General features: G+C 71.7%; 49 protein-coding genes (2 of these 49 cut by a window edge). 30 read left to right on the top strand and 19 right to left on the bottom strand.

The genetic code is table 11. The annotated features are described in order from the left end of the window. Window positions 1–618: the 3' portion of a L,D-transpeptidase gene (locus tag AB0E78_RS31785; RefSeq protein ID WP_361839777.1), read on the top strand. It extends 132 nt beyond the left edge of the window; 618 of the gene's 750 nt are visible here — the last part of the coding sequence; the start codon falls outside the window, past its left edge; the stop codon is at window positions 616–618. Window positions 619–657: 39 nt separating this feature from the next. Here AB0E78_RS31785 and AB0E78_RS31780 read toward each other — a convergent pair whose 3' ends face one another. Then, window positions 658–2,478: a choice-of-anchor A family protein gene (locus AB0E78_RS31780; RefSeq protein WP_361839774.1), complete on the bottom strand. Its 1,821-nt coding sequence runs from the start codon at window positions 2,476–2,478 to the stop codon at window positions 658–660. Between the two features lie 294 nt (window positions 2,479–2,772). On the opposite strand from AB0E78_RS31780, the gene AB0E78_RS31775 reads away from it, so the two are divergent. Together AB0E78_RS31775 and AB0E78_RS31770 are read left to right on the top strand one after the other, a co-directional pair. Continuing rightward, window positions 2,773–3,468: a TNT domain-containing protein gene (locus AB0E78_RS31775; RefSeq protein ID WP_361839869.1), complete on the top strand. Its 696-nt coding sequence runs from the start codon at window positions 2,773–2,775 to the stop codon at window positions 3,466–3,468. A gap of 7 nt (window positions 3,469–3,475) precedes the next feature. After that, window positions 3,476–3,712, top strand: coding sequence for a hypothetical protein (locus AB0E78_RS31770; RefSeq protein ID WP_361839773.1), 237 nt, complete (start codon window positions 3,476–3,478; stop codon window positions 3,710–3,712). Between the two features lie 28 nt (window positions 3,713–3,740). Here the strand turns inward: AB0E78_RS31770 and rpmF are convergent, their stop codons facing one another. Continuing rightward, window positions 3,741–3,911: a 50S ribosomal protein L32 gene (gene rpmF / locus AB0E78_RS31765; protein WP_361839771.1), complete on the bottom strand. Its 171-nt coding sequence runs from the start codon at window positions 3,909–3,911 to the stop codon at window positions 3,741–3,743. Between the two features lie 152 nt (window positions 3,912–4,063). On the opposite strand from rpmF, the gene AB0E78_RS31760 reads away from it, so the two are divergent. The 10 genes from AB0E78_RS31760 to AB0E78_RS31715 all read left to right on the top strand — a co-directional run bounded on the left by AB0E78_RS31760 (window position 4,064) and on the right by AB0E78_RS31715 (window position 15,645). Next, window positions 4,064–5,563, top strand: coding sequence for a membrane-associated oxidoreductase (locus AB0E78_RS31760; protein ID WP_361839769.1), 1,500 nt, complete (start codon window positions 4,064–4,066; stop codon window positions 5,561–5,563). Window positions 5,564–5,664: 101 nt separating this feature from the next. Further along, window positions 5,665–6,759 carry a substrate-binding domain-containing protein gene (locus AB0E78_RS31755; RefSeq protein WP_361839766.1) on the top strand — a complete coding sequence of 365 codons (1,095 nt, stop codon included), beginning with the start codon at window positions 5,665–5,667 and terminating at the stop codon, window positions 6,757–6,759. Window positions 6,760–6,850: 91 nt separating this feature from the next. Further along, window positions 6,851–8,182 (top strand): extracellular solute-binding protein, encoded by a 1,332-nt coding sequence (locus AB0E78_RS31750; RefSeq protein WP_361839764.1) that lies wholly within the window; start codon window positions 6,851–6,853, stop codon window positions 8,180–8,182. 64 nt (window positions 8,183–8,246) lie between these two features. Next, window positions 8,247–9,218, top strand: a complete 972-nt coding sequence (locus AB0E78_RS31745; protein WP_361839761.1) for a sugar ABC transporter permease — start codon at window positions 8,247–8,249, stop codon at window positions 9,216–9,218. Then, entirely contained in the window at window positions 9,215–10,078 is an 864-nt protein-coding gene (locus AB0E78_RS31740; protein ID WP_361839759.1) for a carbohydrate ABC transporter permease, read from the top strand. The genes AB0E78_RS31745 and AB0E78_RS31740 overlap by 4 nt, the downstream gene beginning before the upstream one ends. Window positions 10,079–10,119: 41 nt before the next feature. Then, window positions 10,120–11,136 (top strand): hydroxyacid dehydrogenase, encoded by a 1,017-nt coding sequence (locus tag AB0E78_RS31735; RefSeq protein WP_361839757.1) that lies wholly within the window; start codon window positions 10,120–10,122, stop codon window positions 11,134–11,136. Continuing rightward, a complete protein-coding gene (locus tag AB0E78_RS31730; RefSeq protein WP_361839755.1) occupies window positions 11,133–13,034 on the top strand; it encodes a DUF2264 domain-containing protein in 1,902 nt (633 codons plus the stop codon). Before AB0E78_RS31735 ends, AB0E78_RS31730 begins: the two co-directional genes overlap by 4 nt. A 124-nt stretch (window positions 13,035–13,158) precedes the next feature. Continuing rightward, window positions 13,159–13,947, top strand: a complete 789-nt coding sequence (locus AB0E78_RS31725; RefSeq protein WP_361839752.1) for a MerR family transcriptional regulator — start codon at window positions 13,159–13,161, stop codon at window positions 13,945–13,947. Beyond that, entirely contained in the window at window positions 13,944–15,149 is a 1,206-nt protein-coding gene (locus tag AB0E78_RS31720) for a glycosyltransferase (RefSeq protein WP_361839750.1), read from the top strand. The genes AB0E78_RS31725 and AB0E78_RS31720 overlap by 4 nt, the downstream gene beginning before the upstream one ends. A gap of 184 nt (window positions 15,150–15,333) precedes the next feature. Further along, window positions 15,334–15,645, top strand: a complete 312-nt coding sequence (locus tag AB0E78_RS31715; RefSeq protein WP_361839747.1) for a hypothetical protein — start codon at window positions 15,334–15,336, stop codon at window positions 15,643–15,645. A 12-nt stretch (window positions 15,646–15,657) separates the two neighbouring features. Here the strand turns inward: AB0E78_RS31715 and AB0E78_RS31710 are convergent, their stop codons facing one another. Together AB0E78_RS31710 and AB0E78_RS31705 are read right to left on the bottom strand one after the other, a co-directional pair. Next, window positions 15,658–15,927, bottom strand: coding sequence for a hypothetical protein (locus tag AB0E78_RS31710; protein ID WP_361839745.1), 270 nt, complete (start codon window positions 15,925–15,927; stop codon window positions 15,658–15,660). 88 nt (window positions 15,928–16,015) lie between these two features. Then, window positions 16,016–17,497: a cytochrome P450 gene (locus tag AB0E78_RS31705; protein WP_361839742.1), complete on the bottom strand. Its 1,482-nt coding sequence runs from the start codon at window positions 17,495–17,497 to the stop codon at window positions 16,016–16,018. Between the two features lie 109 nt (window positions 17,498–17,606). Here AB0E78_RS31705 and AB0E78_RS31700 point away from each other — a divergent pair, with 109 nt between their 5' ends. Genes AB0E78_RS31700 through AB0E78_RS31690 form a run of 3 tightly spaced genes read left to right on the top strand, consistent with a single transcriptional unit; the run spans window position 17,607 to window position 19,532 of the window. After that, window positions 17,607–18,218 carry a TetR/AcrR family transcriptional regulator gene (locus AB0E78_RS31700; RefSeq protein ID WP_361839740.1) on the top strand — a complete coding sequence of 204 codons (612 nt, stop codon included), beginning with the start codon at window positions 17,607–17,609 and terminating at the stop codon, window positions 18,216–18,218. Between the two features lie 47 nt (window positions 18,219–18,265). Further along, window positions 18,266–18,910, top strand: a complete 645-nt coding sequence (locus AB0E78_RS31695) for a TetR/AcrR family transcriptional regulator (RefSeq protein WP_361839738.1) — start codon at window positions 18,266–18,268, stop codon at window positions 18,908–18,910. A 16-nt stretch (window positions 18,911–18,926) separates the two neighbouring features. Then, on the top strand, window positions 18,927–19,532 hold the full coding sequence (locus AB0E78_RS31690) for a DUF2867 domain-containing protein (protein ID WP_361839736.1): 606 nt from the start codon (window positions 18,927–18,929) through the stop codon (window positions 19,530–19,532). Window positions 19,533–19,556: 24 nt separating this feature from the next. Here the strand turns inward: AB0E78_RS31690 and AB0E78_RS31685 are convergent, their stop codons facing one another. The 3 genes from AB0E78_RS31685 to AB0E78_RS31675 all read right to left on the bottom strand — a co-directional run bounded on the left by AB0E78_RS31685 (window position 19,557) and on the right by AB0E78_RS31675 (window position 22,643). Beyond that, window positions 19,557–19,748: a DUF5999 family protein gene (locus AB0E78_RS31685; RefSeq protein ID WP_361839733.1), complete on the bottom strand. Its 192-nt coding sequence runs from the start codon at window positions 19,746–19,748 to the stop codon at window positions 19,557–19,559. Window positions 19,749–19,931: 183 nt separating this feature from the next. Next, a complete protein-coding gene (locus tag AB0E78_RS31680) occupies window positions 19,932–21,191 on the bottom strand; it encodes a helix-turn-helix domain-containing protein (protein WP_361839730.1) in 1,260 nt (419 codons plus the stop codon). A gap of 138 nt (window positions 21,192–21,329) precedes the next feature. After that, window positions 21,330–22,643, bottom strand: coding sequence for a lipase family protein (locus AB0E78_RS31675; protein ID WP_361839728.1), 1,314 nt, complete (start codon window positions 22,641–22,643; stop codon window positions 21,330–21,332). Window positions 22,644–22,833: 190 nt separating this feature from the next. Here AB0E78_RS31675 and AB0E78_RS31670 point away from each other — a divergent pair, with 190 nt between their 5' ends. Beyond that, window positions 22,834–24,132, top strand: coding sequence for an AMP-binding protein (locus tag AB0E78_RS31670; RefSeq protein ID WP_361839725.1), 1,299 nt, complete (start codon window positions 22,834–22,836; stop codon window positions 24,130–24,132). A 74-nt stretch (window positions 24,133–24,206) separates the two neighbouring features. On the opposite strand, the gene AB0E78_RS31665 is transcribed toward AB0E78_RS31670, so the two are convergent. Further along, window positions 24,207–25,655, bottom strand: a complete 1,449-nt coding sequence (locus AB0E78_RS31665; RefSeq protein WP_361839723.1) for an MFS transporter — start codon at window positions 25,653–25,655, stop codon at window positions 24,207–24,209. Window positions 25,656–25,900: 245 nt separating this feature from the next. Between AB0E78_RS31665 and AB0E78_RS31660 the strand changes: the two genes are divergently transcribed. From AB0E78_RS31660 to AB0E78_RS31650, 3 genes are read left to right on the top strand one after another with little or no spacing between them, the layout of a single operon-like run. Next, window positions 25,901–27,700, top strand: coding sequence for a fatty acyl-AMP ligase (locus tag AB0E78_RS31660; protein ID WP_361839720.1), 1,800 nt, complete (start codon window positions 25,901–25,903; stop codon window positions 27,698–27,700). Further along, window positions 27,697–31,776 carry a type I polyketide synthase gene (locus AB0E78_RS31655; protein WP_361839717.1) on the top strand — a complete coding sequence of 1,360 codons (4,080 nt, stop codon included), beginning with the start codon at window positions 27,697–27,699 and terminating at the stop codon, window positions 31,774–31,776. Before AB0E78_RS31660 ends, AB0E78_RS31655 begins: the two co-directional genes overlap by 4 nt. A 56-nt stretch (window positions 31,777–31,832) precedes the next feature. After that, window positions 31,833–32,855: an alpha/beta hydrolase family protein gene (locus tag AB0E78_RS31650; protein WP_361839714.1), complete on the top strand. Its 1,023-nt coding sequence runs from the start codon at window positions 31,833–31,835 to the stop codon at window positions 32,853–32,855. Here AB0E78_RS31650 and AB0E78_RS31645 read toward each other — a convergent pair. Further along, window positions 32,797–33,780, bottom strand: coding sequence for an acyl-CoA desaturase (locus AB0E78_RS31645; RefSeq protein WP_361839712.1), 984 nt, complete (start codon window positions 33,778–33,780; stop codon window positions 32,797–32,799). The genes AB0E78_RS31650 and AB0E78_RS31645 overlap by 59 nt on opposite strands. Window positions 33,781–33,968: 188 nt before the next feature. Between AB0E78_RS31645 and ccrA the strand changes: the two genes are divergently transcribed. Then, window positions 33,969–35,249, top strand: a complete 1,281-nt coding sequence (ccrA, locus tag AB0E78_RS31640) for a crotonyl-CoA carboxylase/reductase (protein ID WP_361839709.1) — start codon at window positions 33,969–33,971, stop codon at window positions 35,247–35,249. A 58-nt stretch (window positions 35,250–35,307) separates the two neighbouring features. Here the strand turns inward: ccrA and AB0E78_RS31635 are convergent, their stop codons facing one another. From AB0E78_RS31635 to AB0E78_RS31625, 3 genes are all read right to left on the bottom strand, one after another. Beyond that, window positions 35,308–35,742, bottom strand: a complete 435-nt coding sequence (locus AB0E78_RS31635) for a hypothetical protein (RefSeq protein ID WP_361839706.1) — start codon at window positions 35,740–35,742, stop codon at window positions 35,308–35,310. Beyond that, the gene (locus AB0E78_RS31630) at window positions 35,739–37,058 is read right to left on the bottom strand and encodes a hypothetical protein (protein ID WP_361839703.1); all 1,320 of its coding nucleotides are present in this window, start codon (window positions 37,056–37,058) and stop codon (window positions 35,739–35,741) included. Before AB0E78_RS31630 ends, AB0E78_RS31635 begins: the two co-directional genes overlap by 4 nt. Window positions 37,059–37,160: 102 nt before the next feature. Next, window positions 37,161–39,380 carry an AAA family ATPase gene (locus AB0E78_RS31625; RefSeq protein WP_361839701.1) on the bottom strand — a complete coding sequence of 740 codons (2,220 nt, stop codon included), beginning with the start codon at window positions 39,378–39,380 and terminating at the stop codon, window positions 37,161–37,163. Window positions 39,381–39,670: 290 nt separating this feature from the next. Between AB0E78_RS31625 and AB0E78_RS31620 the strand changes: the two genes are divergently transcribed. Together AB0E78_RS31620 and AB0E78_RS31615 are read left to right on the top strand one after the other, a co-directional pair. Further along, window positions 39,671–41,377, top strand: coding sequence for an ABC transporter ATP-binding protein (locus AB0E78_RS31620; protein ID WP_361839867.1), 1,707 nt, complete (start codon window positions 39,671–39,673; stop codon window positions 41,375–41,377). Between the two features lie 60 nt (window positions 41,378–41,437). After that, entirely contained in the window at window positions 41,438–41,989 is a 552-nt protein-coding gene (locus AB0E78_RS31615) for a DinB family protein (protein ID WP_361839698.1), read from the top strand. An 11-nt stretch (window positions 41,990–42,000) separates the two neighbouring features. Here AB0E78_RS31615 and AB0E78_RS31610 read toward each other — a convergent pair whose 3' ends face one another. Continuing rightward, complete coding sequence (locus AB0E78_RS31610) at window positions 42,001–42,666, bottom strand: TetR/AcrR family transcriptional regulator (protein ID WP_361839695.1); 666 nt, start codon at window positions 42,664–42,666, stop codon at window positions 42,001–42,003. Between the two features lie 132 nt (window positions 42,667–42,798). Here AB0E78_RS31610 and AB0E78_RS31605 point away from each other — a divergent pair, with 132 nt between their 5' ends. Further along, complete coding sequence (locus AB0E78_RS31605; RefSeq protein ID WP_361839693.1) at window positions 42,799–43,359, top strand: NAD(P)H-dependent oxidoreductase; 561 nt, start codon at window positions 42,799–42,801, stop codon at window positions 43,357–43,359. Between the two features lie 167 nt (window positions 43,360–43,526). Then, window positions 43,527–43,988: an SRPBCC domain-containing protein gene (locus tag AB0E78_RS31600; protein ID WP_361839690.1), complete on the top strand. Its 462-nt coding sequence runs from the start codon at window positions 43,527–43,529 to the stop codon at window positions 43,986–43,988. A 5-nt stretch (window positions 43,989–43,993) separates the two neighbouring features. On the opposite strand, the gene AB0E78_RS31595 is transcribed toward AB0E78_RS31600, so the two are convergent. From AB0E78_RS31595 to AB0E78_RS31585, 3 genes are all read right to left on the bottom strand, one after another. Beyond that, on the bottom strand, window positions 43,994–44,683 hold the full coding sequence (locus AB0E78_RS31595) for a YoaK family protein (RefSeq protein ID WP_361839688.1): 690 nt from the start codon (window positions 44,681–44,683) through the stop codon (window positions 43,994–43,996). An 88-nt stretch (window positions 44,684–44,771) separates the two neighbouring features. Then, complete coding sequence (locus AB0E78_RS31590; protein ID WP_361839685.1) at window positions 44,772–46,283, bottom strand: carboxylesterase family protein; 1,512 nt, start codon at window positions 46,281–46,283, stop codon at window positions 44,772–44,774. A 137-nt stretch (window positions 46,284–46,420) separates the two neighbouring features. Further along, complete coding sequence (locus tag AB0E78_RS31585; protein WP_361839865.1) at window positions 46,421–47,437, bottom strand: MBL fold metallo-hydrolase; 1,017 nt, start codon at window positions 47,435–47,437, stop codon at window positions 46,421–46,423. Between the two features lie 202 nt (window positions 47,438–47,639). Here AB0E78_RS31585 and AB0E78_RS31580 point away from each other — a divergent pair, with 202 nt between their 5' ends. Continuing rightward, window positions 47,640–48,554, top strand: a complete 915-nt coding sequence (locus tag AB0E78_RS31580) for a helix-turn-helix transcriptional regulator (protein WP_361839682.1) — start codon at window positions 47,640–47,642, stop codon at window positions 48,552–48,554. Here AB0E78_RS31580 and AB0E78_RS31575 read toward each other — a convergent pair. After that, the gene (locus AB0E78_RS31575) at window positions 48,551–49,864 is read right to left on the bottom strand and encodes an ROK family transcriptional regulator (RefSeq protein ID WP_361839679.1); all 1,314 of its coding nucleotides are present in this window, start codon (window positions 49,862–49,864) and stop codon (window positions 48,551–48,553) included. The genes AB0E78_RS31580 and AB0E78_RS31575 overlap by 4 nt on opposite strands. 188 nt (window positions 49,865–50,052) lie before the next feature. Between AB0E78_RS31575 and AB0E78_RS31570 the strand changes: the two genes are divergently transcribed. From AB0E78_RS31570 to AB0E78_RS31555, 4 genes are read left to right on the top strand one after another with little or no spacing between them, the layout of a single operon-like run. Then, the gene (locus AB0E78_RS31570) at window positions 50,053–51,372 is read left to right on the top strand and encodes a sugar ABC transporter substrate-binding protein (protein WP_361839677.1); all 1,320 of its coding nucleotides are present in this window, start codon (window positions 50,053–50,055) and stop codon (window positions 51,370–51,372) included. Between the two features lie 59 nt (window positions 51,373–51,431). Beyond that, the gene (locus tag AB0E78_RS31565; RefSeq protein ID WP_361839862.1) at window positions 51,432–52,412 is read left to right on the top strand and encodes a sugar ABC transporter permease; all 981 of its coding nucleotides are present in this window, start codon (window positions 51,432–51,434) and stop codon (window positions 52,410–52,412) included. 7 nt (window positions 52,413–52,419) lie between these two features. After that, window positions 52,420–53,301 (top strand): carbohydrate ABC transporter permease, encoded by an 882-nt coding sequence (locus tag AB0E78_RS31560; RefSeq protein ID WP_361839674.1) that lies wholly within the window; start codon window positions 52,420–52,422, stop codon window positions 53,299–53,301. A gap of 56 nt (window positions 53,302–53,357) precedes the next feature. After that, window positions 53,358–54,722 (top strand): GH1 family beta-glucosidase, encoded by a 1,365-nt coding sequence (locus AB0E78_RS31555; RefSeq protein ID WP_361839672.1) that lies wholly within the window; start codon window positions 53,358–53,360, stop codon window positions 54,720–54,722. Window positions 54,723–54,856: 134 nt separating this feature from the next. Here AB0E78_RS31555 and AB0E78_RS31550 read toward each other — a convergent pair whose 3' ends face one another. Further along, window positions 54,857–55,303: an SPW repeat protein gene (locus AB0E78_RS31550; RefSeq protein WP_361839670.1), complete on the bottom strand. Its 447-nt coding sequence runs from the start codon at window positions 55,301–55,303 to the stop codon at window positions 54,857–54,859. A 114-nt stretch (window positions 55,304–55,417) separates the two neighbouring features. Beyond that, window positions 55,418–56,001, bottom strand: the 3' end of a protein-coding gene (locus AB0E78_RS31545) for an ABC transporter ATP-binding protein (protein ID WP_361839667.1). It continues 1,303 nt past the right edge of the window; only the last 584 of its 1,887 coding nucleotides appear in the window; its start codon lies beyond the right edge, outside the window; it ends in the stop codon at window positions 55,418–55,420.

The following is a 56,001-nucleotide window of genomic DNA, read 5'->3' as shown; positions in this document are numbered from 1 at the left end:
GCAGCCGCGGCTCCCGCCCCTCCCGAGCCCCCGTGCACGGCGGGCACCGCCCCCTATCAGCGCGAGCTGGAGCGGGAGGTACGCCGACCGGTCGACGGGGTCCAGTCGCCCCAGGACTGCGCGGCGATCCGGCAACTGCAGCGGCGGCTCGGCATCTCGCCGGCCGACGGCAGCGCGTCGCTGCGCACGTACCGGACGATGGTCGCCGACAAGGTGGGGCGTGACCCCGCAGCCCGCCGGGGCTGTCCGTCCCCGGCGTACCGAGTGGTCTGCGTGGATCTGACCCGGCAGATCCTGTGGGTGCAGGTGGGGCGGCGTCTCGTCTTCGCGCCGGTGCCGATGCGCAGCGGCCGGGACGGTCTGGAGACGCGGCGCGGCTGGCACCGGATCTACTGGAAGCACCGGGACCACTTCTCGACGATCTACCAGGTGCCGATGCCGTACGCCCAGTTCTTCAACGGCGGCCAGGCCCTGCACGGCACCAGCCACGACCTCTTCTCCGCCGGTTCCGGCGGCTGCGTGAACCTGACGGTGCCGGACGCGAAGAGGCTCTACGCCCTGCTGCGCAAGGGCGACCGGATCTACGTCTGGGGCACGAAGCCCGGCACCGGCGGCTGAGCAGCCGTCAGCCGCCGTTGCGCGGGCCTCACTCGGGGCTCAGCTCCTGCGGCCCTTCTTGTCCGTGTCGTCCCGCACATTGCTCAGCCGGACGGTGACGCCCTTGGCGGCGTTGTCCTCGGTCAGCCGGTACGGGCCGGTGACAGCGGGGGAGGGCAGGCGGTAGCCGTCAGGTACAGCGGTCTCCCTGAGGTAGTAGGTGCCAAGGCGCAGGTCGCGGAAGTCGCAGCGGCCCCGGCCGTCCGTGGCGCAGCCCTGGCCCTGCCGGGTGTCCGGGGCCGCGCCCGTGGTCTGCAGGCCTGTCCTGCCGTTGGTCTCACGCCACAGCTCGAACACGGCTCCGGCGAGCGGTCGGCCGCTGGTGCGGTCCTTCTTGACGACGTGCAGGGCGCCCAGCTTCTCCGGAACGGGCTTCTTCTTGTTCTTCGCGGTCACCTTGACGCCCTGGCGCGCGTTGGCCTCGGTCACGACCAGCGGACCGAAGGCGGCCGAGGAGGGCAGGTCGTACCCCTTGGGGGCCTTGGTCTCCACCCAGTAGTACGTGCCGAGCGGCACCGCCGCGCGGCACTCGCCCTGGGCGTCCGTGGTGCAGGGGGCGTCGACCTGGGTGTCGGGGTTCGCGCCGGAGGTCTGTACGCCAAAGACTCCGTTGGTCTCGCGCCAGAGCTCGAAGACCGCCCCGGACAGCGCCTTCCCGTCCGCCGCGTCCTTCTTGGCGACCTCGACCGTGCCGGTCACCGTCGGCGTGGACCCGCACTCGGGCAGGTCGCCGACGAAGGGGTAGTTGTGGAACTCCTGGCCGCCTCCGCCACTCGCCGAGCTGGTGTGGGTGATCGAACCGGTCGTGAAGAAGCGGCCGTTGACGCCGGGCACGCTGACCGTCGTGTCCGACGTGTTCTGGCCGATCAGCACACTGCCCTGGAACTGCCCGGTCCCCTTGATCTCCACGTCCGTCGCGTCGGGGAAGTTCCACAGCAGGCGCTCGCGCAGCCCGTTGAGCGGGTCCGTCGCGTCGTCGATGCCACCGCTGTACGTGTTGAGCACGCGCCGCGTGCCCAGCACGTTGACCAGGACGGTCGCACCGGCCGGAATGTTCGCGAACCGGATGCCCTCCTGCCCGCCACTGGCACTGGCCAGGTCGAAGTCGACGTTGAACACCTGGAGCGCGGATGTGCCGTCCCCGGTGAACAGCGTCTCGCCGCCGCCGTGCTTGGCCGTACCGGTCGCCGTACGCGTGCCGGCTTCCCCGTGCGCGTAGCACTGGCTGGCCACGTTGAGCTGACCGCGCAGCGCGGCGTACGGCGCCGCCGCGTCCGGGTCCTTGACCACACGCTGGGCGAGGATCGTGCCGCTCGCCGTACCGGCGTGACGGACGACCCCCGCCTCGGCGAGAAGCCGCTCGCCCGTGGCGATCGTGACGTCGCCCCCGGTGGTGAGCCAGTCGGTGCCGACGTCAGGCGCGACCTTGGAGCCGACGCCCGCCTCGCCGACGTTGTAGACGGCGCTGACACCGGCCGCCTTGTCCTGGTCGAAGTCGCCGAGGACGACGACGCGCCCCTCGGCCTCCGCGGCGCTCCCGCGCACCCGGAAATCGCCGCCCGCGAAGACGTTGATCGCGTTGTCGCGGAATCTGACGGGGTCATTGGTGACGGGCGGGTACGGGCCCGGCGGGCAGGTGCCCGGTACGCAGGGGCCGAGTCCACCGGGAAGCGGCGCGGCCACGGCCCTGCCGGCCGGGCCGTCCCCGGCCGACGCGAAGGCGTCCCCCGACGGGAACAGCGGGACGGACACGGCGGCGAACGCACAGCTCAACGTGGTCAGCAGGCGTCCGGCACGGTGCGTGCGGAACAGTCCGAGCATGTCGATTACCAGCTCCTCAGGCGATAGGAAAGGCTCCTCGCCCGCAGCTTGCGGCACCCTCCCGTCGCGCTTGGCGCGGCACACCCGCGTGCCCCCGGGAGCCGTCGGACTTCCACTCTCACGGCGGCTCGCGGGGAACGCCGGCCCGCTCCGGACCACCGCCGGGACGCGATGGCCGGATCTGGCTCACCGTGCCGGAAGCTGACCACTGACAGCCACCACTCGGATACGGTTCGCGGGCTGTTTTTCATTTCCCGTGGTGATACGAGGAGTTGCTGAGTGGACCGCAGTTCAGTGATCCGCATACGTACTGTGCTGGCCGCGCTGGGAGTGGCGACCGCGATGGCGGCCGCACCCACCGCGACGGCAGCGGCGGCCGAGCAGAAGCAGCCCGCGACGGCGGCCGGGCCGTCTGCGTCGTCGGCGCCGCACGAGCCCTGCACCGGAGAGTTCCACAAGGACGCCCGCCTCGGCCCGAAGTGGCTGCCCAAGAAGTGGCAGCAGCCGGTCGGCCCGCTGCTCAAGGGGTGGAAGCGCACGGGCAGCCTCTCGCCGTCGTCCTTCCTGAAGAAGTACTGGGAAGGCCCGGCCGAATCGGGCGGCTGGAAGTACCCGCCGAACGACGGCTTCGAGACGGTCAACGGCCGGGTCGACAAGCACCCCGAGGAGCTGGCGGAAGGTGAGCTCCTCGACCGCTTCGGCTCGGAGTTCGGGTCGTTCCTGGCCCCCGCCGGTGACTCGTACGCCGAGCGCGCGCTGCCCCCGCAGAACCTCAACACCCGTGACGCCGCCGTCGCCTGCGACTACCGCGTCTACGAGGTGAGCAAGCCGTTCTCCGTCTGGCAGGGCGGCATCGCCCCCTGGTTCGCGCAGCCCGGCGGCGGCCAGCAGATCAAGCTCGACCCGGTGTTCCTGGACCCGGGCGAGGGGCAGCGCCTGAACGTGAAGTGGCTGCTCGACCACGGCTACCTCGAGCCCGCGAACGGCTAGCGCGCCGATGGACATCCGTGGACTGCCCGCCGCGCTGCGCGAGGCCGGTGTCGCCGACGGCTACTACTGGATCGAGGGCGTCCACGAACCGGCCCCCACGCCTCCCGACTTCGTCTACCTGCGGAGAACCGGGGACGGCGGGGCGTGGGAGACCGGAACGTACGAACGCGGAACGCATCACCCCCTCGCCCGGCACGCGGACGAGGGGGAGGCCTGCACGCAGCTGCTGCGTCTCCTGCTGTGAGGCGGCGGGTACGCGTGCGCGCCGGCGGTCAGCCCTCGGGGCGCAGCAGGCCGCGCTCATACGCCTTGGCGAGGTGCTGGGGCACCAGATAGGCCGAGCCGTCGACGGTGACCGGCACGAGCCGCGGCGTGGTGGCCTTCCACTGGGCGCGGCGGTGGCGGGTGTTGCTGCGGGACATCTTCCGCTTGGGTACGGCCATGGTCCTGGTCCTCTCTCGACGGTGCGGAACCGAGGCTATATGAAAATGGATCCCATTACGAATTAAGTCCCGGGCCGCTGCACGCCGATCCGCACCAACCGCACTCAAGCCCGCAGTTGACAGCCCGGAGCACCCACGAAAGCATCCCGCCGATGGAGATCACCGACCTGACACCGGCGGAGCACCGCGTCTGGCAGGCGTTCACGCTCGGCGAGGGCGTCGACTTCCGCGAGGGCCCCGACGACCACCCCCGGGGCGGTGACTCCTGGGGGCCCGAGCGGACCGTGCGCGCCGAAGTGCTGCGGGCACTGCTGCTCAACGGGCCGACACGGGACGGCGAGATAGCCGGCATGAAGCTGACGGGTGCACGCATCACCGGGCGGCTCGACCTCATGTACGGAACGGTCGAGCACCCCGTACGACTGCGGTCCTGTCACTTCGAGGAGACACCGAACCTGTACGGAGCGCGGGTCCGCGCCCTGGTCCTGAGCGACTCGGTCCTGCCGGGTCTTACGGCGGGAACCCTCCGGGTGGAGCTCGTCCTGCGGATCACCTGCTGCCGGATAACGGGCCCCGTGCGGCTCGCGGGCGCCCAGATCACCGGGGCGTTCTTCGCCAACGGGGCGGAGCTCGGTCCCGCCCCTGACGAGCCGCCCGCCCCCGGCCCCGCGGAGGCCGCCGAAGCGGTGCTGCAGCTGAACCACGCGACGATCGGCACCGACGTATGGGCCGTCGGCCTGGTGGCCCATGGCCAGGTCCGGCTGAACGGCGCCACCGTCGGAGGCCTGGTCAACCTCGACGACGCCGACCTGAGCACCCGCACCCCCGGTGAAGCCGCCCTGCACGCCGAGACCTTGTCGGTCGGCACCGATCTGCGGGCCATGCGGCTGCGCGCCCACGGCACGCTCAACCTGAGCGGCGCCAGAATCCCGCGGCACGTCAATCTCGCCCACGCCCGTCTCTCCCACCCCGGCGGCACGGCCCTGCGCGCCAGCAGCTGTGTCGTCGGCGAGCTGTGGCTGCGGGAAGCCGCTCCGATCCAGGGCATCGTGAACCTGCGCCGCTCCCAGCTCGACCTGCTGCACGTCCCTCCCGAGGTGTGGCCGGGCCAGGTCAAGCTCGACGGTCTCGCGTACCAGCGGCTGGCCCCGCACCTGCCCGCCGAGCAGCGGCTGCCGCTCCTTGAGCGCGAGGCGGGCGGCTATCTCCCGCAGGGCTACGAGCAGTTGGCCGCGGCGTACCGCACGGTGGGCGACGAGGCCGCCGCCCGCACCGTGCAGCTGGCCAAGCTCCGCCGCCACCGGCGCACCCTGCCCCCGTACGCGAGGGTGTGGGGCCACCTCCAGGACGTGACGGTGGGCTACGGGTTCCGGCCGATGCGCGCCGCCGGATGGCTGCTCGTCCTGCTGCTCGCCGGCGCGCTCGCCTTCGCCCTGCACCATCCGCGCCCGCTGAAGTCCGACGAGGCCCCCGATTTCAACCCCGTCTTCTACACGCTCGACCTGCTCCTCCCGATCATCGGCTTCGGCCAGGAGTCGGCGTTCGCGCCGGACGGCTGGTACCAGTGGCTCTCGTATCTGCTGGTCGCCACGGGCTGGGTGCTCGTCACCACGGTCGCGGCCGGCATCACCCGCTCCCTCAGCCGCCAGTGACGAACATCGCCGACCTGGACACAGACGGGGCCGCGATCGATATCCTCCAGCGAAACGCTCAAACGAACACCTGATGGGTACGTCGCGAGGGGGCAGGCAGCATGCGGGAGCCGAGGGATGTCAGGCGGCAGCGGATACTCGCCGTCCTGGAGTCGCGTGGCGAGGCGCGGCTGAGTGATCTCGCCGACGATCTCGAGGTCTCGGTGATCACCGTGCGCCGCGACGTCGAAGACCTGGCCCAGGAGGGCAAGTTGCGGCGCGGGCACGGGGTGGCGCGGTCGGTCGGGCCCGTGGAGCACCACGCCGCGCCCGCCACACCCGTGGCGAGCGGCGGGGCCGTGGCGCTGATGGTGCCGGAGCGGCACACCTACCTGTACGAGACGATGCACGGCGCCCGGGGCGTCCTCGGCGAGGCCGGAATGCGCGTCGCCCTGCACATCGCTCCGCAGGTGGAGGGTGCCGAACGGCCGCTGGTCGAGCGGGTGTTGGCCGACGGCGTGCGGGGTCTGCTCATCGCCCCACGCTGGCGCACCGAGGCCGAGGAGGAGGCGGACTACGCCTGGCTCGCGGCTTCGGGCGTGCCCACCGTCCTGATGGAGCGGAGGCCGCGCGCGGGCAGTGCGCTGCACGCCATGGACTCGGTCTGCACCGACCACTGGTACGGCATCCACCTCGCCGTCGACCACCTCGTCCGGCTCGGCCACCGGCGGATCGTCCTGGCCGCGCGCGACGACAGCCCGACGGCCCGCGCGCTGCGGGTCGCCTTCGCCGACATCGCCGCAGCGCGGCCCGACGTCGAGGACTGGAGCATCATGCTCAGCGCCGAGGGCGCGGGCCCCGGCCGGGCGCGCGAGCCGCTGGACCTCGCGGCGCGGCTCCGCGAGCGCGGGGCGACGGCCGCCGTCCTGCACGGTGACGTCGACGCCCTGATGCTCGTCCAGCAGCTCATGGACCGCGGGGTGCGGGTGCCGCAGGACTGCTCGGTGGTGGCGTACGACGATGTGGTGGCCGCGCTCGGCAGTACTCCGCTGACCGCCGTGTCCCCGCCGAAGCACGAGGTGGGGCGGACGGCGGCCGGGCTTCTGCTGCGCAGGCTCGACGAGTTGGCGGGAGCGGGCGCCGGGCCGGCGCAGCGGGTGCAGCTGCTGCCGGAGCTCAAGGTCCGCGGATCCACCACGAACGTCGGGATCGTTTGACCGCTTCAGTTTCTTTTGATCGGTCTATTGACCGTCACCGTTCACGCGATCAGGATTCCCGTGTCCCGAACAAGAGCCGCGGGAGGCACCCATGCCTGGTCGACCGAGCCGCCGGTCCCTGCTCGCCGTGACAGCCGCAGTTCCCATGGCAGGTGCGCTCAGCGCCTGTTCGGGCAGCACGGGCCGTACGTCGAGCAGCAAGGGCGGCACCACACGCGTCACCTTCTGGTCCGCACTGCGCGGAAGCCAGGAAGTGGTCGACGCGTTCAACAAGACCCACGACCGCATCCAGGTCGAGTTCCAGCAGATCCCGTCCGGCGCCATGGGCGGATACGCCAAGCTCAGCAACGCCGCCCGGGCCGGAAACGCCCCGGACGTGGCCACCATCGAGTACCCCCAGGTCCCCGGCTTCGCCATCGACGGCGTCCTCCGGGACATCACCTCACTCCTCAGCGACCGGCTGCGCGCCAAGCTGCTGCCGCAGGCGCTGGGCCTCACCACCTTCGAGAAGCGGGTCTTCACCGTCCCGCTCGACGTGGAGCCGATGGTGCTGCACTACCGCGCCGACCTGTTCGACCGGTACGGCATCCACGTCCCGCGCACCTGGGACGAGTTCACCCGGGCCGCCCGCACCGTACGGGACAAGGCGGGCGACCGGCGCATCGCGGTCTTCCCCACCGACGGCGGCACCCAGTTCGCCGCGTGGGCGTGGCAGGCGGGCGCCCAGTGGTTCGACACCCGCGACAACGCCTGGAACGTCTCGCTGACGGACCGTCCGACCCGGAAGGTCGCGGCGTACTGGCAGCGGCTCATCGACGACGACCTCCTCTTCGTCAACGCCACCGAGAGCAGGCACTACGACTCCCAGCTGAGTGAGGGCCTGGCCCTCGCCCGGCTCAGCGGGGCCTGGGACGCGGGCTCGCAGATGAACGCGCGACCGGGCCAGAAGGGCCAGTGGGCCATCGCCCCGCTCCCGCAGTGGGACCCCGACGACCCGGTCGTCGGCACCCACGGCGGCTCCACGTTCGCCGTCACCAAGGACAGCGAACACCCCGAGGCCGCCATGGAGTTCATCGAGTGGCAGGTCTCGCACCCCGACGCCCTGCGCGCCCGCCTCTCCAGCGGCACCAGCAGCCAGTACCCGGCCGTCCCCGACCTGGTCGCCGTGGGCCGCAAGGCCTTCGACCGCTCCTACTACTCGGGCCAGGACATCTACCGCCTCTTCGAGCAGCAGGCCGAGACGATCCGCGACGGCTGGGTCTGGGGCCCGCGGATGACCGCCACCCAGCGGGTGATGCAGGACGGCTTCGCCCGCGCCGGCGGCGGCAAGGGCTCGCTCATCGACGCCGTACGCGCCGCGCACGACGGAACGATGCCCGACATCAAGGCCCTCGGCCTCTCCATCACCGAGCACAGCACATGACCGCCCCGGCGCGACCGGAGCCCCTGAACGCGACGAGCACCAGCAGAGAGGCAGGTGACCCCCGATGACCACGACCGCGCCCCCGGCCCGTGCCACCCGCACCGCCGACGCCCCCGTCACCGCCCGCGGCGGCCGCACGCGGGCGCGACGACGTGAACACATGGCGTGCGGTGTCCTGATGACCCCCTTCCTGATCCTGCTGGTGACGGTCTTCCTGATACCGGTCGGCACCGCGGTCTGGCTGAGCTTCTTCAGCGACGACCAGCCGGGCCTCGGCTTCGGCCCGGAACACACGGTCTTCGTCGGCCTGCGCAGCTACACGGCCGTCCTGACCGACCCGACCTTCCTCGGCAGCCTCGGGCTGGTCGCCCTCTACTGCCTGATCTACATCCCGCTGATGGTGATCGGCGCCCTCTCCCTCGCCCTGCTGCTCGACTCGGGCGTCGTACGGCTGCGCGCCTGGGCCCAGTTGGGGCTCTTCCTGCCGCACGCGGTGCCCGGCATCATCGCGGCCCTCATCTGGCTGTACCTCTACACACCGGGGCTCAGCCCGGTCGTCGACGTGCTCTCCAAAGGCGACATCCACATCGACTTCCTCGGGGTGAACACCGTGCTCCCGTCGATCGTGAACATCGCCCTGTGGAGCAACCTCGGCTACAACGTGGTCATCTTCTACGCCGCCCTGCAGGCCGTGCCCCGCGAAGTGATCGAGGCCGCCGTGGTCGACGGCGCCGGAGCGGTGCGCACCGCACTCCAGGTCAAGGCGCCCCTCGTACGCTCCTCGATCGTCATGGTCGCCATGTTCACCCTGATCTGGGCGATGCAGCTGTTCACCGAACCGATGCTGCTCAGCCAGTCGTCCCCGATGATCAACTCGCGCTTCTCACCCAGCATGTACATCTACGACGCGGCCTTCACCCGCAACAACTACGGCCTCGCCGCCGCTGCCTCGGTGATCCTGCTCCTGTGCACGGTCGCCCTGTCGTACGGCGTCACCCGCTGGACCAACCGCTCCCAGAAGGAGGCCGCACGATGAGCGCCGACACCCTCACCGCGCACCGCCCCCGCCTCCTGGGCCGCACCGTCGTCAACACCGTGGTCGGCATCGCGGTCCTCTACACCCTGCTGCCCGTCCTGTGGCTGGTGCTCGCCGCCTCCAAGAACCGCGACGCCCTGTTCAGCAGCAACTTCTTCTCGCTGACCGACTTCTCCTTCGTGCGGAACCTGCGCGACCTGTTCGCGATGGACGGCGGCCTCTACGGCCGCTGGTACACCAACAGCCTCCTGTACGCCGTCCTGGGCGCCGCGATCAGCGCACTGGTGAGCGTCGCCTGCGGTTATGCCTTCGACAAGTACCGCTTCCCGCACAAGGAGAAGGCCTTCGGCCTGGTGCTCGCGGCGGTCATGGTGCCGCAGACCGTGCTCGCGCTGCCGCTGTATCTGATGGCGTCGGCCACGGGCGTCGTCGACACCTTCTGGGCGGTGTTCATCCCGGTCCTCTTCAACCCGTTCGGCGTCTATCTGGGGCGGATCTTCAGCCAGGGATACGTGCCCGACGAGGTCCTCGAAGCGGCCCGGGTGGACGGTGCGGGGGAGCTCACCACCTATGTGCGCGTCTCCCTGCGGATGCTGGGCCCCGGCCTGGTCACGGTGTTCCTCTTCCAGCTCACCGCCATCTGGAACAACTTCTTCCTGCCGATGGTGATGCTTTCGGACGAGAAGCTGTACCCGGTCAGCCTCGGCCTCTACACGTGGAACAGTTCGGCCACCGTCTCGCCCGAGTACTACCCCGTGGTGATCATGGGCTCGCTCCTCGCGGTGCTGCCGCTGATCCTCGCCTTCGTCCTGCTGCAGCGCTTCTGGAAGTCGGGTCTCACGGTCGGCTCGGTCAAGTGAGCCGTGTGCACCATGTGGACCACGTGAAAGGGAATGTGTTGATGAACGGCAGCCACCGTCCGCGTGCGGCGCTCGCCATGGGCCGGGACGCGGCGCAGGCCGTGCTCGGCCCCGACGCCCTGGCCGCGCTCGGCCAGGTCTGCGATCTGGCGCCGGACACCGTCCTGGACGACTTCACCACCGAAGAGGCACGCTCCGTGCTCCGCGACATGGAGGTCCTGGTCACCGGCTGGGGCTGTCCGCCGCTGGACGCCGCCGCGCTCGCGGCGGCGCCCCGGCTGCGGGCCGTCGTCCACACCGCGGGGTCGGTACGCGGCCACATCACCCCGGAGTGCTGGGACCGGGGCATCGAGGTGTCGTCGGCTGCGGCGGCCAACGCCCTGCCCGTCGCCGAGTACACCGTCGCCATGATCCTGCTCAGCGGCAAGCACGTCATGGAGCGGGCGCGCGAGTTCAAGGCCACCCGGCGCCGCGACGCATGGCTCGGCCTGTCGCACGGCGTGGGCAACTACGGCCGTACGGTCGGCATCCTCTCCGCCTCGATGATCGGCCGCCGCGTCATCGAACTCCTCCGCCCGTACGACTTCCAGGTCCTGCTGCACGACCCGTACGTCTCCGACGAGGAGGCCCTTGAGCTCGGCGTACGCCCGGTCGGCATCGGGGAGCTCTTCGCGGGCAGCGACGTCGTCAGCGTCCACACCCCGCTGCTGCCCGCCACCCGCGGCCTGGTCGGCCGTGAGCTGATCGCCGCGATGCGCCACGAGGCGGTGCTCATCAACACGGCCCGCGGCGCGGTGCTCGACCAGGACGCCCTCACCGAAGCCGCGCTGGCCGGCCGGGTCCGCGCCGTCCTCGATGTCACCGACCCCGAAGTCCTGCCTCCCGAGCACCCGTTGTGGGAGTGCGACCACGTCATGATCACCCCCCACCTGGCGGGTTCGCAGGGCAACGAGTGGGGGCGCCTCGCCGATCTCGCCGTCACCGAGCTCGGCCGCTGGGCCGCGGGCGACGGTTTCGCCCATGCCGTACGACGCGAAAGGCTGGCCTACCTCGCATGAGCATCCCCGGACCGTCCGGATTCCCCGGACTGCCTGAAGACGACCGGGAGTTGAGCCCCCACACCGGTTACACGCGCGAGCACTGGGAGGCCGCCGCCGACGGTCTCCTGGGCGCCGCCTGGAAGTGGGCGACACCCCGCGGTGCCCTGCTCGACCTGCCGGGCCGCCCCTCGGCGTCCGGTGTGCGCTCGGACGGCCTTGAGGGCTACGCCCGCACCTTCCTGGCCGCCGCGTTCCGCGTGGCGGGCGCCGAGGGCAAGGACCCGCACGGCTGGCTCGACCGGTACGCGTCGGGGCTCGCGGCGGGCACCCGTACACCCGGCCGCGACGACGCCGAGTCCTGGCCGGTGATCCTCGACCACCAGGTCCAGGGCCAGCCGATGGTCGAGTCCGCGTCCGTCGCCCTCGGCCTGCGGCTGACCCGCCCCTGGCTGTGGGACCGGCTCGACACCGACGTACAGGACCGGGCGGAGGAGTGGCTGCGCGGCGCGATACGCCATGTCCCCGCACCCAACAACTGGTACCTCTTCCCCTACACCGTGGCCGGATTCCTGGAGTCGGTGGGGCGCGGTGACGCGGAGACGGCCAGGGTGCGCGAGCGGGCGCTCGGGCTCCTGGAGACCTGGTACCGCGGCCAGGGCTGGTACGCCGATGGCGACGGCCGCGCCTTCGACCACTACAACGGCTGGGCGCTGCACCTGTACCCGACGCTGGACGCTCAACTGGCGTCCGACGCAGAACAGTTGGCCACGTACGGCGCCCGCCTCCACGCACACCTGGAGAGCTTCGGGCTGCTCTTCGGCGCCGACGGCGCCCCGATCCACTTCGGCCGCTCCCTGACCTACCGCTTCGCCGCGGGCGCCTCCGTGGCCCTGGGCGCCCTCACCGGCCACACACCCCTGACACCCGGCGCCTCGCGCCGGATCCTCAGCGGGTCTCTGCGCTACTTCCTCGACCGCGGCTCCGTCGCGGCCGACGGACTCCTGAGCCTCGGCTGGCACGGCCCGCACGACGCGACCCTCCAGTCCTACTCCGGCCCCGCGTCGCCGTACTGGGCGTCGAAGGCTTTCGTCGGCCTGCTGGCACCGGCCGGCCACCCGCTGTGGACCGCCACGGAGGAACCCGCCCCCAGCGAGAACCGCGACACGGTCCTCGCGCTGCCCGCACCCGGCCTCCTCGTGCAGAGCACTCGCGCCGACGGGATCGTACGGCTGCACAACCACGGCAGTGACCACGCGCGCCCGCACGAGGCCGAGTCGGCGGCCCACGAGGACCCGCTCTACGCCCGCCACGCCTACTCCACACGGACCGGCCCCACGGCACGCGGCAACACCCCGGACAACCACATCGCTGTCGAGGTGGCGGGAGTACGCAGCGCCCGCACCCGCATCCAGCCGCTGGGCGCAGGTCAGGGCGACGGGTGGGGCTGGGCCGCGTCCCGGCACACCCCCGCCTTCGTGAGCGGCCCGCCCATGGTGCCGGGGCTGCGCGTGGAGAGCGTCACCGTGGCCAAGGGGCGCCACGAACTGCGTGTGCACCGCGTCGTCGGCGCACCGCCCGGCGCCCGCGTCACGCACACGGGCTGGGCGACGGGCCCCGAGGAGCCCCTGCTCTCCGCGCTCCACCCGTTGCACGGCTGGACGGACCAGGACGAGCCGCGCGCACCCCAGGGCACGGCCTTCACCCGGTGGGCCCGCCTGCCGCGCCTCACGGCCGATGCGGAGGGCACGGCCGTGTACGCGTCGCTGGCCACGCTCACCGCGGAGCCGGACCCCGGGCCGTTGGCGGACGCGGCCACCGTGGTGAGCGCCACGGCCGACACCGTAGAGGTCAGGTGGACGGACGACGGCTCGCTGACCCGGATCACGTTCGCCCCGCCGGCCGTCGAGCACGGCTGATCGTCGAGCAAGGCTGATCGTCGGGCACGGCCGATGCGGAGGGCGCGGCTGAGCGGTGAACCCGGGTGACTTGACCCTCACGCCACGTCAGGCCGCAGGCTGTACGCGACGAAAGGCGAGGTCCATGAGTTACACGGTGGGGCAGGTCTCCGGGTTCGCGGGGGTCACCGTCCGCACGCTGCATCACTACGACCGGTCCGGGCTGCTCGTGCCCAGCGAGCGGAGCCCGGGAGGGTACCGCCTGTACGGTGAGGCCGACCTGGCCCGCCTCCAGCAGATCCTCTTCTACCGCGAACTCGGCTTCGCCCTGGAGGAGATCGCGGAGATCCTCGAGGACCCGCAGGCCAACGCGCTCGACCAGCTGAGGGCCCGGCGCAAGGCGCTGGTGGAGCAGATCGGCAAGCTGGGACGCCTGGTGGAAGTGGCCGAGCGGGCCATGGAGGTGCAGCAGACCGGCGTGCCGCTCGGCCCCCAGGAGCGGTTCGAGGTGTTCGGCGAGATCACCTTCGACCTGAGCTACGCCACCGAGGCCGGGCTCAAGTGGGAGAACAGCGCGGGACACCGGGAAGCGATGAGCCGCGCCGCCGCCCACTCCAAGGAGGCCTGGGCCCGGATCATGGGCGAGGCGGCGGCCTGGCGGACCGACCTCATCAAGGCCTTCGCCGAGGGCGAGCCCGCCGAGGGGAAGCGGGCCATGGCCCTCGCCGAGGAACACCGCCTGCACATCAGCCGCTGGTTCACACCCTGCCCACCCGCCATGCACCTGCGCATCGCCGCCGACTACGCGGCAGACCCCCGCGCCTACGCCCTCGTCATCCCCCCTTCGGAGCAGCTCCCCGGCCTGGCCGAGTTCCTGCATGCGGCGATACGGGCCAACGCGGGGCAGGTCGCGGACGGGGTGGGGGAGCGATGAGGGTCCTTGTCGCCGCCGCCGGGTCGTACGGTGATGTCGCCCCGTACACCGGGCTAGGTGCTCGGCTGCGCGAGGCCGGGCACGATGTCACCCTGGCCACCCAGGAGCCCTTCGCGCCACTCGTGCGGGGGGCCGGGCTCGGCTTTCGTCCGTTGCCCGCCGATACCGGCGGCGCGGGCCGCGGCGGAAACCGGCAGCTGATGCGCACGGCAGCCGCGTTCGTGCGGGAGTTGGGCGCGGGGCTCCTGGAAGCCGCGGAGCCCGGCGCCGACGTGCTGCTGCTCTCGACCACCACGGCGCCCCTGGGCCGGCAGCTCGCCGAGTCGATGGACGTGCCGGCCCTGGGTGTCTATCTGCAACCCACCCACCCCACACGGGAGTTCGCCCCGGTGGTGAGCGGCGGCAGGTCGCTCGGCGGCCCCGGCAACCGGGCGCTCGGCCGCTTCGCCTCGCGCATGGCCGACCGTGTCTACGCCGACGCGGTCGCGGACCTGCGGGCACGCCTCTCGCTGCCCCGGGAGAGCAGGGGTGCCGCCCGGCGGCGACAGGAAGCGGCCCGGTGGCCGGTCCTGCACGGGTTCAGCGCCGCCGTCGTGCCCCGGCCCGCGGACTGGCGTGACGGCCTCGACGTCGTCGGCAACTGGTGGCCGCACCATGAGCCGGACACCCCGCTGCCCGCCTCCTTCGAAGACTTCCTGCGGGCCGGGCCGCCGCCCGTCTTCATCGGATTCGGCAGCATGGCCGCGGGGGACGGCGCGCGGCTGAGCGAGCTGGCCGTGACCGCGCTGCGCAGGGCCGGGCTGCGGGGAGTCCTCCAGGAGGGACGGGCCGGGCTGATGGCGCGCGGCGACGACATCCTCACCGTGGACGAGGTGCCCCACGCGCTCCTCTTCCCGCGGATGGCCGCCGTGGTCCACCACGCGGGCGCCGGGACCACCGCGGCGGCGCTGCGGGCCGGGGTGCCCGCGATTCCCGTGCCCGTTACGGCGGACCAGCCCTTCTGGGCATCGCGCATCGCCGCTCTCGGCGCGGCCACCGCGCCCGTCCCGTTCAAGGAGCTCACGGCGGAGCGCCTCGCCGAGCAGATCCGGCGTGCGGTGAGTGAGCCCACGTACCGGAAGGCCGCCGGTGCCGTCGCCCGCCGGATGGGGGCGGAGGACGGCGCCGGTCAGGTCGTCAAGGCGGTCGAGGACCTCTGCTGAACGGCGTCCCGGCGCTACCCGACCGTCACCTCCCCGCCCACCACCACGGCCTCGGCCTTCGTCCCCGGGATGTCCTCGGGGCGTACGCGTAGGGGCGCCCCGAGGCGACCGGTACGTAGCCCGAGCGGCCGAACGGGCAGGTCGTGATGGTCATGACGGAGCCGCGGCGTGGAAGCCTGCACCCATGACCGAAAGTGCGTACCTCTATATGGCGAACCCTCGGATCACGGTCCTTGGCGTCAACCCCGGCCGACCGCCCTTCCGCATCGTGGAGCTCGACGGCGAGGTGGTCGGCGAGGCCAGGGAACTCGTCGATGTCCTGGAGGTGGCCGCTCAGGCGGGTCTCGTCGTGCACGACGTGGACGACCCGGATCTGGTGCGCTGGGTGGGCGGCGACAAGTTCACCTGGAAGCCGAAGGAAGCGACGGATCCCGCGGAAGCGACGGGGCCGAAGCGATCGACGGGGCCGGAGGAGCTCCAGGAGTCCAAGGAGTAGCTCTCCAGGACTCTAAGGAGTGGACGGAGCCGAACCAGCCGAGGCGGGGCACGCCCGGGCGTCGGGGCGGTCGGGCTCGAGGTCGTAGATCCTGTTCAGGAGCTCGGCCTCGTTGCCCGTCAGGCCCGCGCGGCGCAGCGCTTCGTCCGCCTCCGCTATGGGCCCGGCGAGCAGCGAGGCCGCCGCGGCCGGTGAGGGACCGGACAGTGCGGCACGTGCGGTGTGCAGCAGCCGCAAGCAGGCCTGGGCGGCGGCCAGTTCCGGGGTCGGCGTGCTGGTCATGTCGAGAGCTCCTCTGCGCGGGGTCGGAAGGCCCGGTGGCTGGCACCGGTGGACCCTCCACTCTTGCGCACGGGTCTGACAATCGGCCCTAAGCGGCCCTGGCGCGGCGGGTGAGCCGTAGCGTGAGGCCTTCCGGTATGAGCGTGAGGCGCTCGACGACCCGCAGCCGGTACGCGGGGTCGGCGTGCAGGTCGTAGCGGCGTAGGAGCAGCCCGAGGACCAACGTCGCCTCGTGCAGCGCGAACTGACGGCCGATACAGGCCCGCGCGCCCGTGCCGAACGGCTTGAAGACATGAGCGGGCCGCGCCCGTACGGCCGCGGGAGTGAACCGGTCGGGGTCGAACTCCTCGGGCCGCTCGCCCCACGCCGCCGGATCGCGGTGCAGCAGCGTGGCGAGGACGAGCGCCCAGGCACCCTCACGCATCGGGTGCTCACCGCCGATCGTCGTGTCGTGCAGGGCCTGGCGCGAGAAACCGGGCGCGGTCGGCCACAGCCGCAGCGACTCGTCCAGGACGCGCCGCAGATAACGGAGCTTGGCGACCTGCTCGTACGCGGGCTCCTCCGCGTCACCCCAGACCTCGTCGACCTCCGCCTGGGCGCGGGCCAGGACTTCGGGGGAGCGCGCGAGGTAGTGCAGGGCGAACGACAGGGCGCCCGACGTCGTCTCGTGCCCGGCCACCAGGAAGGTGATGACCTGACGGCGGATGTTCTCGGCGGAGAGCCGCTCACCGGTCTCGGGGTGGGAGACCTCCAGCATCCGGTCGAGCAGATCGCCGTCGCCGGGACCCGGCGCGGCGCGGCGGGCCGCGACCACGTCGTCGACGGTGCGGTTGAGATACGCCATGTCGGCGGTGTTGCGCCGGGTGGCGCCGCGCAGCAGCAGCGGGGCGAGACCGGGCGGCACGACGTTGCGGCGCTGGGCGTAGGAGAGCGTGCCGACCATGGCCGACACGAAGGGATGCGGCCGGGACCGCTCGAAGGAGCCGAAGTCGTGCCCGAACCCGGTGCGGGCGATCGTCTCCAGGGTCAGCTTCGTCATGTCGCCGGGCACGTCCACGGACCGCCCCGCGGACTCGCTCGCGTCCCAGCGGCCGGTCAGCTGCCGGGCGACGTCCAGCATCAGCGGGTGGTAGCCGGCCATCGCGTCCCGGCTGAAGCCCGGCGCGAGGATGTCGTGCGCGAGCTGCCAGTTGGGCTCGTGGTTGTACGCGGTGAACAGGCCGTCACCGGCCACCGGCCGCAGGTTGGCGACGCCCAGGCCCACATGCTTGGCGAACCGTGATTCGTCGGCCAGTTCGGCCGCGAGCGCGGCGCCCCAGACGAAGACGATCTCCTTGCCGAACGCCTTGCGGCGGAAGATGGGCCCCAGGCCGCTGCCGATCCGCATCGAATCCTGCACGGGTGTCCGGACATGGGCGCCGAGGATGTCGCCGACCAGGGGCAGACGGCGCGGCGGATGCGGGATGAGGTCGAGGCGCGGCCAGCCGAGCTCGGCGCTGCGGAACCCCTTGGGGGGCTCGGCACCCTCCGTCACCTGCGATGCCTGCGATGCCTGGGACGCCTGCGCCATGTGTGCCATCTCCCTTGTGCCGCAGACCCGTTGAGCCTGTTGTACGCGGATTCAATAAGGGATATCAGTCTGGTCCCGCTATTGAATCCGCGTCAAGTAAAGTGCGCTCATGGCCGCGAACCCGCAGGAACGCACGCGCCGCAGACTCAGCACGGAGGAGCGCAGGGAGCAGCTGCTCTCGGCAGGGGCGCGGCTCTTCGCCCAGAATCCGTACGACGACGTGTGGGTCGAGCGGGTGGCGGAGATCGCCGGAGTCTCGCGCGGCCTGCTGTACCACTATTTCCCGACCAAGAGCGACTTCTTCGCCGCCGTGGTGCAGCGCGAGAGCCACCGCATGCTGCGGCTGACGGCGGCCGTGCCGGGAGTCCCGGTCCGCGACCAGATCGGCACGGGCCTCGATACGTTCCTCGCGTACGTCGAGTCGCACGCCGAGGGCTTCCGTGCCTTCCACCGGGCGGAGGAGACGGGTGACGTCACGGTCCGCAGGATCTACCGCGAAGGCCTCGCGGCCCACGAGGACCAGATCCTGGCCGCCCTCGCCGCGGACCCCCGGACGGCGACCACCCCGCACGAACTGCCCACCCTGCGGCTGGCCGTGCGCGGCTGGCTCGCCTTCATGGTGACCGTCTGCCTGGAGTGGCTGGACGAGCCCGAACTGCCGCGCGAGCAGGTGCGGGACCTGTGCGCGCGGGCATTGCTCGGCGCGATCGCCCCGGAGTAACCTACATACATGTCTGTATGTGAATTCGCATCGGGGACAGCACGGCGATGACGGCAGGCCCGGCGCGTCCTCGTGAGAAGCAGGCGGACCGGCGCGCCCGGACCAGGAGCGCCCTGCTGGAGTCCGCGGCGCGAGGGTTCTCCACGTACGGATACGGCAACGTGGCGCTCGAACGGGTGGCGGCCGAGGCGGGCTACACCCGCGGCGCCCTCTACCACCTGTTCGCCAACAAGGAAGACCTGGCGCTCGCCGTGGTGCAGTGGGTCGAGGAGACCTGGAACGCCGAGGTCGGCGCCCCGGCGGACGAGGAGCCCGACCCCGTCGCGGCGCTCCTGGCGATGGCGCGGGGGCACGCCGTGTACTGCCGCCGTGACGTGGCCAGGGTGATGAGGGCGCTGTCGGTCGAGTTCGCCGGACAGGATCACGCGGTCGGCCACGCGCTCGCCGAAGTCGTCGACCGGCTCACCACCCGGTGCGTCGACCGGATCTCCGCGGGACGCGAGAGCGGCGCCATCCCCCCGGGGCCACCGCCGCGGGAGGTCGCGCTCGCCTACATCGGCACCCTCGAAGGCCTGGTGAGCAGCGTCGCCGGACACGCCCCCCATGACGTCGTACTCGCGGAGAGAGCGATACGGGGGCTGTTGGGCCTGCCGCACGGAGATTCAGGAACGAAGCCGGCTGTTCAGGAATGAAACCGGAGGTTCAGGAATGAAGCTGCCGAAGAGCGCGCACACGTCACGCCCGTGGCGCATCCATGAGATCGCCCCCGACTTCCAGGTGGAGGACGTGTGGGCGCTGCCCACACCGGGCGGCCCCGAGGACTTCCCCCGGCTGGTGGAGCAGACCGTCTCGGGCGACAACTTCCCGGAGGGCGCGCCGCTCCTCGTACGCGTGGTGTGGGCGGCCCGCTGGAAGATCGGCTCGGTGTTCGGCTGGGACCGCCCGAAGGCCGGCCTGGGCACGCGGGTGGCCTCGCTCCGGGACCGGCTGCCGGACGAGATGCGCGAGGCCCCCAGGGGCCCGGAATCCGCAGGGTTCCCGCTCACCCCGGTGTATCTGCTCAAGGACGAGTGGGCGGCGGAGCTGGCCAACGGCACGGTGCACACGATCATGCACCTGGGCTGGGTGCCCGGCGAATCCGGCGGCTACCGCGGCCAGATGACGGTCCTGGTGAAGCCGAACGGCCGGTTCGGCGCCGTCTACATGGCCGCGATCAAGCCGTTCCGGCTGTGGCTCGTCTACCCGGCGCTGATGCGGGAGATCGAGCGCTCGTGGCGAGCGGGTGCTGCGGGGCAGCCGCCCGTGCACCCGTAGGGAGGGCGCCTGGCAGTACCGCGCTCAGACCGCCATCACCGGCCGTCGCGTCACCACCACCACCCGTCCGTCCGGCAGGATTTCACCGGTGTCGTCGAAGACGATGGCGCCGTTGCACAGCAGGCTCCAGCCCTGTTCGGGGTGGGCGGAGAGGATCAGGGCGGCCAGATGGTCGGCGCTGTCGGCGGGCGGGCAAGGGGGCTGGTGGGCGCACATGGTCGTACCTCCGGGTGGGGGTCGCGAACCTTGTGCGCGGCCCGGTGTGTCTCGGTTTCCCTTTGTATGAGTTTTGACTCCATCAAGGGCGCCAACTCATCGCTCGCAGAGCGTACTTGTGACCTCGTGCGAGAGAGAAACCGGGCCGGAGGCGCGCGAGCCGTGTGCTGCGTGACGCGGGCATCACTCCGCGGCGGGCCGCAGGCTCAACGCGTGCAGCGCCAGCTGCATCTCGAACTGCGCCACCGGATCGTGCAGCCGGTCGCCGAACACCTCGTCCAGCTGCCGCAGGCGGTAGCGGACCGTCTGCGGATGCACGGCGAGGCGCGTGGCGACCTCGCTCGCGTTGTGCCCGCACCGCAGCCAGCACAGCAGGGTCTCGGCGAGGCGCTCACGCTGCGGTGAGCGCACCTCCTGAAGGGGCAGCAGATGCCGCTGCGCGAGCGCGTCGATCAGCGCCTCGTCCTGGAAGAGCAGCAACGTCGCCAGGTGATCGGCGCAGTGCAGCAGGCCCGCGCGGGGCAGGATGCCGCGCCGGGACAGGCCCAGGGCGTCCAGCGCCCAGCGCAGCGAGCGCGCCCCCTCGTGCAGGGCGACGGTGGGCCCGATCACCGCGCGCAGGCCCTGTAACGCGGCGGCGATCGACCGGGCCCTGCCCGGCCCCTCCGGGTCGGGCACCACGATGCAGCCGGGCTGCTCGGAGAAGCGGGCGAGGAACTCCGGCGGCACGATGGGGCTGACGGTATCCGGGGTGAGGACGTGGTCGATGACGACGACGGCCACCTCGCGCGGGATGGGCCACTGGGCGGCCTGCGCGAGATCGGCGATGGCCTCCGCCGACGCGGGAGGATCGGCGGTCAGCAGGTCGATGAGGCGCGCGCGGCGCTGCTGCAGCTCGCCCGCCGCGTGCAGCCTGGCCTCGGTGTAGCCCGCCGTTGTCGCCGCGGCCATCTCGTCCAGGTGCACGAACAGCGCCTCGCCGAAAGCGGCAAGCACGGTGTGCGGCAACAGGTCGGCGTCGACCAGGGCGTTGACCCGGCGCCACGTGACGCGCGCGCCGAGGCGCAGCGCGGACTGGAAGGAGTCGAGGCTGCGGCCCTCGTCCGCCTCGCCCCTGCCGATGTTCTGGTAGGTGGCCTTCACCGACTCCCAGTCGGTGTCCGGGTGGGCCATGCGGGCCAGGAACCCCTCAAGGGCCTGCTCCACACCGCGGTTCACGACATGCATGTACGTGTCGTCGGTCGGCCGCGCGTACTCCGGTATCTCCGTGCGGATCGCCCGCACCACCTCCGACGTGATGTCGTCGAGGAACGGCCGCACATGGTCGTGGAGGCCCGAGGGGAAGGCCCGGAACGCGGCGTACGACTCCTCTGCCGGGGTGCCCGCGGACGCGGGGGCGCCTGCCGGGGGTGTGCCGGCGGGCGGCGTCGAACCGTTCACCATGGGGTGCTCCCTCTGCGCGCGGGGGACAAAGGTTTGGTGAAGATACCGCCACCGGTCCGTGGCGGCCCGTCGAAGACGGACAGACATGATGCTGCCTCCTGTCACCCGGGTGACAAGAGGCAGCGAGTGCGAAACAACTCACGGCAGCAGGCAGTTGCCGAACTCCGGTTTTCCCTCGAACCGGTCGCCGAGCCACTTGACCGTGTCGCCCTTCGCGAGTTGATCGGTCGTCAGGTGCTCGCCCGGATAGACCTTCCACTGGGTGGTGATGTTCCCCTTGCAGTACGCCGTGCGCGTCGCGTCCTCCGTCTCGATGGGGATGACCTCCTCCAGCGCCCCGCGGTACTGCAGGACCGGGAAGCCGATCTCGTACTCGGCTCCGGAGCCGGGGCGCCCGACGCCGACGCCGAGCTTCTGGGCGTCGACGACCTGGCCCCACGTCCTGCCGTCCGTGCCCTTGAGCGCGTAGAGCTGCTCCAGGCTCAGACCGTCCTTGGTGTTGTCCTCGATCTTCTGGCCCGCGAGGGTCGAGATCGTGCCCGCCAGACAGTGCGACCTGGCCTTCCTCAGGGTTTCCCGGCCCTGGTCGTTCATGAGCTCGTCGAACGGCATCCGGGGGTGCGCGGCCGAAAGACCGAGCACGGCATCGACCAGGAACCCCGCGAACGGACCGCCGTTCAGCCCCTTGGCGACCACTTTCAGATCGCCGGGCACACCGCCGGACGCGTCGCCCACGACATCGAGTTCAGGGGCGTACGAAGCCGCGAGCTGGGCCGCCCACAGGCTGGCCGCACCGCCTTCGGAGTAGCCCCAGAGGGCGACCTTCGCCCTCGGGTCGAGGCCGCTGCCCGGGATCGCGGACGCGCTGCGCGCGATGTCGAGGAGCGCGTGCCCGGCGTCGGCGCCGGAGACGTACGGGTGGGTCCGGCCGTCCAGATAGCCCGCCCCGTCCGTCGCGGCGACGGCGTACCCGGCCTTCAGGAGCGCCGCGATGTTCTCGCCCTCGTACTCGTCCTGGAAGGCGCCCGCCAACTGCTTCGAGAACGCGCACTGCGAACCGAGCCCCAGCGTCCCGGGGCTGAACGCCACGACGGGACGGCTGCCGCGCCCCTTCCACTGGGCGTCCGGCACGGCCACGGTGCCGGAGACCGCCACCGGCTTGCCCGTGTTGTCCTGCGAGCTGTACTGGACCTTCCAGGCGTGCATCGGGATGTTGCCCGGCACGTGGGGGAGCGCGGTCGTCCGGCAGGCGATGACGCTGCCCGGATCGCTCGGGACGGACCCAGGCACCTGGTAGATCCGCCCGTCCGGGGCGTCGCACGCCGCCGAGGCGTCCGGGGTCGCTGCGGCGCCCGCCGTCACGGCCGGCACGCCGAGACCCAGGCCCGCGAGGGCCGCGGCGGCGGTCAGCGCGAGCAGTCTCTTCTTCCGTTTCGCTCGTGGCCTGTGCACGGGGTGCTCCTTCGGTCGGTTCGAGGTTGCTGCGAGGGGGTTCGAGGTTCTTCGAGGGGGACAGCTGTGCACGCCGTGAAGTTACGGAGCGGTAATCGGACGTCGATAGTCAGCGGAGCCACAGCCCGCCGGGCCGGAACTGTGCGCGAGGGACAAGTGGCGACCCGCCCTCCTGCGCCACGATCAGGTCATGACCGAGCCACAGGTGATGGCCCCGGACCCACAGCCGTGGCTCCGGTTCTATGCCGCCGGGGTACCTCACTGTCTGCGGGTCCCCGACGTCACGCTCCCCGGCCTGCTCGAAGCGGCGGCCCGGCGCCACGGCCGCAGATCCGGCTTTCGAGGGCTGCACCGCGCCGCGGGCGCATGCGCCGACACGTTGCGGACGCTGGGTGTCCGGCACGGTGACCGGGTGGCGTTGGTGCTGCCCAACTGTCCGTGGTTCGCGGTGGCGTGGCATGCGGTGCTGCGGCTCGGGGCGGTCGCGGTGACGATCGACCCGGACGCCTCACGGCAGACCATGCGGCATCAACTGGCGGATGCGGGCGCTGTGGTGGCGATCGTGGGCGAGTCGGCGGGGGAGCGGCTCGACACGGTGCGTGAAGACACGTACGTACGGGATGTCGTCACCGTTCCGATCGGCGGGGAGTGGCCGCGTGGCGGCTGTCCGCGGAAGCCGGCCCGGTCGAAGCCGGGGGACCGCGGGCCGGAGTCGACGGATCGCGGGCCGGAGCCGGGTGGCCTTGCCGCCCTCGCGTACGTCACCGCCGACGGGCCCGCGGCGATGCTCACGCACACGAACCTCGTCGCGGCTGCCCATCAACTGGCCCTGTGGCATCCACAGTTGCGTGACGGACAAGAGACCGCACTTGCCGTCACGCCCCTGTGGCGTCCGCACGGCCTGCTGTTCGGCCTGACCGCCCCGCTGCTCACCGGGACGCGGACCGTCCTCCTGCCGACCGCCGAGCCGCAGACGCTCCTGCGCACGGCACGCCGCCGGAAAGTGACACTCCTGTCGGCCGAGCCCGCCGACTGTCGGAGCCTTCTCCGGCGCCCGGCCCACGAGTTGGAGGCCCTCGCCACGGTGCGGACCTGGCTGACCGGGATGCTGGATGCCGCGACCGCCGACCGCGTCCGCGAGTCGGTCGACGCGGTGCTCGTCGAGGGATACGGCATCCCGGAGGCTGCGGGTGCCGTCCTCGCCAACCCCCGCGGTGCCAATGCCCGCCCCGGCACGTCAGGCCTGCCCCTGCCCGGTACCGAGATCCGCATCGGCCAGGAGGGCGCCCCCGGGGTGGAGCTGCCCCTGGGGCACGCCGGTGAACTCCTGGTGCGGGGGCCGCAGGTGTGCGCGGGCTACTGGGGCGACCCGGTGGGGACGGGGCGGCGGCTGCTGCCCGATGGGTGGCTGCGTACGGGCGATATCGCGGTACTGGGCCCGGACGGCTATGTGACCGTGCTCGGCGGCACGGGCTCGTCGAGGGGGTAGCGGGTCGTCGAGGAGGCGGAGGGGCGGATCGCGGAGGCATGGCTGGGCCCGCGATCCCTGGCCGCATCAGTGCGTCACCGACGCACCGGGGGACGGGTTCGTTTGACTGCGGAAGGTGCCCCTGACCGCCGGTGGCGGGCGGGCCGCCGGAGCGTTGTGGCGGTGACGACGGCGCCCAACAGGACGCAGAGGGCGGCGAGTTGCAGCCCCGTGTCGTAGCCGTCCAGGAAGGCGCTGCGGGGCTCGGCGCCATCCCGCAGCGCGGTGCGTTCCGTGCGGGTCAGGACGACGCCGACCAGGACGACCCCGAACACCCCGGAGATCTCACGGGCCGCGCTCACCAGGCCCGAAGCCATGCCGGTGCGCGTCGTGGGGACATCGGCGACGGAACGTACCGTCAGCGGAGTCGTCAGGGCCGACCCGACGCCGATCACGAGCAGCCCCGGCTGCAGATCCCAGTACTGCGCGTGCAACCCCGTGCCCGACACCCACACCAGGCCGCCCGCGACCAGCACGAGTCCCCCGGCGATCGACCAGTGCGCCCCCACCGCCTTGGCCGCGCGCTCGGCGAAGGGCGTCGTCACGAGCAGCGCGCCGGCCAGCGGCAGAAAGGCGAGACCGGCCTTGGTGGGGGAGAAGCCGAGCACGCGCTGGAGGTAGAGCGCGGTGAAGAAGAACACGCCGTTGACGCCGATGCCCCACAGCACCTGAGCCGCCGCGCCGCCGCTCAGGGACCGGTTGCGCAGCAGCCGCAGATCCACCAGCGGCAGGAACGTGCGCGACTCGACGACGACGAACGCGATCCCGGTGGCCGCCGAGAGCCAGAGGCAGAGCGGCACCGGCGGCGTGCTGAAACTGTGCTCGCCGCCCCTGACCAGGCCGTACGTGAGGAGGAAGAGGGAAGTCGTCGACAGCGCGACGCCCGGCAGGTCCAGGAGCGGCAGCAGGCCATGGCGCACGGGTGTGACGGCGCGGGGCACGGCGGGCACGAGGAGCAGGGCGAGGGCGCCGAAGGGGACGTTGAGCAGGAACACCCAGCTCCAGTCCCACCGTTCGGTGACGTACCCGCCCACCACGGGGCCGAGCGCCAGCGCGACCGCGAGGGCCGCCGTCCATAGGCCGACCGCCAAGGCGCGCCTGCGGGCGGGCAGATCGGCGGCGACCACCGCGAGCGAGGCCGGGATGACGAGCGCCGCCCCCACACCCTGCACGGTACGCGCCGCGATGAGCGTCCCGCCGCTGTCCGCGAGGGCGGCCGCCAGCGATGCCGCGGTGAACACGATGACGCCCGCCGCGAGCACCGTCCGACGGCCCAGCAGATCCGTGAGCCTGCCGCCGGCCGGAAGGAGCGAGCCGAAGCTCAGCACGTAGCTGGTGGCCACCCACTCCAAGTCGGTGACCGTCAGGCCGAGATCGCGCTGCACGGTCGGCAGGGCGACGTTGATGACGGTGTTGTCGAGGGTCGTGATGAAACCGGCAAGGGCGAGCATCGCCAGAAGAGCGGTCAGCCTGCCCCGGCCCACGTGCGGCTCCCCTCGATCGCGATGCGGTTCCGCTGCCGGATTCTCCGGCCCCGTGGCTGCCGTCGCTGCTGCCCGCGACGCCGAATCCGGTGCGGCGCCTTGTCAGTGAAGTGACAGAGGTTGTCAGACGATCTGTCAGCAACCCGTCTTACTCACGGGTCACACCGGGGCGGAACCTGGTGCACCGCTCGTGCAGGTCCCCGCGCCGCCCGTCCCGGTCCCCGCGCTGTCCAGTTGGAGCCGCCATGTCCGCCCCGCAGACACCTCAGCCGTCCGAAGGCCCCCTGCTGACCGACCACTTGGCGCACTGGGCCGTCAACCGGCCGCACCAACGTGCCTTCACCTACGTGGAGTTCCCCGATCCGTCATCCCCCGGCCTGCACCACACCCTCGGCTGGCACGGTCTCGACGTCCGCGCCCGCGCGATCGCCGGACGGCTCGCGGCGATGGCGGGCCCCGGCGAACGAGCGGCCCTGCTGCTCCCGCAGGGTCTCGACTACGCGGCTGCGTTCCTCGGCTGTCTCTACGCGGGGGTGATCGCGGTGCCGCTGTTCAGCCCCGGACTCCCCGGCCATGAGGGCCGGTTGGCGGCGGTCCTCGCCGACTGCGAGCCGTCCTGCGTGCTGGCCGACGCGGGAACGGCTCCCGGGATCGAGCGATTCATGGCCGCGCAAGGACTGCCGCCGGTGCCCGTCGTCCTGGTCGACCAGCCGGGCGATACCCCGGCGTTCACCCTTCCCGAGCGGCTCGAACCGGACGACATCGCCTACCTCCAGTACACCTCCGGCTCCACGCGCAGCCCGGCGGGCGTCGTGATCAGCCATGCCAACGTGGTGGCCAACGCCCGGCAGGCCATCGAAGCCTTCGAGGCCGAGGCGGCGGGCCACACGACGGTCGGCTGGCTGCCGCTCTTCCACGACATGGGCCTCGTCCTGAGCGTGGCCGCGCCCGTCGTCGGCGGCTTCCCCTCGGTCCTCATGGACCCGGTCGCCTTCCTCGAACACCCCGTGCGCTGGCTGCGGCTGCTCGCCGCATACCCCGGGACGATCAGCGCGGCCCCCAACTTCGCCTACGACTACTGCGCGAGCAGGATCGACAGGGACGAGGCCGCCGAGCTGCGCCTGGAGCGCGTCAAGGTCCTCATCAACGGCAGCGAACCCGTGCGCCCCGGCACGGTCGACCGCTTCCGCGACGCGTTCGCCGAGGCGGGACTCGCCCCCGCGGCGCACTGCCCGGCGTACGGCCTCGCCGAGGCCACCGTCTTCGTCACGACGGACACCTTCGACGCACCGCCCACCGTTCTGGCCTGCGACCCGTTGTACCTGTCCGAAGGTCGCCTCGACGTAAGGGAGTTGACCGACCCGGACGCGACACACCTGGTCGCCTGCGGCACCCCGGCAGGGCAGGAGCTGCGCATCGCCGACCCGGCCACCGGCGCCGCACGGGAGACGGGCGAGGTCGGCGAGATCCTGCTGCGCGGCCCCAACATCGGCCTCTGCTACTGGAAACGGAACGGACTCTCGGAAGAGGTGTTCGGCTTCCGTCCGCCCGACGCCACCGGCGGGGACGGCGAGCCGGGATGGCTGCGCACGGGCGACCTCGGCGCGCTCCACGACGGGCGGCTCTACGTCACCGGGCGGCTCAAGGACCTGATCATCGTGGACGGCAGGAACCACTACCCCCAGGACGTCGAGGAGACCGTGCAGTCCGCCGTCGACCTCGTGCGCAGGGACCGGCTCGCCGCGTTCTGCGTGCCCTGGACCGGCACGGAGAGCGACGTCCTGGTCGTCGTCGCCGAGCACCGGCGGGGCGCGGAGCCCACGGAACAGGACCGGCTCGCCGCCCTGCGCACCGCCACGGCAGCCGTGTCGGCCCGGCACGGACTGCGCCTCGCCGAACTCCTCCTCATCCCGCCGGGCTCGCTGCCCAGGACGAGCAGCGGCAAGGTCGCGCGGGCCGCGGGCCGGGCGCGCTACCTGCTCGGCGCATTCGGCGACGGCGGCCGGAGCGACGGCGGCCGGAGCGGCACGGAGGACGCGCGATGAGCCAGGCGGGTCAGGCGGAGATCCGGGCCGCGATCGTCGACAGCCTGAGCGCCTGGTACGGCCTCGCGGCCGACGAGATCGCCGACGACCGCCCGCTGGCGGAACTGGGTCTCACCTCACGCGACGCGGTCGTCCTCACGGCACGCCTCAGCGACCTCGCGGGCACCCGGCTGCCCGCGACGCTGCTCTGGGAGGCGTCGACGATCGGCGCGCTCACGGAGCGGGTGGCGCGCGGCGAACCGGAGCACGGCGGGTCGCCGTCGGTGCGGAGGGCCGCGGGCACACCGCCCGCGGGAGCCGACGCGCCGGTCGCGGTCATCGGCATCGGCTGCCGGCTGCCCGGTGGCGTCACTTCGCCCGCCGCGTTCTGGCGGCTCCTGAGCGAGGGCCGCGACGCCGTGGGCACCATCGGCGACGACCGCTGGGCGCCCTTCGTGCGGGAGGGCAGGAGCCTGCCGGACGACCTCAGCAGGCACGGCGGCTTCGTCGGGGACGGGGGCATCGACGGCGTGGCGGGCTTCGACGCCGAGTTCTTCGGCATCGGCGCGGACGAGGCCACCGCCATGGACCCGCAGCAGCGCATGCTCCTGGAGGTCGCCCGCGAGGCCGTCGACCACGCGGCGCTGCCCGTGCCGTCCCTCGCGGGCACCCGTACCGGAGTCTTCGTGGGCATCAGCGGCAACGAATACGCCCATCTCACCACCGCCGTACCGGAGTCGATCGGCGCCTGGACCCCGCCGGGCGCGGCCCTGAGCATCGCCGCGAACCGCCTCTCCTATCTCCTGGACCTGCGTGGCCCGAGCATGGCGGTCGACACGGCGTGCTCCTCCTCGCTCGTCGCCGTGCACCACGCGGTACGCAGCCTCGGCGCGGGGGAGAGCGACAGGGCGCTCGCCGCCGGGGTGAACCTGCTCCTCTCCCCGGCGGTGACACTCGGTTTCCAGCGTGCGGGGGCGCTGGCCGCCGACGGGCGCTGCAAGGCGTTCGACGTGTCGGCCGACGGCATGGTGCGCGGCGAGGGATGCGGGGTCGTCGTCCTCAAGCGCCTCGCGGACGCCGAACGCGACGGCGACCGTGTCCTCGCGGTCATCGAGGCCACCGCGGTCAACTCCGACGGGCGTTCCAACGGACTCACCGCGCCCAGCGCGGACGCCCAGCGCACACTCCTTGAGCAGTGCCACGCCACGGAGGCCGCTTCGGTGGACTACGTCGAGGCACACGGCACGGGCACGGCGCTCGGCGACCCGATCGAGGCGTCCGCGCTCTCCGCCGCCCTCGGCGCGGCGCAGGGGCGGGCCGCCGACCAGCCGCTGCTCATCGGCTCGGTGAAGACGAACATCGGCCACCTGGAGGCCGCGGCGGGCATCGCCGGGTTCATCAAGACGGCCCTTGCCCTGCACCACGACGAGATCCCGCCCCACCTGCACTTCACCGCACCGGGCCCGCACGCCGACCTCGACGCGCTGGGCCTGCGCGTCGTCACGGGGGCCGAGCCGTGGCCCCGCTACTCGGGCACGGCACGGGCGGGAGTCTCGGCGTTCGGCTTCGGAGGCACCAACGCGCACGTGGTCCTCGCCGAACACCGGGTGCCGCGCGGCCCACGCCCGGCGGTCACCGCCCCGGCCGTGACCCTGCTCGACGGCGTCACCGAGGACCGCGTCCGCACGTACGCGGGAGAGCTGGCCCAGTGGCTGTCGGCACCGGACAGCCGCTCCGTCCGCCCGGCGGATCTGGCCCGCACCCTCTCCGGCCGCGTGGGGCGTGGCCGCCACAAGGCGGCGGTCGTCGCCCGCGACCGCGCTGAGCTGACCACGGCCCTGGCCCGCCTGGCCGGACGGGAGCCCGACGGGCGGGTGGTCGTGGGGGCGCCACCCACGTCCGGGGGCGGTCCCGGGGCGGTGTGGGTGTTCTCCGGGTACGGGTCGCAGTGGCCCGGCATGGGAACCGAACTCCTCGCCACGGAGCCGGAGTTCGCCGCATCGGTCGACCGCCTCGAACCGCTGCTGCGCGAGCGGGCCGGCATCTCCCTGCGGGACTGCATGGACGCCGGAGCCGAGCTGACATCGACGGCCGTCGTCATGCCCGCCCTCTTCGGGATGCAGGTCGCCCTCGCCGAGCTGTGGAGGTCGTACGGCTTCGAGCCCGCGGCCGTGATCGGCCACTCCCTGGGGGAGATCGCCGCGGCCGTGGCCTGTGGCGCCCTCGACGTGGCCACCGGCGCGCGCGTCGTCGCGATCCGTTCGCGGCTCCTCGCCGGGCTCACGGGCGGCGCCATGGCCGTGGTGGACCGCCCCGGCGAGCACATCGCGGCCCTGGCCGCCGACTTCCGCACGCTGCAGGTCGCCGTGCACGCGTCGCCCGCACAGAGCGTGGTCACCGGCTCCGCGGACGACGTGCGCGGACTCGTCGACCGCGTGACCGGAGAGGGCGGCTTCGCCCGCTCCCTGCGCGTCACCGGCGCCGGGCACTCGCCCGACGTCGACCCGCTGCTCGGCGCGTTCACCCGGGAACTCGGCGCCGTGCCCCACGCGCGGCCCGGCTGCCGCCGCTACTCCACCGTCCTCGCCGACCCGCGCGACCCCGCGCCCTGCGACGCCGACTACTGGGTGGCCAATCTGCGGCGCCCGGTCCGCTTCACGCAGGCGGTACGCGCCGCCGCCGACGACGGCCACCGGCTGTTCCTCGAAGTGGCGCCGCACCCCACGCAGTTGCACCCGCTGACCGAGACGCTGCGGGACGCGGGGGCCGAGGACTCGCTGATCCTGCCGACCCTGCGCCGCGGCACCGACGACGCCCTCACCTTCCGTACGTCGCTGGCATCGCTGCTCGTACGAGGCGTCGGCGGGCCGGCGTCACTTCAGGGCCTGCATCCAGGCGCGCGCATCGTCGACGTCCCGACGCCTCGCTGGCGGCACCGCCGCTTCTGGGCGGGGGAGGCACCCGGCCCGCACGCGACACCACGTCCCGCGCCGGCCCCCGCCCGTGCCACGGGGCCGCTCGACCGCCTCCGCGGCTGCGTGGCCGACGTCATGGGCTACACCCCGGACCGCATCGACGCCGACACTCCGCTCACCGACCTGGGGCTGGACTCGCTCACCGCGGCGCGCGTCGGGGCCGCGGTGGAGCGGGAGTTCGGGGTGGAGGTGGAGCCGGGGGTGCTGCTGCGGCAGGCGACGCTGAGAGGGGTCGCGGAGTTCCTGCCGGACCGTCGGCCCGAGGGGCGGGGCCGAGCTCCCGGTCGGGTGGGGGAGGAGCCCAGGGCGACGTCCGTCGAAGGCCCCTTCCGCGTTCTGGCGGACTCGGGCCACGGCACCCCCCTCTTCCTGGCCCACGCGGCGGGCGGCAGCTCCGAGGTGTACGCACGCCTCGCCGAACGCCTCTCCGGCTCCCGCCCCGTGTACGGCTTCGACCGGCTGGCGGCCCCGGAGGACGTCGGGCCCCGCGCGGCGGACTTCGCGGAACGCATCCGTGCGACAGCTCCCAACGGCCCATGGCTGCTGGGTGGTTGGTCCTATGGAGGGTTGTTGGCCCAGGAGGCCGCGCGGCTCCTCGCGCCCCACGGCACCGTCGGCGCTCTGGTGCTCCTCGACTCCGTACTGCCCTTGCCGGTGCCTCCAGGGCTGAGCCCGGTGGCGGAAGCCCGCCGCCGCTATGCCGACTTCGCCGCGTACGTCACCCGCACCTACCGCACCCAACTCGCCCTGCCCTACGAGGAACTGGCGCGCCTCGACGACGCCGAGCAGATCGCCCTCGTCATGAAGGTCCTCGAACAGGCCGTCGACCTCCCGCAGGCAGTGCTCGACCATCAGCGCACCTCGGCCCTCGACCTCCGCAGTGGTGAACGCCACAGGCCCGGCCCGTACAGCGGCCGGACCCTCCTCTACCGGGCGACGGAACCGGCCCCGCACACCGTGCGCGACACCCGTTACGAACGGGACGACGAAAGCCTCGGCTGGGACGCCCACTGCACCGACCTCACGGTGACCCCGCTGCCGGGCCACCACCTCTCGCTGCTCGATCCCCCGGTCGTGGACACCCTCGCGGAACTCCTGACGCGAGACCTGCCCGACGCCTGACCGTTCACCTTTCCCGCCCGTTCCCGTCCGCCCGGCCGCCCGAGAAGAGGACCCCCATGCCGCAGAAGCACCGCAGACCACGCAAGAAGCTCGCCGCCCTCGCCACGGCCACCGCGCTCCTCGCCACCGGCGGCGCCCTCGGCACCTCCACCGCCCTGGGAGCGCCCACCGCGGCTCCGTCGGCGGCCCGGGCCGCCGAGGGCCCGCGCGTCGTGAGTGAGAAGTGGCTCGACGCCCGCACCGTCGACCTCACCGTGGCCTCACCCGCCGTGGGCAAACAGCTCCCCGTACGCGTCATCCTGCCCGCCCGTTTCAAGGAACAGCCGGACCGCACCTGGCCCGTGCTCTATCTCCTCCAGGGCGCCCACGACGACTACACCTCCTGGACCCGCGAGACGGACGTCGAGGAGTTCCTCGCCGACAAGGACGTCCTCACCGTGATCCCGGCGTCGGGCCCCACCGGCATCCCCACCGACTGGTGGGACCACGGCAGCTCCACCGCCCCCGACTACGAGACCTTCCAGGTCGAGGAGTTGACGGGACTGCTGCGCGACACCTACCGGGCGAACGGCACCCGTGCCGTCGCCGGAGTCTCGACCGGTGGCTACGGCGCCATGGCGTTCGCCGCCCGGCACCCCGGCACCTTCGGCGCGGCGGCCTCGTACAGCGGAGTCCTGGACACGACGGCCCTCGGCATGCCGACCGTGATGAATGCCATCGTCGCCCGGGAGCTCCAGCTCCCCTCCGCCCTCTGGGGCAGCCCCTTCCTGCACCGCGACAACTGGAACCGCCACAACCCCGCCGCCCTCGCCAAGAGCCTGGCGGGAACACGGCTCTATGTCTCCCAGGGCAGCGGCATCCCCAGCACCGACTTCGGCAACCTCGAAGGGGCGGTCCTGGAGGGCACGCTGTGGAGCCAGGCACACGGATTCGCGAAGCAGCTGGACCGCGCCGGAGTCCCGGCGACGGTCAACTTCTACCGTGGCGGCTCGCACGCCTGGCCCTCCTGGCAGCGGGAGTTCAAGGCTTCGTGGCCGACGCTGGCGGCGGGCCTTGGGCTTCCCCCGCAGTCGCCCTGACGCCGGTGGAGAGGCGGGCCAGCCGCCGCTCGTCCGGCCACCGCACCGCGCTGGCCCAGGAAGCCAGCTCGAACAGGCGGATGAGCCGGGCGCTGGAGTCGAGCTGCCCGCGCAGCACACCGTGCCGGGCGGACGTCGGGTCGGCGTGATGGAGGTTGTGCCAGGACTCGCCGCCGGAGAGCGGCGCGAGCCACCACACATTGCCCGAACGGTCCCGCACCCGGAAGGGGCGGGCCCCGCTGATGTGGCAGATCGAGTTGATCGACCAGGTGACGTGATGGAGCAGACCGATGCGGACGAGTCCCGCCCAGAAGAAGGCGGACCAGGCGGCGCCCGAGTCCCAGCCGCCGTCGCCCCAAAAGCCGCCGACCACGGCGGGCGCACCGAACGAGAACAGCACGATCAGCGGCTGCCAGCGCGCCACCAGGATCAGATCGCGGTCGGCGAGGAGGTCGGGGACGTACTTCTCCTTGTTGGTCTTGTCGTTGTTGAAGGTCCAGCCGACGTGCGCCCACGCCATGCCCTTGAGCAGGGCGCGCACGGAGGTGCCGAACCGCCAGGGGGAGTGCGGGTCTCCCGGCTGGTCCGCGAACTGGTGGTGGCGGCGGTGATCGGCGCACCAGGTGATCGCGTCGCCCTCGACGGCCATCGTCCCGGCCACCGCAAGCGCGATCTTGAGGGGGCGGGCGGCCTTGAACGCCTTGTGCGTGAACAGGCGGTGGTAGCCGATGGTGATGCCGTGCACGGCGACGGCGTACATCACCGCGCCGATCACCAGATCGTGCCAAGTGACCCCCCACCCCCACAGCACGATCACGGACGCGATCACCGCGACAAAGGGAACTCCGACGAACACCCCTACGACGATCCGGTCGGCCGTGCCCATGCGTTCGCCCCAAGCGGCGTTCGCGCTCTCTTCTGCCATGGGATTTCCTCACCTTCCAGTGCGGGTGAGCCGGACATTAGCGACGGAAATAGGGAGGTCTCTACTCGGAAAGTGATGACAGGGCCAGGGGTCGATTAGCGATCCTGGTGAATTGTCGCCGAACGCTTGTGCGGGACGGGTGTTCCGCCGCACTGTGCAACCCATTGGACAGCCGAAGGAGGAACCGCATGGATGTGCTCGCAGAGGCAGTCGTCGCGGGAGCCGACGCGGACGAGCTGCGCCGACTGCCCGTACCCGCCGAATTCACCGCCGCGCATCTGCGGAAGGACGATGTGGAGAGTTTCACGGGGGTGGCGGACAAAGATGTCCGAAAGACACTCCATGTCGGCTCCGTGCCGATGCCCGAACTCGCCCCCGACGAAGTCCTGGTGGCCGTCATGGCGAGCGGGATAAATTACAACACCGTGTGGTCAGCGATGTTCGAGCCGTTATCCACGTTTTCCTTTCTGCGGCATTTCGGTGCGAAAGGAGGATGGGCCGCGCGGCACGACCAGCCCTATCACGTGGTGGGTTCGGACGCCGCGGGAGTCGTCGTCCGTACGGGAGCCGGGGTGCGCCGCTGGAACATCGGCGACGAGGTCGTGGTCAGCCCCGCCTACGTCGACGACGAGGAACCGGCGACCCACGCCGACGGCATGCTCGGCGACGGCCAGCTCGCCTGGGGCTTCGAGACCAACTTCGGCGGCCTCGCCCACTACTGCGTGGCCCGCGCCAGCCAGCTCCTGCGCAAGTCGGACCGGCTGACCTGGGAGGAGGCGGCCGCCAACCCGCTCTGCGCGGGCACCGCCTACCGCATGCTGGTCAGCGACCGCGGCGCCCGCATGACCCAGGGCGACATCGTGCTGATCTGGGGCGCGGCGGGCGGCCTTGGCGCGTACGCCGCGCAGCTCGTCCGCAACGGCGGCGGCATCGCGGTGGGCGTCGTCGGCAGCGAGGAGAAGGCCGAGCGCGCCCGTGCCTTCGGCTGCCACGCGGTGATCAACCGCGCGGAGATCGGTCTGACCGGCACCGCTCCGGCCGACCCGGCGGCGGTAGGCAAGCGGCTCGGCAAGCGGATCCGCGCCGAGGTGGGGGAGGACCCGCACATCGTGTTCGAGCACGTCGGCCGGGCGACCTTCGGGGTCTCCGTCTTCGTGGTCCGCCGCGGCGGCGCCGTCGTCACCTGCGGATCGAGCACCGGCTATCTCCACGAGTTCGACAACCGCTACCTCTGGATGCGCCTCAAGCGCGTCATCGGCAGCCACGGGGCCAACCTCCAGGAACAGGCCGCGGTGGCCCGCCTCCTCGACCTCGGGCACATCCGGCCCGCCCTGTCGGTGACGTATGACCTCCAGGACACCGCCGAAGCCGCCCGCCTCGTCCAGGCCAACCGCCACACGGGAAAGGTCGGCGTGCTCGCGCTCGCGCCGACGACCGGCCTCGGGAAGAGGAGCGCGGCCCCGGCATGACACGAGATGGGCCCTCCCGCTCGACGGGAGGGCCCACCTCGGGTGCGTGCGTCGGTGGTCAGCGCACCGTTACATAGACGACGGGCGAGATGGCACCCCCGCCGACGATGCGCAGGGAGTTGCGTCCCTTCCAGCCGAGCTTGACCCGCATGTTGTACGCCCCGTTGCGCGCGGTGTACACCGACGCGGGCAGCGACACCCAGCGCTTGCCCTGCTTCTGCTGCAGCGTGACGCGCGTACCGGCCCGCATGTGGCGGGCGACTCCGTAGATGTGGAAGTCCTGCCACGCCCGCACGCTGCTCACGGTCGACTTCGCCGTGAGCGTCGGACGAGGGGCCGCGGTCCGAGCCATGCCGGGCTCGTGCGAGGCGTGCGGGCTCACGGCGCCGGCACCGGCCGCCGCGGGGCCCGTCAGAACGGCGAGGGCCGCGACGCCCGCCACCGACACGTACTTCATCGACGCGTACTTCAGCTTCAACCGGTTACCGGTCAACGTCCTGTCTCCATCTCTCTGTTGTTTCCGCTGTTTCCTCGATCGGTCGCTCCGCCGAGAAAGCTCTTCCAGCCGCCCGCGGGCCGCTCGCCGACCTCGAGTCCGCGCAGCCTGGCGAGGACGGCCGGGTCCTGTACGTCGAGCCAGTCGACGAACTGCCGGAAGGACACGAGACGCACGTCCTTCTTGCCGGCCATGCGCTTGAGTGCCGCCTCGACGGCGTCCATGTAGATGCCGCCGTTCCACTCCTCGAAGTGGTTGCCGATGAAATAGGGGGCGCGGTTCGTCTCGTAAGCGCGCCGGAAACCGGCCAGGTACGACTGGGTCGCCTGTGCGCGCCAGCCGGGATAGCGGTACGAGGGGGCCCGCGTCGCATTCTTCGACTGGTTGGCCAGGACGTTGTAGTCCATGGAAAGGACCTCGAAACGGTGTCCGGGGAACGGGATCTGCTGGAGCGGCAGATCCCACACCCCGAGGCGTTTCTCCGGCCACCGCTGTGTTCCGCCGGGCGAGGAGGAGTCGTAGCGCCAGCCCCGTTCGCGGGCGACGGGCAGCAGATTGTTCTGGCCGAGGAGGCAGGGCGTGCGCCCGCCGACGAGTTCCTTGTCGTAGTCGAAAGGCAGCGACGCCAGATCGGTCCAGCCGGTGTTCGTGCGCCATTCCTTCACGAAGGAGGTGGCCTGGTCGATTTCACTGTGCCATTGCGCGGGCGTCCAATGGGCGACGCTTCCGCTGCCGGTGCAGAAGTGCCCGTTGAAGTGCGTGCCGATCTCATGGCCCTCGAGCCATGCCTGGCGTACGTACTTCAGCGTCTCTCTGATGTGACCGTCGGTCAGGTAGCCGATGTCCGAGGCGCCTACGGCGTTGTTCGGCGGTTCGTAGAGCCGCTTCTTCGATTCGGGCAGGAGATAAAGACCCGAGAGGAAGAACGTCATCCGTGCGTCGTGTTCCTCGGCCAGCTTGAGGAAACGCGGGAAGAGACCGTTGCCGACCTCACCCGCACCGTCCCAGGAGAAGATCACGAACTGCGGGGGCGTCTCGCCCGGCTCGAGGGGTACGGGCGTGGTCGGCTGGTTGGGCTGTCTCCCCGTGTACGCGGTCGAACCGTCGCCGATGGGCTTCGCGGGACTCTGGTTCCGCTGCGCGCCGTGCCCGCCGCCCTCTCCCCGATGTCCGTCCCCCTGCGTCCGTCCGGACGGTGACGGAGAGGCCGCATCGCCGGATCCCCGCTCCTTCGCACCGCACCCGGCGAGGCCCGCGCCCGCCGTCACCGCAAGTCCCAGCCCCAGCGCGCGCCTTCGGCCGACCGAGTGCATGCCCGCTCCGTTCGCTCGCTTCCTGGTCGAACCATGTGTAGACCGCAGGAAGATGAACGAATCAGATGATTAAGGTCTTTTACGTAATTTGACCCGAGTGCCTCAAGTCCCCGGCGGGTCCCACCCGTACGGAGGGGTCCACTCGACTCCGCCGAACGCGGGGCCGTGTTCGATCGCGGTGATCAGCCGGTGGACCGAGTCGGCGCCGAGCGGGCCGGACACCGAGACGACCCCGGCGAGCGCCTTGTGCGCGCGGCGCCACGCCCGACTGCGCCGACCGCGCAGATGCTCGACGAGGGCGTGCGCGTACTGCGTCATGGAGCGCGTCCATATGTCGTGCCGGGTCTGTGTGCCGGCCGACGCGCGGCGGACACTGTGCAGGGCGTCGGCCGGACGGACCCGCGCCTGCGCCACGGCGAGCTCGGCCCAGCTGACCGCGGCGGGCGGGCCGTGGTCGGCGTGGGTGGGCACGGTGTGGGCGGCTTCCCGCAGATGTTCGATCGCGCGCTCCGTCTCGCCGTTGCGCAGCGCGATGACGCCTTGTACGTGGGCGACCCTGCCGATGGTCGCGTCGTCCCCGGAGAGGACGGCCACGCGCCAGGCCTGGCCGAGAAGTTCCTCGGCCTCCGGCGCGCCGGTGCACGCCGCGAGCCAGCCGGCCAGCCACAGGGCCTGTCCGCAGCCCAGGGTGTCCGCGCGGCCGAGCGGCAGCAGCCGCCGCAGATGCTCGCGCCCCTCGGCCGCGTGTCCGCACACCGCCCACCAGAACCACAGGTCCACGACCATGCCGAGGGCGGTCGCACTCCGGTCGGCGGTGTGCGGGCCCCGCTCCAGGGCGGCCCGCAGGTCTGGCTCCTCGTCGCGCAGCAGCAGGGTCGCCTGCTCGTGCCGTCCGGTGCTCCACAACTGGTGGGCGGTGGAGGCGACGGTGCGGTACCAGGTGAGGTGGCGGGTGGCCGCCGCTGCGGACTCGCCCGCGGATTCCAGACGTTCGGCTCCGAAGCCGCGGGCCGCCGCCGGCAGCCGGTAGCGGGGCTGCAGCACGCCGCCGGGGTCACGCACCGGTTCGAGCACCGAAGCCAGGACGAGCCGTGCCAGGCAGGACGCCACGCGCGCGGGGTCGAGTCCGCCGCCCGCGCACACGTGGACGGCGGCGTCCTCGTCGAACTCGCCCGCGAAGACGCTGAGCCGCGCCCAGACGCTGCGCTCGGCCTGCCCGCACAGCGCGTAGCTCGCGCCCACGGCGGCCCGCAAGGACCGGTGCCGCCGCAAGGGAGCCTCCGGCCTGCCGAGCCAGCCCTGGCCGGGCCGCAGCATCCGCGCGAGCTGCGCGGGCGGATGCAGGGCGGTCTGCGCCGCCGCGAGCTCCACCGCGAGCGGTACGCCTTCCACCTGGGCGCAGATGTCACTCACGGCGCGCAGTTCGGCTGCGTCGGGTGCGGGCGCGGTGTCACACGTGGACGGTCGCGTGTCCTCCCCGCGCCGGAGGCCGCTCGCCCGCTCCATGAAGAGCCGCACCGCGGGCCCTGGTTCCTCCTCCGTCCCCGGAGCGTCGACGGGGAGTGGCCTGAGATGCAGTACCAACTCCTGGCCGAGGCCCAGCGGTTGCCGCCCCGTAGCGAGAACGCGCACGCCCGGCGCGTGCAGCAGCAGCGACTGCACCAGGCGTACACACTCGTCCCGTACGGGGTCGAAGTCATCGAGAACCACGAGCACGCGGCGGCCCCGAAGCCGCGACATGAGCTCCGACTCACAGCCACCACCGTGCTCCCCACCGCTCCCCTCGCCTCCGGCCAGGGGCGGCCCCTGCTGATCGCGCTCGGGTGCTGTGGACAGGCTCTGCTCGCCAGCTTCGCCAGCTTCGCCAGCTTCGCCAGCTTCGCCAGCTTCGCCAGCTTCGCCAGCTTCGCCAGCTTCGCCAGCTTCGCCAGCTTCGCCAGCCTCGCCAGCCTCGCCAGCCTCGCCAGCCTCGCCAGCCTCGGCTGTCGCGGGTGGGTCCTGCTCGCCCCAGTCCCCCGAAAGCACACCCAGCTCACCCCCGCCCGCCCGCACTCCCGTCTCCCCGTCCATCGCCTCGACCACCGCCCGCGCCACCGACTGGCCTCGCGCGCAAGCCCCGTCCCACCACCGCACGATGACCACGCCGTCCGTCAGCTGGCTGCCCATCGCCGTCGCGGCGTGTGCCGCGAGGGCGCTCTTGCCGACGCCCGCGCCTCCCGTCACCGTCACCAGCCTGCTCTGGGCCAGCAGACGGCGGAGTCTCGATAGTTCCTCGGCCCGGCCCATCAGGCCACCCCCGCGCACACGCACTCGCCCCGTCATCCCCTTCACGCTCGGGCCCTTCCATGCCGCGAGCCCTGCCGCCCGCCCCACGCCACACTGCCGTGCAGAATCGTCACTGCAATGATTTCGACAGATCTTCTAACTCCGCGTCCCGATCTGGGTTACGGGGCGAAGGACCGGTCGGTCGGGCGGATCAGTCAGGCAGATCAGCCGTCACCGGCGTCCTGTCCGACGTGACCAAGAACGCGCCGGAGCAAGTCGCCCACGAGAGACCGACGTCAGAGGGACCGGGACAGGAGCGGCTCTCCGCCGGTGAGACGTGGCGGGCGCTGTACCGCTACTTCCGCCCGCACCGCTGGGCCGTCGCGCTCGGCGCCCTCTGCGCGCTGATCGGCGCGGCGACCGGCCTCGCCCAGCCGCTCGCCGCGAAGGCCCTGGTGGACCGGCTCGGCAGCGACGACTCGATCGCCGGGATCATCCTGCTGCTCTCCGCGCTGGTGGTGCTCGGCACCGCCATCGAGTCCGTCGGCGCGTACATCCTCGAACGCACCGCCGAATCCGTGGTGCTCGCGGCCCGGCGCACCCTGATAGGGCGGCTGCTGCGGCTGCGCATACCGGAGGTGGAGCGCACCCAGCCCGGCGATCTGATGTCCCGGATCACCTCGGACACGACACTGCTGCGCGCGGTCACCACACAGTCCGTGGTGTCAGCCGTCGCGGGCGGACTCACCTTCGTCGCGACGATCGTGATGATGGGCCTGATGGACGCCGTCCTGCTCGGCGTCACCCTCGGCGTGATCGTGCTCATCGGCGGCATCGTGGCCCTCGTGATGCCGAAGATAGCGCGGGCTACGGAGCGGGCCCAGGAGGCGGTCGGCACGATCTCGACCGCGTTGGAGCGGGCGTTCGGCGCGTTCCGCACGCTCAAGGCGTCGGGCGCCGAGGAGCGCGAGACCGCTGCGGTGCGGGCCGCCGCGCAGGAGGCTTGGCGGCACGGCGTGCGATCCGCCAAGTGGCAGGCGGTGGCCTGGAGTTCGGTCGGGTTCGCGGTGCAGGTCTCGTTCCTCGCCGTCCTCGGCATCGGCGGCGCCCGCGTCGCGTCCGGCGCCATCTCCGTCTCGACGCTCGTGGCCTTCCTGCTCTTCCTCTTCTACCTGATCGACCCCGTGTCCCGGCTCGTCGAGGGCGTCTCGCAGTATCAGGTCGGCTCCGCCGCCATCGCGCGGATCGTACGGGCCGAACGTCTGGAGACGGAGGACGTCACCGAGTCCGCGTCGCCCGCCCGGCGGCACGGTCCCGCCGCCGTCCTCTTCGATGACGTGACCTTCCGCTACCGGGACGCCCTCCCGTACGTCCATCATGGCGTGAGCTTCGACATCCCGGGCCCCGGCATGACGGCCTTCGTCGGCCCGTCGGGCGCGGGCAAGACCACCGTCTTCGGCCTGTTGGAGCGGTTCTACGACGCGACGGGCGGCCGGGTCCTCGTCGACGGCCGCGACGTGCGGGAGTGGCCGCTCGCCGAACTGCGTTCCGTCATCGGCTACGTGGAGCAGGACGCGCCCGTCCTCGCCGGCACCCTGCGCGAGAACCTCCTCTTCGGGGCGCCCGGCGCGAGTGACGACGAGATACGGGACGTGCTCGTACGCGCCCGCCTCGACACCCTCGTCGACCGGCTCCCCGAGGGTCTGGAGACCCTGGTCGGACACCGGGGTTCCCAGCTGTCCGGCGGCGAACGCCAACGCGTGGCGATCGCGAGGGCGCTCCTGCGCAAGCCGCGCCTCCTGCTCCTGGACGAGGCGACATCGCAGCTCGACGCGGTGAACGAACTGGCCCTGCGCGACGTGGTCGCAGAGATCGCCCGGGACGTGACGGTCCTCGTGGTGGCGCACCGCCTTTCGACGGTGACGCTGGCCGACCGGATCGTGGTGATGGACGCGGGGCGGGTCCGCGCGTCCGGCACTCACGAGGAGTTGGTGGCGGCCGACCCCCTGTACGGGGAGCTGGCGGCGACGCAGTTCCTCGCGACATCGGCGTGATCGCCCGCGCCGCCGAAAGTGACTGGCGGCGGACATGACACGCAGGGTTGGATGGCGGGCATGACCAGCGGACGCAGGCGCGCGGAACTGTTCGTGGACGAAGAGCGGGACGGCCGGCTCGCCGGGCGCACCACCGGCGACGAACGGGGCATGCTCGTCGACTTCCTCGCGGCCCAGCGCACGACGCTCGAACTGAAGTGTGCGGGCCCGGAGGCCGAGTTGGCCCTGCGGTCCGTGGAACCCTCCACACTCTCGCTGCTCGGCCTCGTCCGGCACCTCGCCGATGTGGAGCGCCGCTGGTTCCGGCAGGTCCTTGCCGGTCAGGACGCGCCGCTCCTCTTCGGCTCCGACACGCACCCCGACCAGGACTTCGACGGTGCCGTCCCCGACCCGGCCGTCATCGCCGCCGCATGGCAGGCCTGGCGCTCGGAGGTGGCGTTCGCCGACCGCCTCGTCGCCGACGCACCCGACCTCGACATCGAGGGCGCCGACGGGTGGCGCGGCACGGTGTCCCTGCGCTGGGTCCTCATCCACATGATCGAGGAGTACGCCCGGCACAACGGCCACGCCGACCTGCTCCGTGAGCGGATAGACGGCGCGATCGGCGTGTAGCGGCGCGCGTGTCAGGCCGGTGAGGGAGGCCGTGGCACCAGCCGGGTCACGAGGTCGTGCCACGCGGCGTCCACGCGCTCCAGCGCGATGCCGCGCTCGACGGTCAGGTGGTGCACGAGCACGCTGTCGATGGATCCGAGCAGCGTGTGCGCGAGGAGCTCGGCATCGCCCGCGACGCCCGCCTGGCGCAGCAGCATCGTCACGTGCGTGACCCGCAGCCGGTTGGCAGGGACGGCGTAGGTGCGCAGCGGATCGGTCCGCGAGGACAGGATCAGTTCATGGTGGTCGCGTTCGTGACGGACGAGCGCGGGCCCGAACGCGTGCAGGCGCTCCAGGGGCGGGGCATCGGGTCCCAGCGGGGCCGGGCCCGAGAGGAAGGCGGCCTGGAGCTGCTGCTCGCGGTGGTCGAGCAGGGCGACGAGGAGTCCGGTGCGGTCGCCGAAGCGCCGGAAGACGGTCCCCTTGCCGACCCCGGCAGCGGTGGCCACCGCGTCCATGGTCAGCTGGGCGGCTCCGCATCCCGCCATCAGCTGCGAGGCGGCCTCCAGGAGCCGGGTGCGGTTGCGCGCGGCATCGGCCCTGAGCGACGGCGGTTCGCCGGCCGGGGTGAGGGTGAGCTCGGTCGCCTCGCCCGGTTTCTCGGGCGAGGGGAGGGGGTGGGGAGCGGAGCCGGTCATGAATGCAGCGTAACGCTTCGAGCAGATAAGTGGACCGCGGTCCGGATGGGTGGTACAAATTTAAACGGACCCCGGTCCGCTTGCTTCGTATCCCGTATGTGAGTTCCGTCCGCACTTTTCAGGAGTTCCGCCATGTCTGTACGTATCGTCGCTCTCGTCGGCAGCCTCCGCGCCGGCTCGCACAACCGTCAGCTCGCCGAGGCCGCCGCCAAGCACGCGCCCGCGGGCGTGGACATCGAGCTGTTCGAAGGTCTTGCGGACGTGCCCTTCTACAACGAGGACATCGACGTCGAGGGCGGCGTGCCGGCCGCCGCGGCCCGCCTGCGCGAGGCAGCCGGTGACGCCGACGCCTTCCTCCTCTTCTCGCCCGAGTACAACGGCACCATGCCCGCCGTGCTCAAGAACGCGATCGACTGGCTGTCCCGCCCGTACGGCGCCGGTGCGCTCTCCGGCAAGCCGGTCGCCGTCGTCGGCACCGCCTTCGGCCAGTACGGCGGCGTGTGGGCGCAGGACGACGCCCGCAAGGCCGCCGGCATCGCCGGTGCCGTGGTCGTCGAGGACGTCAAGCTGTCCATCCCTGCCTCCCTGACGCGTTTCGCCGAGCTCCACCCGGCCGACGACACCGAGGTCGTCACGTCCCTCGCCGAGGTCGTCTCCCGTCTCACCGAGCAGGCCACGCCCGCCGCTGCCTGACGCTTCCGCGGGGCCCGGTCCGCCCGGGCCGGGACCGCCCCACCGGCCGGCCGCACTCCGTGCGCGCCGGCCGTCGCGGTTTCCGGCCGTCCGCCTGCGGCTTCCGGACGAGGACGACACCGTCGTGCGGCGGCGCGTGGAGGGGGCGGCGTCCTAGATTGGTTCTCATGTACTCGACAGAGGTGTCCGGGCATGTGAACGCCCCCCGCGAGGCCGTCTACCAGGCACTTCTCGACGCGGACGCGATCGCTCGGTGGCGCGTCCCGGACGGCATGAGGGGTCATGTGCACGCCTTCGACGCCCGTGAAGGCGGCCGGTTCCGTGTCTCGCTCACTTACGACGGCGAGTCGGGCACCGGCAAGTCGGCCTCGCACACCGACACGTACCACGGCCACTTCGCGAAGCTCGTAACGAACGAGCAGGTGGTCGAGGTGCTCGCCTTCGAGACAGAGGACCCCGGCCTCGGCGGCACCATGACGATGACGACCACGCTCACTGACGCGGACGGCGGCACCGATGTCCTGATCGTGCACGAAGGGCTCCCCGACAGCGTGCCCGCCGCCGACAACGAGACGGGGACGCGGATGGCCCTGGCGAACCTCGCCCGGTTCGTCGAGGACGCGGAGTAGACGGCTCAGCTCGCACGCGGCGCCGTCGCGCCGGGCAGGGCTGCCGCCAGGGTGACGGCGGTGAGCAGCAAGAGCGCGGGCGCCAGTGCGGCCGCCGTGCCGTGGTGGAGCTGGAGCAGCCCGCCCGCCAGGGCCCCGGCGAACATCGCGGCGACGGACGCGGACCGGCGGACGGACGCCGGGCCGAGCCGGTCGGAGGCCAGACCGGTCAGGGTGCGCGTGAGGACGGTGGTGGTCAGATCGGGTACGGCGAGCTTGCCGACCACGGTGTTCTGCAGGCCCATGCCGAGCGCGAGCAGGACGATCAGGATGTGCCTGGCGTCGACGGCGAGGTCGAGCAGCAGGGCCGCCGCCACCAGCACGGCGTGCGCACCGACGAGCAGCGCGAACAGCCGCAGTGGCTGCGCGACCCGTGGCGCGATCCGCCCGCCCAGCCACGCGCCGGCCACGAACGCCCCGGCCGCCAGGAGCGACGCGGTCGCCGAGAGCTGCACGTCACCGGCGAGCGCGAAGCCCAGGAAGACCACATTGCCGGTCATATTGGCGACGAAGACGCGGTCGAGGCCGAGATAGCTGACGGCGTCGACGAGCCCCGTGACGAAGGTCAGGACGACGAGCAGCGGGGGCAGCACGCCGTGGTGGCCCTCGGTGTCGGGGAAGAGGAAGGCGGCGGCCCGGTCGAGCAATGAGTTCATACCGCTTCTTCGGCAGGCGACGCCCACCGCCCGACCCGCGTCCGCCTGACGACGTGACGGCTACCGCCCACCGCCTGCCGCTCGCCGTTCACCGCATCCAGGCCCTGCGCACGTCGCCGCGGAGGTCCTCGTGCACCGTCCAGCTGCGGTCGATGACCGTCGTGACCCGGCGGCGGGCGTCGTACGGTGCCCAGCCGGGGTCACCGGTGCGGGCGAAGCGGATCCACGCGGCGTGCATGCGGGGAGCGAGGTCGGGCGGAGGGCTGCCGGGGCCGAGCAGTGCGCCGGGGCCGCGCAGCCGGGCCGGGTCGAGACCGAAGACGAAGGGAAGTTCCACCGCGTGGGCGGCGCCGAGCAGCCCGCCGAAGGCGCCGGAGCGCCAGTCGAACCGATAGCTGTACGTGGCGCCGGACGACCGCTCGGCGTGAGCGTCGGCAAGGGCCCAGCTCCCCTTGCCGAACAGCGCGTCGCCCATGACAGCGGAGCGCAGCTCTCCGGGGGTGGCCCCGGGGTGGGCCGTGCGGTACGTGTCGACGAGCAAGTCCGGTTCGGGGTGCGAGCGTTCGGCCGCGGCCCGGACGTCGGCCGCCGTCGAGGCGGCGTGGGCACCGGAGGGGACGAGGTAGAGGTCGCCTTCCCCGGCGTTGGTGCCGATGAGGAGATCGATGCCGGTGCTGCCTGCCCCGGCCGCGACGGCATCGGCGGGCTGGCGCTCCGCGACCACGCTGAAGGGACTGAGCCCGACCAGCGGGTCGTACGCGGTCGCGGTCCGCAGGTCGATCCCGCCGAGCCGGGCCGTGGCCTCGACCAAGCGCGCTTCGGGGACGGCCGCGAAGGCGTCGGCGTGCGGCGCGGTGCCCAGGGCGTCCGCTGCCGCCTTCGTCACGCGGGCGGCCTGTTCGGGCGAGAAGGCGCCCAGGCCGCTGCCGCTCTGCACGATGGCGCGCCGGACCAGGCCCCTGCTCTCCGGCGCGGCGATGACTGCACCGGTGAGGGTCGCCCCGGCGGACTGGCCGAACAGCGTGACCAGGTCGGGGTCGCCTCCGAACGCGGCGATGTTCTCCCGTACCCAGCGCAGGGCGGCGATGACGTCGAGGAGGCCACGGTTGCGCGGCGCTCCGGGCAGGTCGAGGAAACCGCCTATCCCGAGGCGGTAGTTGACGGTCACCAGAACGACGCCGCTGCGTGCGAAGGCGGTGCCGTCGTACAGGCTCGCCCGGGTCGATCCCGCCACGAAGCCTCCGCCGTGCACGAAGACCATGACCGGCAGCGCGGCCCGACGCACGTTGAGGTCCTGAACCCCGCTGTGGCTTGTGGGGGAGGGGAGGTCGGGCGTCCATACGTCGAGGGTGAGGTAGTCCTCGCCGCGGACCCAACCGGGGCCGAAGTAGGGCGACATGTCGATACCGCCCAGGTTCCGCTCGGCCTGCGGCGCGGTCGGCCCGGCCGCCGTCGCATCCCGGACACCGTCCCATGGGGCGTGCGGCTGCGGCGCGGCGAAGAGCCCGGTGCGGGCCGGAGGTGCGGCGTACGGAATGCCGCGGAAGACCGCGAAGCCCTCGTGCCGGGCGCCGGCGACGACTCCTTGGGCGGTGGTCACGGTGCGGGTTCCGGTGGGGGTTCCTGTGGGGGCCACAGTGCGGGTTCCTGTGGGGGCCACAGTGCGGGTTCCTGTGGGGGTCACGGTGCGGGTTCCAGTAGGGGTGGCGGAGGAGGTTCCGGGGCGGGGCTCGGCACTCATGCCGTTGTCACCTGTCCCTCGTGGGCCACGGGGTGCGCGTGCGCCTCGTACCCCTCATGCGCCTCGTGTGCCCCCTCCGTCTCCGGCTGCGCCTCCGGGCGGGCGTACGGAGTGAAGGGCGCCCACCCCTTGATGGCGAACGCGTTGCCCGAACGCTCGACCTCGGCGGCGCCGTGGCCTCCCAGGTGCGCGGGAACGACGAGCGCGTTGTGGTCCGCGGCCCAGCCCAGGATCCGGTGGCGCGTGGCACGGGCTTCGACGGGGTCCTCGCAGAAACAGCTGTTGTGGTCAGGATCGACGAGCTGGACGGGACTGTGCAGCAGATCGCCGACGAAGACCGCGCGGTCCGTCCCGCTGACGAGGGTGAGCACGCTCGACCCCGGGGTGTGGCCGGGGGCTGCGTCGAGGCGCAGGTTGGCGTCGATCCGGTGCCCTCCCTCCCACAGGTGCACCTGTCCCGCCCGGTGCACGGGGGCGACACTGTCCTCGAAGACGTTCTGGTTGCCGCGGCCGAGCAGCGGCTGGTGGCCGTTCTCGGGATTCCAGAAGTCGTAGTCGCCCCTGGGCATCAGATAGGTGGCGTTCGGGAAGGTGGGGATCCAACTCCTGCCGTCCAGGCGGGTGTTCCAGCCGACGTGGTCGACGTGCAGATGCGTGTTGATCACGAGGTCGACGTCCTCGGGGGTGATGCCCGCCCGTGCCAGGCCGCCCAGGAAATCGGTGCGCAGGTGGCTCCACACCGGGGAGTACGGGCGCTCCTTGTGGTTGCCGACGCCGGTGTCGACGAGGATGGTCCTCCCCTCGCTGCGCAGCAGCCAGCTCTGGACCGCGGAGTTGACGATGTTCGTCTTAGGGTCGAGGAAGTGCGGCGCGTGCCAGGCGGTGTCGTCGCGCCAGGCGTCCTCCGCGACGGTGGGGAGGAACTGCCCGGGCGTCATGTCGACGGGGCCGTAGTACTCCTTGACGCGGGTGACGGTGACGTCGCCGAGTTGGATCTCCTCGACCTTCTCCATCCGCTCGGTCTGCTTGGTCTGGTCGCTCTGCGCGATGCCGTCCGCGTGATTCATCTGGTCCATCGGGGTGCTCCATGCCGGGGCGTAAGGGGCTTCGGGTCACCCCCACCGTCGTCGTGTCCGCGCAGGTCAGCCAGACCCGCCGCTGCCTACCCCGGACAGGGTCAGGCTGGCGTCCACGGGCCGATGCACACTGGGGGACATGAGCGAACGAGGCCGGCTCGGCGATTTCCTGTACGCGCGACGCGGCCAGCTGCGGCCCGCGGACGTCGGCCTGAAGGACTACGGCGACCGGCGCCGCGTGGCAGGCCTGCGCAGGGAAGAGCTCGCGCTGCTCGCGGGGGTCAGCGCCTCGTACTACACCAGGCTGGAGCAGGGCCAGTCGGTGGGGGCGTCCCCGGAGATCCTGGATGCCGTCGCGCGGGCCCTCTGCCTCGGCGAGGCGGAACGCAGGCATCTGCACGATCTTGCCGACGCCGGCAAGAGGCGTGCTCCGGCGCGTCGGCCGCGGACCGAGCAGGCGGGCACCACCACGCTCCATCTGCTCAGCACCCTGGAGGGTGTTCCGGCACTGGTCAGCGGCCGTCGCACCGACGTGCTCGCCTGGAACAGGCTGGGCCACGCGCTGTTCGCGGCGCACGTCAGCCCGGACAGCCCGCAGCGGGCGGCCGAGCGCCCCAACCTCGCCAGGATGCTCTTCCTCGACCCCCACACCCGCGCGTTGTACGCCGACTGGACGGCGAAGGCCAGGGCCGTCGTCGAGAATCTGCGGATGGTCGCGGGGCGCCACCCCGATGACACGCTGCTGACCTCGCTCATCGGTGAACTCACGGTGAAGAGCCCGGAGTTCGCCGCCATGTGGACCGGCCATCGGGTCAACCCCTGCGCATTCGCCCGTTACGAGATGCGCCACCCTCTCGTCGGTACGCTCACCGTCACCCAGCAGAGCCTCAACCTCCCCCAGGCGGAGGGCCAGCACCTGGTGCTCGCCGTCACCGAGCCCGGCTCACCGTCGAGGGAAGCCGTGACTCTCCTCGGCCAGGCCGCGACCGCCGACGACCGGCCGAGTGACGCGCGCCGCGCCAGCGCCGCCCCCGCCCCACAAGCGCACCTCTAGGAGGGCTGCCGCCCCTGCAATGCGGCCTGCCACCCCGGCAGTTCGGCCTCGCGCACCGGCGCGGCGCGCCGCCCGCCCCGGGCGAAGAAGTCGGCCAGCGGCAGCGTCGCGGCGCCCACCGTCACCGCGTCCGGCCCGAGGCGTCCCAGGCCGATGGTGACCCGCCCCGCCGGGTAGGAGAGGGCGTAAGTGGGGATGTGGCGCTTCACCGCGGTCAGGAAGCGCTGCCCGAGCTGGAGCCCCGCCCAGCCGCCGACGAGGATCCGCTCCGGCTGGAAGAGGTTGATCAGGTCGGAGAGGCCCGCGCCCAGGTATTCGGCGGTCTCCTCCAGCACCGCGAGGGCCGTCGGATCGGCCGCGCCGCCGTCCTGGGGGTAGGCGGCGTCGAGCATGGCGGTGAGCGCGCTCTCCTCGTCCGCGCCGCCGGGGGCCCCGGGCGGGCGCCCGCCCGCCTCCTGCCACCGTTCGAGCAGCGCCTCCGCCCCCGCGTACGCCTCCAGGCACCCCAGTGACCCGCACCGGCACCGTCTGCCCTGCACCCGCACGGTGAGGTGGCCCCATTCGAGGGCCCGGCCCTGTTCCAGGTCCTCGGTCACGACGCACGCGCCGACACCCGAGCCGAACAGGACCACCACCGCGTTGCGCGTCCCGCGCCCCGCGCCGAACCACATTTCCGCCTGGCCGAGCGTCTTGGCCCCGTTGTCGATGAAGTACGGTACCGACGCCGGGAGTTGGGCAAGACCGGGGCCCGTCTCCCGCAGCAGTGATTCCAGCGGGACCGCGTTCCAGCCGATGGTCTGGCCGTGCACGACGGCGCCGAGTTCGCCGTCGCGCGCGACGATTCCGGGCACGCCGATCCCGACCCCGAGGAGCCCTTCCTCAGCGGCGCCCGCGGCGCCGAGCACCTCGCCGATCCCGTCGCGGATGAGCTCCGCGATGCCGCCGACGTCGTGGCCCTTCAGGGTCAACGGCCGCTCCGTGCGCGCGAGTTCGGACAGGGAGAGGTCGAAGAGTTCGACGCGTACGCGGGTCTCGCCGACGTCCACGCCGATCAGCTGACCGCGGCCGGGCGCGACCCGCAGCAGCGTACGCGGGCGCCCGCCGTCGGACTCCACGCTGCCCGCCTCCTCCACCCACCCCTCCGTCACCAGCTCGGCCACGACATTGCTGATGGAACCTGAACTCAGCCCGGTGGCGGGGCCGAGAGTGAAGCGGCTCATCGGTCCCTCGAAGTACAACCGCTGCAGTACGGCGGCGCGGTTCTCCCGCCGCAGGTCGTGCACCGTACGCCCGTTGCGCTGCCCTGCCATGTGGTTCCTTCCGGCCTGCTCTGCCTCGAAGTTGGTTCTGTGTGACCCCTTGACGGTATCTTCCCCGCCGGTTTAACTCACGTCCTAAATTAAGTCATGAGGTCATTCAAGAGTTGAACGCGGCGCTGTCTCCAGCCGGCGCTGGGCCATCCGACCCATGACTCCCTCCGGAAGGGATACCTGGAGCCATGCGCAGATTCCGAGCCGCCGCCGTCGGTGCCGCCACCCTCTCGCTCGCCCTCACCGCCTCCGCCTGTGGCGGCGGTTCGACGACGGGCGGTGGGGGGTCCAACGACTCGCCGAAGACGCTGACCTACTGGGCGTCGAACCAAGGCCCCAACGTCGAGGCGGACAAGAAGATCCTCAGGCCCGAACTCGACAAGTTCGAGAAGAAGACGGGCATCAAGGTGAAGCTCGAGGTCGTCCCGTGGTCGGAGCTGCTCAACAGGATCCTGACCGCGACGACGTCGGGCCAGGGACCCGACGTCCTGAACATCGGCAACACCTGGAGCGCGTCGCTCCAGGCCAGCGGAGCCCTGCTGCCCTGGGACGAGAAGAACTTCGCCAAGATCGGCGGCAAGGACCGCTTCGTGGAGTCCGCGCTCGGCTCGGCCGGGGCGGCGGACAAGGACCCGGCCGCCGTACCGCTGTACTCCATGGCGTACGCCCTCTACTACAACAAAAAGATGTTCAAGGAGGCCGGCGTGGACAAGCCGCCCGCCACCTGGGACGAGCTGGTCGAGGACGGCAAGAAGATCTCCAAGGGCGGCAAGTGGGCCCTCGGCGCGGAGGGGGCGAACCTCTCCAACAACATCCACCAGATCTTCGCCCTCGGCAAGCAGCACGGCGCCGACTTCTTCACCGAGGACGGCAAGGCCGACTTCACCTCCGACGGCGCGGTCGCGGCCGTGAAGCAGTACGTCGACATGATGGGCAAGGACAAGATCATCGCCCCGGGCAACGCCGAGTACGCCCAGAACCAGTCCCTGAGCGATTTCGCCAAGGACAAGACGGCGATGGTGCTGTGGCAGGCCGCGGCCACCACCTTCAAGTCGCAGGGCATGAGCGACGACGAGTGGGGCGTGGCGCCCGTACCCGTCGCGTCCGGTACGCCGGGCCAGGGCAAGGCCACCAACTCGATGGTCGCCGGCATCAACATGGCCGTCTTCAAGAACACCAAGAACATCGACGGCTCGCTGAAGTTCGTGAAGTTCATGACGAGCGACGCCGAGCAGAAGATCCTCTGCAAGTCCTACGGCTCCGTGCCGCCCGTCAAGGCCGCGCAGGACGACCCCGCGTTCGACCGACCCGAGCTGAAGGTCCTGCGCGACACCCTCGCCAAGAGCGCCGCGCCGCTGCCCCAGGTCGCCAACGAGTCGCAGTTCGAGACCGCGGTCGGCACCGCCGTCAAGAACCTCTTCGCGAACGCCGCCGCGGGCCATGAGGTGACCATCGCGTCGGTGAAGGCCGAACTGGTCAAGGCCCAGCAGCAGATGTCCAAGCAGTGAGCGACACGTCCGTGACTACTCCCACCACACCGACCACGCCGAGCACCCCGGTCACGACCATCGTGCAGGGTGGCAAGGAGCCGTCCGGGAGCGCCCCGGAACCGGGGCGCGGCCCGCGCCGCCGTCCCGGGCGGCTCCGCCGCATCAGCCTCCCGTACCTCCTGCTGCTCCCCGCCCTCCTCCTCGAACTCCTCGTGCATCTGCTGCCGATCGTCGTCGGCATCTCGATGAGCTTCAAGGAGCTCACCCAGTTCTTCATCCGCGACTGGGGCGCCGCGCCCTGGTCGGGCCTGGACAACTACAAGGTGTCGGTGGACTTCGACGCACCGGTGGGCGAGGCGCTGCTGCACTCGTTCCTCGTCACCTGCGCGTTCACGGTGCTCTCGGTCGGCCTGTGCTGGCTGATCGGGACGACCGCCGCGATCTATCTGCAGGAGACCTTCAAGGGACGTGGCTTCCTCAGGGCGCTCTTCCTGATCCCGTACGCACTGCCCGTGTACGCGGCGGTGATCACCTGGGGCTTCATGTTCCAGCGTGACAACGGCCTCATCAACCATGTGCTGCACGACCAGTTGGGCCTCACCGACAGCGCGCCGTTCTGGCTCATCGGTGACAACAGCTTCTTCGCGCTGCTCACCGTGTCGGTGTGGAAGGGCTGGCCGTTCGCCTTCCTCATCATGATGGCGGGGCTGCAGAACATCCCCAGGGAGATGTACGAGGCGGCGGCGCTCGACGGCGCCGGCATGTGGCAGCAGATCCGCCGCATCACGCTGCCGTCCCTGAAGTCCGTCAACCAGGTCCTCGTGCTCGTCCTGTTCCTCTGGACGTTCAACGACTTCAACACGCCGTACGTCCTGTTCGGCAGATCGGCGCCCGAGGCCGCGGACCTGATCTCGATCCACATCTACCAGTCCTCGTTCGTCACCTGGAACTTCGGCACCGGTTCCGCCATGTCCGTCCTTCTGCTCCTGTTCCTGCTCGCGGTGACGGGCGTCTATCTGTGGGTCACGTCGCGCGAGAGGAAGTCCGCTCATGTCTAGCGTCCGCATGGCTTCGCTGCCTCGCGGGGCCGCGAAGCCCCGGTCGCCGATGGCGGCACCCCGCTCGTTCCTCTGGTCTCGGCGGGTCTTCCTCACCCTGCTCACGGGCTTCGTGCTCCTCCCGGTGTTCGTGATGGTGTCCAGCTCGCTCAAGCCCCTGGAGGACGTGTCGGGCAAGTTCCGCTGGATGCCGAGCGGGTTCACGATCCGCCCGTACATCGACATCTGGAAGACCGTCCCGCTGGCGAAGTACTTCATGAACTCGCTGGTCGTGGCGGGCGCGGCCACCGTCTGCTCGGTGGTGATCGCCGTCTTCGCCGCCTACGCCGTCAGCCGCTACCAGTTCCGCGGCAAGCGCGTCTTCACGGTGACGGTCCTGTCCACCCAGATGTTCCCCGGCATCCTGTTCCTGCTGCCGCTGTTCCTGATGTACGTCAACATCGGCAACGCCACCGGGATCGCCCTGTTCGGCTCGCGGGCCGGCCTCATCCTCACCTATCTGACCTTCTCGCTGCCCTTCTCCATCTGGATGCTGATCGGGTACTTCGACTCGGTGCCGCGCGATCTGGACGAGGCGGCGCTCGTCGACGGCTGCGGGCCCATCGGCGCGCTCTTCAGGGTCGTCGTCCCCGCCGCGATCCCCGGCATCGTCGCGGTCGCCGTCTACGCGTTCATGACCGCATGGGGAGAAGTGCTCTTCGCCTCCGTCATGACGAACGACGCCACCCGCACTCTCGCCATCGGCCTCCAGGGCTATTCCACCCAGAACGACGTCTACTGGAACCAGATCATGGCCGCCTCGCTGGTCGTGAGCGTGCCGGTGGTCGCGGGCTTCCTCCTGCTCCAGCGCTATCTGGTCGCCGGCCTCACTGCCGGAGCCGTCAAGTGACCCATCCCCTTGCCGCCACCCCGTCGGGTGCCACCACCCCGTCTGAGAGGACGTCCGTGTCCGAGCTCATCGACCTTGCCGCACTTCCGCACGACTTCGCGTGGGGCACGGCCACATCGGCGTACCAGATCGAAGGGGCCGTCACGCAGGACGGCCGTTCGCCCTCGATCTGGGACACCTTCTCGCACACCCCTGGAAAGATCGACAACGGCGATCACGGTGACGTGGCCTGCGACCACTACCACCGCTGGCGCGAGGACATCGCGCTGATGAGTCAACTGGGCACCAACGCCTACCGCTTGTCCCTGGCCTGGCCGCGCGTGGTGCCGGGCGGGGACGGGCCGTCCAACGCCAAGGGCCTGGACTTCTACGACCAGTTGATCGACGGGCTGCTCGAAGCGGGCATCACGCCGTCGGTGACCCTCTACCACTGGGACCTGCCGCAGGTGCTCCAGGACCGCGGCGGCTGGCCCGAGCGGCAGACCGCCGAGCACTTCGCGGCGTACGCGTCCGCCGCCGCCGAGCGCTTCGGCGACCGCGTCACCCAGTGGGCGACGCTGAACGAACCCCTCTGCTCGGCCTGGATCGGCCACCTCGAAGGGCGGATGGCACCGGGCCTGACCGACCTGACCGCCGCCGTCCGCGCCTCGTACCACCTGCTGCTCGGGCACGGTCTCGCCACCCAGGCCATTCGCGCCGCGGCGCCCGGCGCGCAGATCGGCATCGTCAACAACCTCTCCACGATCGAGCCCGCGAGCGACCGCCCCGAGGACGTCGCCGCCGCCCGTCGCGTGGACGGGCACACCAACCGCTGGTGGCTCGACCCGGTCCACGGCCGCGGCTTCCCCGCCGACATGCGGGAGGTCTACGGTGTCGAACTCCCCGAGCGGGCAGGAGACTTGGCGGCCATCGCGCAGCCGCTGGACTGGCTGGGCCTGAACTACTACTTCCCGGCCGTCGTCTCCGACGACCCCGCAGGACCCGCGCCCTACGCCCACGAGGTGCGCCGCGAGTCAGTGCCCCGGACCGGCATGGACTGGGAGATCGACGCGAGCGGCATCGAAACGCTCCTGTTGCGCCTGACGAACGAGTACGGGGCGCGCAAGCTGTACGTCACCGAGAACGGCTCGTCCTACCCCGACGTCGTACGCCCCGACGGAACCGTCGACGACCCGGAGCGGACCGACTACCTGATTCGGCATCTCGCCGCCTGCGCGAGCGCCGCCCGCAAGGGAGCGCCGCTGGCCGGGTACTACGCGTGGTCGCTGCTCGACAACTTCGAGTGGGCCTACGGCTACGACAAGCGGTTCGGCCTGGTGCACGTCGACTACGAGACGCAGCGCCGCACCGTCAAGGGCAGCGGTCTGCGCTATGCCGACATCATCCGCGGCCACCAGGGACGCGTGAGCCGCGCCGCCTGACGCGACGCGGGCACGCCCGTTTCCGCACATCCTCACATCCGCACAGCCGACAGCGGCTCCCGGCTCTCCGCCGATCCGGGGGCCGCTGCGGCGTCCTTGCCCCGCCTTCCCTGGGCTTCCTTCACCTTCTTCGGTCAGGTCGTGTTCGTCCTCCGGCCTTCCTTCGCCGCCGCTGCGGTGCACACGAGGCCCAGCAGGAGGGTGAGGCCGCCGATGATGACGTTGGTGAGGATGACGCCCATGTCCGGGCTCGTGCCGACGATCCACGGCGACACGATCATCCAAACGCCCATGGCGCACATGGCCCAGCTCAGGCTGTACATCCTGGCCGGAGCGACGGTGAACCCGAGGCCCAGCAACCCGATCGCGATGCCCATGATGAGGTTGTGGGTCGTGAGGACGGGCTGGTTCGCGGTGAAGTGGACCACCCATGGGGAGATGGCACAGAAGAGACCTGTGAGGAACACAGGACCGTCCACGAGTGCCACATCGTGTCCACCGAGAACGCGGGCGTAGCGATCCCGCATTTCGGATACGTCAGGGTGAGCGGCTATGTCTCCCCTGTGTGAGACGTCGGCCATGAGACTCGTCTCCTCTGCTTGGTGCAGGCCTGATCACCTCGCGCGGCGGGATGTCGCGCATATCCATTCTGCTCTTATTTTTTCCTTATGTGTAGTTGAGGGGGGTATGTGGTTCTACCGGTCCTTCGAGAGGGCGAGCAGCTCGGCGAACAGGCCACCTCCGTGGGCCAGCTCCTCGTAGGGCCCCTGTTCCGTGATCCGCCCGTCGCGCATGACGACGATCCGGTCCGCCACCTTGGTGTTCTCCAGCTGGTGCGTCACGACGACCGTGATCTGGTCCGCGGCGGTCGCCTTGAGCGCGTCGAGTACGTCGCGCTCGCCCCGGACGTCCATCTGCGAGGTCGGCTCGTCCAGGATCAGCAGGGGAGGGCGCCGGTAGAGCGCCCGGGAACAGGCGAGCCGCTGCCACTGACCGCCGGAGAGCTCGCTGCCACCGAAGAGCTCCCGGGCCAGCAGGGTGTCCAGGCCGCCGGGCAGCTCCTCGATCGCGGTGCGCATGCCGACCGTGTCGAGGGCGTCCCACACCGGTCCGTCGTCGGCCGTGCGGGGCTGGCCCAGCGTGACGTTCTCCCTGGCCCGCAGCGGCCACTGGGCGAAGTTCTGCGGGACCAGGCCCGTGCGGGCCCAGACGGTGTCCGGGTCCGCCGCGGCGAGATCGACTCCGTCCCAGGTCACCGTCCCCTTGTCGGCGAGGAAGA

The organism is Streptomyces sp. NPDC032198 (assembly GCF_040636975.1).
Classification (GTDB): Bacteria; Actinomycetota; Actinomycetes; order Streptomycetales; family Streptomycetaceae; genus Streptomyces.
The sequence above is the reverse complement of the archived record's forward strand: the minus strand, read 5'-3'. Positions and strand labels throughout refer to the sequence as shown.

What these genes read in the sequence shown, in the direction of transcription:
- AB0E78_RS31780 (WP_361839774.1), bottom strand. Translation starts at nt 2,478, where the DNA reads ATGCTCGGACTGTTCCGCACGCACCGTGCCGGACGCCTGCTGACCACG.
- AB0E78_RS31770 (WP_361839773.1), top strand. Translation starts at nt 3,476, where the DNA reads ATGGACATCCGTGGACTGCCCGCCGCGCTGCGCGAGGCCGGTGTCGCC.
- rpmF (WP_361839771.1), bottom strand. Translation starts at nt 3,911, where the DNA reads ATGGCCGTACCCAAGCGGAAGATGTCCCGCAGCAACACCCGCCACCGC.
- AB0E78_RS31760 (WP_361839769.1), top strand. Translation starts at nt 4,064, where the DNA reads ATGGAGATCACCGACCTGACACCGGCGGAGCACCGCGTCTGGCAGGCG.
- AB0E78_RS31755 (WP_361839766.1), top strand. Translation starts at nt 5,665, where the DNA reads ATGCGGGAGCCGAGGGATGTCAGGCGGCAGCGGATACTCGCCGTCCTG.
- AB0E78_RS31750 (WP_361839764.1), top strand. Translation starts at nt 6,851, where the DNA reads ATGCCTGGTCGACCGAGCCGCCGGTCCCTGCTCGCCGTGACAGCCGCA.
- AB0E78_RS31745 (WP_361839761.1), top strand. Translation starts at nt 8,247, where the DNA reads ATGACCACGACCGCGCCCCCGGCCCGTGCCACCCGCACCGCCGACGCC.
- AB0E78_RS31740 (WP_361839759.1), top strand. Translation starts at nt 9,215, where the DNA reads ATGAGCGCCGACACCCTCACCGCGCACCGCCCCCGCCTCCTGGGCCGC.
- AB0E78_RS31735 (WP_361839757.1), top strand. Translation starts at nt 10,120, where the DNA reads ATGAACGGCAGCCACCGTCCGCGTGCGGCGCTCGCCATGGGCCGGGAC.
- AB0E78_RS31730 (WP_361839755.1), top strand. Translation starts at nt 11,133, where the DNA reads ATGAGCATCCCCGGACCGTCCGGATTCCCCGGACTGCCTGAAGACGAC.
- AB0E78_RS31725 (WP_361839752.1), top strand. Translation starts at nt 13,159, where the DNA reads ATGAGTTACACGGTGGGGCAGGTCTCCGGGTTCGCGGGGGTCACCGTC.
- AB0E78_RS31720 (WP_361839750.1), top strand. Translation starts at nt 13,944, where the DNA reads ATGAGGGTCCTTGTCGCCGCCGCCGGGTCGTACGGTGATGTCGCCCCG.
- AB0E78_RS31715 (WP_361839747.1), top strand. Translation starts at nt 15,334, where the DNA reads ATGACCGAAAGTGCGTACCTCTATATGGCGAACCCTCGGATCACGGTC.
- AB0E78_RS31710 (WP_361839745.1), bottom strand. Translation starts at nt 15,927, where the DNA reads ATGACCAGCACGCCGACCCCGGAACTGGCCGCCGCCCAGGCCTGCTTG.
- AB0E78_RS31705 (WP_361839742.1), bottom strand. Translation starts at nt 17,497, where the DNA reads ATGGCGCAGGCGTCCCAGGCATCGCAGGCATCGCAGGTGACGGAGGGT.
- AB0E78_RS31700 (WP_361839740.1), top strand. Translation starts at nt 17,607, where the DNA reads ATGGCCGCGAACCCGCAGGAACGCACGCGCCGCAGACTCAGCACGGAG.
- AB0E78_RS31695 (WP_361839738.1), top strand. Translation starts at nt 18,266, where the DNA reads ATGACGGCAGGCCCGGCGCGTCCTCGTGAGAAGCAGGCGGACCGGCGC.
- AB0E78_RS31690 (WP_361839736.1), top strand. Translation starts at nt 18,927, where the DNA reads ATGAAGCTGCCGAAGAGCGCGCACACGTCACGCCCGTGGCGCATCCAT.
- AB0E78_RS31685 (WP_361839733.1), bottom strand. Translation starts at nt 19,748, where the DNA reads ATGTGCGCCCACCAGCCCCCTTGCCCGCCCGCCGACAGCGCCGACCAT.
- AB0E78_RS31680 (WP_361839730.1), bottom strand. Translation starts at nt 21,191, where the DNA reads ATGGTGAACGGTTCGACGCCGCCCGCCGGCACACCCCCGGCAGGCGCC.
- AB0E78_RS31670 (WP_361839725.1), top strand. Translation starts at nt 22,834, where the DNA reads ATGACCGAGCCACAGGTGATGGCCCCGGACCCACAGCCGTGGCTCCGG.
- AB0E78_RS31660 (WP_361839720.1), top strand. Translation starts at nt 25,901, where the DNA reads ATGTCCGCCCCGCAGACACCTCAGCCGTCCGAAGGCCCCCTGCTGACC.
- AB0E78_RS31655 (WP_361839717.1), top strand. Translation starts at nt 27,697, where the DNA reads ATGAGCCAGGCGGGTCAGGCGGAGATCCGGGCCGCGATCGTCGACAGC.
- AB0E78_RS31650 (WP_361839714.1), top strand. Translation starts at nt 31,833, where the DNA reads ATGCCGCAGAAGCACCGCAGACCACGCAAGAAGCTCGCCGCCCTCGCC.
- AB0E78_RS31645 (WP_361839712.1), bottom strand. Translation starts at nt 33,780, where the DNA reads ATGGCAGAAGAGAGCGCGAACGCCGCTTGGGGCGAACGCATGGGCACG.
- ccrA (WP_361839709.1), top strand. Translation starts at nt 33,969, where the DNA reads ATGGATGTGCTCGCAGAGGCAGTCGTCGCGGGAGCCGACGCGGACGAG.
- AB0E78_RS31630 (WP_361839703.1), bottom strand. Translation starts at nt 37,058, where the DNA reads ATGCACTCGGTCGGCCGAAGGCGCGCGCTGGGGCTGGGACTTGCGGTG.
- AB0E78_RS31625 (WP_361839701.1), bottom strand. Translation starts at nt 39,380, where the DNA reads ATGACGGGGCGAGTGCGTGTGCGCGGGGGTGGCCTGATGGGCCGGGCC.
- AB0E78_RS31615 (WP_361839698.1), top strand. Translation starts at nt 41,438, where the DNA reads ATGACCAGCGGACGCAGGCGCGCGGAACTGTTCGTGGACGAAGAGCGG.
- AB0E78_RS31610 (WP_361839695.1), bottom strand. Translation starts at nt 42,666, where the DNA reads ATGACCGGCTCCGCTCCCCACCCCCTCCCCTCGCCCGAGAAACCGGGC.
- AB0E78_RS31605 (WP_361839693.1), top strand. Translation starts at nt 42,799, where the DNA reads ATGTCTGTACGTATCGTCGCTCTCGTCGGCAGCCTCCGCGCCGGCTCG.
- AB0E78_RS31600 (WP_361839690.1), top strand. Translation starts at nt 43,527, where the DNA reads ATGTACTCGACAGAGGTGTCCGGGCATGTGAACGCCCCCCGCGAGGCC.
- AB0E78_RS31595 (WP_361839688.1), bottom strand. Translation starts at nt 44,683, where the DNA reads ATGAACTCATTGCTCGACCGGGCCGCCGCCTTCCTCTTCCCCGACACC.
- AB0E78_RS31585 (WP_361839865.1), bottom strand. Translation starts at nt 47,437, where the DNA reads ATGGAGAAGGTCGAGGAGATCCAACTCGGCGACGTCACCGTCACCCGC.
- AB0E78_RS31580 (WP_361839682.1), top strand. Translation starts at nt 47,640, where the DNA reads ATGAGCGAACGAGGCCGGCTCGGCGATTTCCTGTACGCGCGACGCGGC.
- AB0E78_RS31575 (WP_361839679.1), bottom strand. Translation starts at nt 49,864, where the DNA reads ATGGCAGGGCAGCGCAACGGGCGTACGGTGCACGACCTGCGGCGGGAG.
- AB0E78_RS31570 (WP_361839677.1), top strand. Translation starts at nt 50,053, where the DNA reads ATGCGCAGATTCCGAGCCGCCGCCGTCGGTGCCGCCACCCTCTCGCTC.
- AB0E78_RS31560 (WP_361839674.1), top strand. Translation starts at nt 52,420, where the DNA reads ATGGCTTCGCTGCCTCGCGGGGCCGCGAAGCCCCGGTCGCCGATGGCG.
- AB0E78_RS31550 (WP_361839670.1), bottom strand. Translation starts at nt 55,303, where the DNA reads ATGGCCGACGTCTCACACAGGGGAGACATAGCCGCTCACCCTGACGTA.